Genomic DNA, 57,464 nt, shown 5'->3' on the forward strand with positions numbered 1-57,464 from the left:
CGAACCTCGCCGGCTATCGCGCCGCGTTCCTCGCCGGCGACGAGAAGCTCGTGCGGAGCATCCTGCAGGTGCGCAAGCATGCCGGCCTCATGCCGCCCGCGCCCGTGCAGGCGGCCATGATCGCCGCCCTCGGAGACGACGTCCACGTCGCCGAGCAGAAGGAGCTCTATCGCGCGCGACGGGATGCCCTCGCCGCAGCCGTGCGCACCGCGGGACTGCGCATCGACCACTCCGAAGCCGGGCTGTACCTGTGGTGCACGCGCGACGAGCCCGCCCTCGACACCGTCGCCTGGTTCGCCGAGCAGGGCATTCTCGTCGCCCCCGGCACCTTCTACGAGGGTGAGCAATCGCGCCACGTGCGCCTCGCCCTCACGGCGAGCGATGAGCGCATCACCGCGGCGGCCGCGCGCTTGGTCTCATCCTCCAACGCCTGAGCGTCTGCGTTGGCGGGTGGCGCACTGGCTCCCATTTGCGCCTAGGCTGTATGCGGACCACTCCCGCACGCCACCACACATCGGCGCGCAGCGGAGGGTCCTCTCCCCAGAACCGTCCAACGCGGACACACGACCGATGCGGACACGTCCAACCCGGACACGACCAACGCGAGGAGGCGCAGTGAGCGACGCCGATCAGAAGGCCACCCTGCAGTTCCCGGGAGGAACCGCGGAGTTCCCGATCCTGACGAGCGTCGACGGCGCTTCCAGCATCGACGTCTCGACGCTGACGATGCAGACCGGTCTCACCGCGCTCGACTACGGCTTCGTCAACACCGCCTCGACGCAGAGCGCCATCACCTACATCGACGGCGACAACGGCGTGCTGCGCTACCGCGGCTACGCCATCGAGGATGTCGCGGCCAACGCCTCCTTCCTCGAAGTGGCCTGGCTGCTCATCTACGGTGAGCTGCCCACGCCCTCCGAGCTCGACGCCTTCGACTCGCGCGTGCGCCGCCACACGCTCCTCCACGAAGACCTCAAGCGCTTCTTCGACTCCCTCCCGCACCAGGCGCACCCCATGTCGGTGCTCTCCTCCGCGGTCTCGGCGCTCTCGACCTACTACGGCGACTCCCTCAACCCGCACGACCCCGAGCAGGTGGAGATCTCGACGATCCGCCTCCTCGCGAAGCTGCCCGTCATCGCCGCCTACGCGCACAAGAAGTCGGTCGGGCAGGCCTTCCTGTACCCCGACAACTCGCTGAGCTTCGTCGACAACTTCCTGCGCCTCAACTTCGGCACGATGGCCGAGCCGTACGAGATCAACCCCGTGCTGTCGCAGGCGCTCGAGCGCCTGCTCATCCTGCACGAGGACCACGAGCAGAACGCCTCAACCTCGACGGTGCGGCTCGTCGGCTCGACGCAGGCCAACCTCTTCGCCTCCATCTCGGCGGGCATCAACGCGCTCTCGGGCCCGCTGCACGGCGGCGCGAACGAGTCGGTGCTGAGCATGCTCGGGCGCATCCGTGACAGCGGAGAGAGCGTCGAGCGGTTCGTGGAGCGCGTCAAGAACAAGGAGGACGGCGTCAAGCTCATGGGCTTCGGGCACCGCGTCTACAAGTCGTACGATCCGCGCGCGAAGCTCGTCAAGGAGAGCGCGGATGCCGTGCTCGCCGACCTCGGCATGAGCGACCCGCTGCTCGACATCGCTCGCGAGCTCGAGCAGATCGCGCTCGGCGACGACTACTTCATCGAGCGCAAGCTGTACCCCAACGTCGACTTCTACACAGGCGTCATCTACAAGGCGATGGGCTTCCCGACGCGCATGTTCACGGTGCTCTTCGCCATCGGGCGCCTGCCCGGCTGGATCGCCCACTGGCGCGAGATGAACGACGACCCGCGTACGAAGATCGGCCGCCCCCAGCAGCTGTACACGGGTTCGGCTGCGCGCGACTGGCCCCAGCGCTAGCAGCACCCGCACCGCGGGCTACGCGTGCAGGGCCTCGTTGAGCTGCGCGCCCGCGCCCGTGCGGGGCAGCACCTCGACGGCGCCCGTGAGCGAGTTGCGGCGGAACAGCAGCCCCGCTACCCCGCTCAGCTCGGCGGCCTTCACGGCGCGAGGCAGGCCATCCGGCCCGGTCGTTCCGTCGACCACGTAGACCTTCTGGCCGGCGGTCACGTAGAGCCCCGCCTCGACCACCGAGTCGTCGCCGAGCGAGATGCCGATGCCGCTGTTCGCACCGAGCAGCGCGCGCTCGCCGATCGCGACGCGGTGCGTGCCGCCGCCCGAGAGCGTGCCCATGATCGATGCGCCGCCCCCGATGTCGGTGCCGTCGCCGACGACGACGCCCTGGCTGATGCGGCCCTCGACCATGGAGGCACCGAGGGTTCCGGCGTTGAAGTTGATGAAGCCCTCGTGCATCACCGTCGTGCCGGGCGAGACGTAGGCGCCCAGGCGCACGCGGGAGGCGTCGGCGATGCGCACGCGCGGCGGCGTGACGTAGTCGAGCATGCGCGGGAACTTGTCGATGCCGAGCGGCGAGAGGCCCGCACGCTGCAGTCCGGGGCGCAGCGCGTCGAGGTCGTCGGGGTGCAGGGGGCCGCCCGTCGTCCACATCACGATCGGCAGGTGGCCGAAGACGCCGTCGAGGTTGATGCTGTTCGGCAGCACCAGCCGGTGGCTGAGCAGGTGCAGGCGCAGGTAGGCGTCGGGGGTGGAGGCGGGGGGCGCATCCAGCTCGATCTCGACCGTGCGGGCCTCGAGGCGCACGCCGCGCCGCTCGTCGTCACCCTGCAGGCGGGCGATCTCGGCGGGGACGATGTACGGGTCGCGGCCCTCCGGCAGCGAGCCGAGGTGCGGTTCGGGGTACCACGTGTCGAGCACCTCGCCGTCGCTCGCGCGCACCGTCGCGAGGCCGTAGCCCCAGGCGTGGGTCGGCGCGGTGCCGTCGGCGGGGGTGTCAGTCGCGGTGGGGGAGGTGCTCGAGGCCATGACCCCAGGCTACCGGGGCGCCGAACTAGGCTGGGCGACGTGACCGCCACCCTTCCCGTGCGCGCCGGCGTCGTCGGCCTCACCCGCGCCCTGTGCGACCTGCCCAGCGTCTCCAGCGATGAACGGATGCTCGCCGACGCCCTCGAGGCGACGCTGCGAGCCGAGGCGCCCCACCTCGAGGTCACGCGCGACGGCGACGCGGTCGTCGCCCGCACGCAGCTCGGGCGCGCGCAGCGGATCATCGTCGCCGGCCACATCGACACCGTGCCCATCAACGACAACCTGCCGACACGGCTCGAGGGCGACGAGCTCACCGGCACCCTGTGGGGGCGCGGCACGGTCGACATGAAGGGCGGCGTCGCGGTCGCCCTCGCCCTCGCGGTCGAGCTCACCGAGCCCGTGCACGACGTCACGTGGGTCTGGTACGACCACGAGGAGGTGGAGGCGACCCTCAACGGTCTCGGCCGTCTCGCGCGCACGCACCCCGACCTGCTCGCGGCGGATTTCGCGATCCTCGGGGAGCCCTCCAACGGCGTCGTCGAGGGCGGCTGCAACGGCACCGTGCGCGTCGAGCTGCGGGCGTCCGGCCGTCGGGCGCACTCGGCGCGGTCGTGGATGGGCGTCAACGCGATCCAGGCCCTCGCGCCCGCACTTGCCGCGCTCGCCGCCTACGAGCCCGCGACGGTGGAGGTCGACGGGCTCGCCTACCGCGAGGGCCTCAACGCCGTGGGCGTGAGCGGGGGAGTGGCCGGCAACGTCATCCCCGATGCGGCCGTGCTCACCGTCAACTACCGCTTCGCCCCCGACAAGACGGTCGCGCAGGCGCTCGAGCACGTGCGCTCGGTGCTGCTGCCCGGTGATGACGACGGGCAGGGCCTCGAGCTGGTGGTGACCGACGAGTCTTCCGCGGCCCGCCCGGGCCTGGATGCTCCGCTCGCGCAGCACTTCGTGGCAGCGGTCGGCGGCACTCCCGCACCCAAGTACGGCTGGACGGACGTCGCGCGCTTCGCCGAGCTCGGCATCCCCGCCGTCAACTACGGTCCCGGCGACGGCTCGCTCGCCCACGCCGACGACGAGCGCGTGCCGGTCGAGCAGATCCTCGCGTGTGAGCGGGGCCTTCGCGCGTGGCTGAGCGGGCAGTAGCGGCTCCCGCCGTCGAGCACGCAGCCGGGCGCCTCGCCACCGCCCTCGGCCGGGTGCCGTGGTGGGCGTGGGTGCTCGCGGTCTACAGCGCGTCTCGGGTCGTGACCACGAGCATCCTCCTGGCATTCGCGGCCCGCCAGGAGGACAACCCGTGGACGGAGGCGAACCCCGGCTACTTCGACTTCGCGCGCCTGTGGGACGGTCACTGGTACTGGATCATCGCCGCCGTCGGCTACCCCGAGGAGATCCCCCGCGACGAGGACGGCCTCGCGCAGGAGAACGCGTGGGCGTTCATGCCGGTCTACCCGATGCTCGTGCGGGCGGGGCTCGGTCTCACGGGCGGTGGCTCGGCCTCCGACTTCGCGGCCGTCGCGGTGACGATCTCGGTCGTCGCGGGCGGCGCTGCCGCGCTGCTCTTCCACGCCCTGCTGCGGCGCTGGATGAGCGCGGGGGCGGCGATGCTCGGCACGGCGCTGTTCTGCATCGCGCCGCTCTCGCCGATCTACCAGGTCGCGTACGCGGAGGCGCTGCACCTGGCGCTCCTCTTCCTCGCGCTGCTGCTCGTGCTCGAGCGGCGGTGGGTGCCCCTCGCCGTGGTCGTGACGGTCATGGCCCTCACGCGCCCGAGCGGGCTCGCCTTCGCGCTGCTGCTCGCGCTGGTCTGGCTGTGGCGGTGGCGCCGGGCGCGGCGCGGCATCGAACCGTTCGGGATGCGGGAGCGCCTCACTCTGCTGAGCGTCACCGCCGTCGCCGGTTTCGCCGGCCTCGCGTGGCCGGGCATCGTCGCGCTCGCCACCGGCGACTTTCTCGGGTACACCGACACCGAGCTCGCCTGGCGCCGACCGTACATCGGCGACGTGCACCTCGTGCCCTTCACGCCGTGGTGGCAGGGCGCGCAGTGGTGGCTCGGCGACGTGCTGGGCCCGGTCGCGCTCGTGACGGTGCTGCTCCTCGTGGCGTGCGCATTCGCGCTCCCGGCGATGCGGCGCATGCCCGTGGAGCTGCGCTGCTGGATCGTCGCCTACTCGCTCTACCTGCTCGCGGTGTTCTTCCCCCAGTCGAGCACGTTCCGTCTGCTCGTGCCGCTCGCGCCCGCCCTGGGAGCGATCGCGCTCGGCATCGTGAGCGTGGGGAACGGGCCGCTCGGGCGGCGGTTGCCGCGGGCCGCGGTGGGGCCGCTGCGCGGGGTGCTCGCGGTGCTCGCGATCGCGATCGGCATCGCCGGCCAGGTGTTCTGGGTGCACTTCGGCTGGTGGGTGGACGGCTACGACTGGACCCCGCCGTGACGCGCGCGACGCACGACTGCGGCCCCGAGCATCCCCTCGATTTAGGCAATGTCGGCGGATGCGGGATAATAGAGGGGAAGTCTCATTGAAAGGGGATACCACGATGGCAGCCATGAAGCCCAGGACCGGAGACGGACCGATGGAGGCTGTCAAGGAGGGTCGCCTCATCATTGTGCGCGTGCCCCTCGAAGGCGGCGGACGCCTCGTGGTGTCGGTCAACGACGCCGAGGCCCAGGAGCTGCACGACGCTCTCGCCGCGGCGATCTCCTAGCGCACCCGCCCGCCCGTTACTCGGGCACGGTGAGGATCTGCAGCAGCCCGTCTCCCACGGGAGACACCGCGATGCGCACGGCAGGCGAGTCGCGCAGCTCGCGCAGTAGCCCGCGCAGTTGCGCCGTCACGCCGTCGCGCTTCGCGGGCTCTGGCACGAAGTCGCGCCACAGCGCGTGCGGTACGAGCACGAGCCCGCCGACGCGGACGAGCCGGATCGCGTGAGCGATGTAGTCGAGAATGCTCGCGGCGTCGCCGTCGACGAGCACGATGTCGTAGCTGGCCTCGTTCATGCGCGGCAGCACCTCGAGTGCACGGCCCGTGATGAGGCGCACGCGCGCGGCCGGATGCCCGGCATCGGTGAACGCGGTGCGTGCGACCTCATGGTGGTCGGCCTCGAGGTCGATCGACGTGAGGTGGGCGTGCGGCGCACCGCTGAGCATCCAAAGCCCGCTGACGCCGAGACCGGTGCCGATCTCGATGATCGACTGGGCGTCGACAGCGCCGCAGAGAAGTGCGAGCTGGGCTCCCGTGGCGGGGCTCACCGCGTCGATGCCCTGCTCGACCGACTGCGCGCGGGCGCGCGCGATCACATCGGGTTCGACCGTGGTCTCCTCGACGTACTTCCAGGACAGTTCTTTGCTCGGCACACGCACTCCTCGTTGCGCCCAGCCTAGGGCGAAGACTCGGTCTCGCCGGGCTATTGTCGAGGGGTGTCCCTAGGCCTGACGTTCGAGAAGCTGCTGCTGATCGGTCTCATTGCTGTGCTCCTCATCGGCCCGGACCGTCTGCCGATGTACGCGGCGCAGTTCGGGCGACTCGTGCGTTCGCTGCGCGACATGGCGAGCGGGGCGAAGGACCGCATGCGCGAGGAGATGGGCCCCGACTACGACGACATCGACTGGAAGAAGCTCGACCCGCGCCAGTACGACCCGCGTCGCATCGTGCGGGAGGCGCTCCTGGAGGATGAGGAGAAGCCGGTCGCGCCGACGGTGTCGGCACCGAAGCGCGAGTCGGCCTACGCCCAGCGTCAGCGATTGATCCGCGAGGGCAAGCCGGCGCCTTTCGACCTCGAGGCCACGTAGAGGACGCCGAGAGCTGACGGCACGTGCTCGGCCTGACGCCCTATGGCTGACGCCCGGCGCGCTCGGGGCTCGGCGCTCAGCGAGTGCCGATGATGCGGTGGCTCGCGGCGACGCGCTCGCCCTCCGCACGCAGGAGCTCGAGCACCCGCCGCACGCTCGGCCGTTCGGCGCGATCGGCCCTCAGTAGCGCCGAGATCTGCCGTTCGGCGGGAATGCCGACGAGAGGCCGCGTGGCGATGTCGGTGCCGTGGCTGCGGGTCGTGAAGCGGGGCAGGATCGCTAGGCCGAGCCCGGCCGCGACGAGGCCCTCGACGACGAGGTTGTCCATGATGCGCTGCACGATGCGCGGCTCCCGCCCGACGGCGGCACCGAGCGCGTCGAGCCAGCGGTCGTACGGGTAGCCGATCGGTGCGCCGATCCACGGGTAGTCGGCGACGTCGGCGGGGCTCAGCACGCTCTTTTCCAGCAGCGGGTGGCCGGCCGGGAGGGCGACGTCGAAGGGCTCGGTCATGAGGTGCACGGTCGTGAGCCCTCGCTCGTTCCAGTGCGAGGGCACGCCCTGCGAGTCGGCGAGCACGATGTCGAAGTCGGGCGTGAGTTCGGCGAAGTCGGCGAGGGGGAGGTCCTGGTCGGTGACGAGCAGTCTCAGGGCGGGCTCGCGCTCGAGCGCACCCAGCACGCCGGGCAGCAGCATCTGCCCCGCGGTCGGGAAGGTGCTGAGCGTCACCGTGCCGGTCGGAGTCTGCTTGTACTCCGACCACAGCGCTTCGGCCGACTCGATCGCGACGGCGATTCTGCGCGCCGTCTCGGCGAGGGCGCGCCCCGCCCCCGTGAGCCGGATGCCCCGCCCCTCCTTCTCCGTGAGGGGCACACCCGCTTCGGCTTCGAGCAGCTTGAGCTGCTGCGAGACGGCGGATGCGGTGCGGTGGGTCGCGGCGGCCACGGCCGTGATGGTGCCCCGGTCGGCGAGTTCGCGGAGCAGTTCCAAACGGTGTACGTCCATGTAGAGAAACTACACGCTACGTGTAGAAACAATCGATTGTGCTAAAGATACCGATGCGATGGACTGGTCACTGTTCAGGACAGAACGGGTTCGCCGCTCCCGGAGTGCGCGAGCCACACGACAGAAGGAGTACGCGCCATGATCATCGGAATCGTCACCGCAGCCCTGGCCCTCGTCGCCGTGACTGCGACCGCCGTTGTGACGGTGCGCGACGGTTACCGACAGGTCCCGGCGCGCACCCTCTGACTCGGGTCGCTCCGCCAGCGAGGACGGCCCGCCCCTGACGGGTGCCTCGGCTAGCGCGGGGTGACGGTGAGCGGCCGCCCGGCGAGCCCGCGGCCCCGTTCGATCACACGATCGGCGAGGTCGAGGATCGCCTGGGCGGCCGCATCCGTCTCGCCGGGTGCGTCGTAGCGGCGCAGCACGATCGGCCGACCGGCATCGCCCCCTTCGCGAAGGGCCAGGCTCAGGGGCACGCGCGCGAGCACATCGACGTCGAGCCGCTGGGCCGTCTCGTCGCCGCCACCGGAGCCGAACAGCTCGAGCACGCTGCCGTCGGGCTGCACGTAGCCGGTCATGTTCTCGACGACGCCGATGACCGTCTGACCCGTCTGCCGGGCCACGAGCGCTGAGCGCTCGGCGACATCGGCTGCCGCCTTCTGCGGCGTCGTCACGACGAGCACTTCGGCGTGCGGCAGCAGCTGTCCGATCGAGATGGCGATGTCTCCCGTGCCGGGCGGCATGTCGATCACCAGAACGTCCAGATCGCCGAAGTAGACGTCGGTGAGGAACTGCTCGACCGTGCGGTGCAGCATCGGGCCGCGCCACGACACGGAGGTGTGCGGGTCGACGAACATGCCGATCGAGATGACGGCGAGGCCGTGCACCCGCGGGGGCATGATCATCTCGCCGACGCGGGTCGGCTTGGCGTTGGCGATGCCGAGGATGCCCGGAATCGAGAAGCCGAACACGTCGGCGTCCATGAGCCCGACGCGCAGCCCGCGCTGGGCGAGCGCGACCGCGAGGTTGGCGGTGACGGTCGACTTGCCGACGCCGCCCTTGCCGCTCGTCACGGCGATGACGCGAGTCAGGGCATCCGGAGTGAAGGGGTGGCCGCGCGGCCGGTCGCCGCGCAGACGCTCGATGAGAGCATCCCGCGTGGCGCGATCCATGACGCCCACGTCGACGGTCACGTCGTCGATGCCGTCGACCGAGGATGCCGCGGTGCGTACATCGCGCTCGATGCGGTCCGCGGCGGGGCAGCCCACGATCGTGAGTCGTAGCTGCACCTCGGCGCGCGTCGCACCGGCGTCGTCGGTGGCGACGTGCACGCCGTCGATCATGTCGAGCTCGGTCACCGGGCGACGGATCTCCGGATCGATGACGCGCGCGAGGGCTGCGAGGACGCGCTGCTCGAGGGCGCTCGCCGTGGATTCCGCCGTCACCGGGTCGTGCCCTCGCCGCGCTCGGAATCGGTTGTGTCGTGCGGCTCGCGATCGAGCTCGTCGAGCAGAGCGCGCAGCTCGGCGCGGATGAAGTCTTTCGTCGCGACGTCCTTCATCGCCAGCCGCAGGGAGACGACCTCGCGGGCCAGGTACTCGGTGTCGGCGAGGTTGCGCTCGGCCCGTTGACGGTCCTGCTCGATCTGCACGCGGTCGCGGTCGTCCTGCCGGTTCTGGGCGAGCAGGATGAGCGGGGCAGCGTAGGAGGCCTGGAGGGACAGGATGAGGGTCAGCGCGGTGAAGCCGAGCGCGAGCGAGTCGAAGCGCAACGACTCAGGGCCGACGGTGTTCCAGGTGATCCAGGCCGCGACGAAGACGGAGAGCGCGAACAGGAACCAGGGGGTTCCCATGCCGCGGGCGACGCCCTCGGTGAAGCGGCCGAACCGGTCGCGGCTGGAGAACCTCGGTAGGAGCCCCGCGCGGAGCCCCTTGGGAGCGGAGAGGCTGCCCGAGTCGCGCGTCGCGCGCCGACGTGCGGCGTCCTTGTCGCGCGCGGTCATCGGCGATCACCCGGAGGGGCGTCGTGGCGAGGCGGGTCGGTGCGCGGCGTCTCCGGGGCGACAACCGGAATCGCTGTCGTGCTGGGGTTCGCGGTGCTGAACCGGCCAGGAGCGGGATGCTCGCCCACGGTCGCACTGCGGTCGCGTGCGGGCGCCGTCGACCCGGGCACGCGGCCCCGAGCCTTGCCGCGTGCCGGTGGGCGAGGGGGTGCGGGGGAGTGCTCATCGGTGCTGCGCCAGTCGTCGGGCAGGAGGTAGTCGAGCACGTCGTCGATCGTCACGACGCCGACGAGTCGACGGGTCTCATCGACGACGGGCAGGGAGACGAGGTCGTAGCTCGCGAGGCGGCGGGAGACTTCGGCGGCCGAGGTCTCGGGCGTGACGGGTTCGATGCCCTGGTCGAGGAGGGTGCCGAGGCGTTCGTGCGGCGGGTAGCGGAGCATCCTCTGGAAGTGCACCATGCCCAGGTACCGGCCGGTCGGCGGCTCGTACGGGGGGAGCGTGACGCAGATGGCAGCGCCGATCGCGGGCGCGAGCTCGTGGCGGCGGATGAGCGCGAGGCCTTCGGCGACGGTCGCGTCGGCGGAGACGATGATCGGCTCGGTGGTCATGAGCCCGCCGGCGGTGTCGGCGTCGTAGGAGAGCAGGAAGCGCACGTCCTGCGCCTCTTCGGGTTCCATGAGGTCGAGCAGCGCCTCGCCGCGCAGGACCGGGAGCTGGGCGATGAGGTCGGCCGCGTCGTCTGGTTCCATGTGGTCGAGCACGTCGGCCGCGCGCTCGTCGTCGAGGCGTGTCAGGAGGGCGACCTGGTCGGCTTCCGGCATCTCCTCGAGGGCGTCGGCGAGGCGCTCGTCGGGAAGCTCTTCGGCGACTTCGAGTCGGCGGCCGTCCGGCAGTTCGAGGAGGGTGGCGGCGAGGTCGGCGGGCAGCAGGTCGTTGTACTCGGCGATGAGCTTCTCGGCGCTCTGCGGTTCGGTGCTGCCCGTCACCTCGGTGACGTCGCTCCACCGGGCGAAGACGCTCTGACCCTTCGTGAACGGCGCGGGGACGGCCCGGGGCTTGCGCAGGAAGAGCTGCTCGACGGCCCATTCGCCGGGGCCGGACTCCTCGATGGCGACGTCTTCGATGACGGCGGTGCCGCCGCCGTCGCGGAAGCGCATGGTGCGGCCGACGAGTTCGGCGAGCACCCGCACTTCGCCGCCGCGTTGCTCGAAGCGCCGCAGGTTGATGAGGCCGGTGGTGATGATCTGCCCGCTGCTGATGCTCGTGACGCGCCCGATGGAGAGGAACACGCGGCGGCGACCGGGCACTTCGACGATGAGGCCCACGACGCGGGGCGATTCGGTGGGTCGGTAGACGACTAGGACGTCGCGCACCTTGCCGACCCGGTCGCCTGCGGGGTCGAAAACGGAGCACCCGTTGAGCCGGGCGACGAAGACAGTCGAGGCGCTCACGGCTAAACCTTATCGTCGCCCTGTCACAATGGTCTGGTGAGCAACCAGAGTCCTTTCAGTCGTCGCAGTGCCGCGCCGTTGAGCGTGCCGCGAGGGGACGTGCTCGGCAGCTACGACACGTACCCGGAAGCGCAGAGCGTCGTGAACCGTCTCGCGAAGGCGGAGTTCCCCGTGAAGGGTCTCGCGATCGTCGGTCACGACCTGAAGACGGTGGAGCGGATCGGGGGGCGCCTGAGCTACGGCCGCGCGGCACTGTCGGGTGCGTTGAGCGGTATCTGGTTCGGCCTGTTCTTCGGTCTGCTGCTCTTCCTGTTCTCGCCGGAGCCGGAGTTCTCGTTCATTCTCGCGGCGGTGTTCATCGGTGCGGGTTTCGGAATGCTCCTGGGTCTCGTGTCGTACGCGTTCGCGCGTCGTCGGCGTGACTTCGCATCGCAGCAGCAGGTGCTGGCGTCGTCGTACCAGGTGATCATCGACCCGATGCAGACGGCACGGGCGCGCACGGTGCTCGCGGGCGGCAACCCGGATGCGCCGATCTCGCTCACGGAGTCCCCGCGCGGTCAGCACGCCTCGCCGCCTCCCTCTGTTTCGACTCCCTCGGCCTCGAGCCCGGCTGACGCTCCTTCTGACGCTCCTGCCGACGCCCCGCCCTCCGATTCGGGCCCGGTCGACGCGCCCGCCGAGAAGCGCGATTAGCACTCGCGCGCGCAGCTCAGCCTGCGAGGGCGCGCTGCCATTCTCGACCCCTACTGAGCATGGGGCGTGGTCTCTGCTGTGGGTCGACGGTCGCGGGCGGCACGAGTTCGTACTCCGGTGACGGCCCCACTCTGGTGATGCGCCACCCGTGGTCGTGCAGCAGCAGGTGGTGGTGTCGGCAGAGCAGGATTCCGACGTCGACGTCGGTGCGGCCGCGATCACGCTCCCACTCATTGATGTGGTGCGCTTCGCACCAGCTCGGCGGGCGTTCACACCCGGGCCAACGGCATCCGCCGTCGCGGGCCGCGAGGGCGACGCGCTGGCGGGCGGTGAAGAGGCGCTGAGACCGGCCGACATCGAGCGGCTGACCGGTCGAGCCGATGAGGATCGGGGTCTGCACGCCTCCGCACAGCAGCCGATGCACGGTTGGGAGCGCGACGACGGTGCCTTCGGGGCTGCCCGTCGCCGGTTCGATGGACCCTGATCCTTCTCCCCGCGCGAGGTCAGCGGCGGTGACGAGCACGCGTACCTGCGGTGCGCCGGTGCCGAGGATCATGCTCGAGTCGGCGTCGGCTCCTGCGGCGAGCAGGTGCACGAGGGCATCTGACGCGTACTGCTCGGGCGTGCGCTGATCCTCGGCGATGCGTGAGGCCTTCGCAGCGTCAGCATCGTCGCCCGCGCCGACCGTCTCGACGAAGTGCACGCCACGTCGCTTCGGGGAGGTCGCTCGTTCGACAAGCTCACGAACCTGTGCGGCGGATTCCGGGTCGAGCATCCACGTCGCACGCGTCATGCCGTCTGGCAGCGTCCACAGTCGGAATGACCGCGCATCTCTCTGTGCGCGCTCGCGATCGACGAGTGCCGCCGTATCGAGCTCCTCGCGCGCGTGGCGAGCAAGCCGCAGCAGTCTGTCGACGTCGAGGTGCGCAGCCGCCTCCACGACCCGGGCGACGGCCGACCGAAGTGCGTCCGGCGCCACCGACTCATCGATGCCGTCGAAGACGGCACGAATCACGTCGAGCGCGCCGATGCTGATGCTGCCCGTGCGCACCGCCTGCAGTGCCGCGGTCAAGTAGGGGGCAACCATCGGCAGGTCGTCAGAGCCGGCCTCGCGCCCCGCACTGGTGTCGGGCGCTACGAGCATCCGACCCGTGTTGACTGCGGCAACAGCGTCGCGCCAGGACTCCCCGGTCGTGACACGCACGAGCTCTTCGACCGTGCGGTGCCCCGACCTCTGGGCAAGACCGTCATGCGCGAGTTCTGGGCGCGAGCGCCGGGCCAGTTCCCCCGCGAAGAGTGCGGTTCGGGCATCCAGCAATCGGTGTGCCTGTGCGCCGAGCTGCGTGATTGCGAGCAGATCGTCGTCCCCGAGCGCGCGCAGTGCGGTCGCGTCGAGCGGCACGCGCTCGAGCGCCGCCACGAGGGCGGTCAGGTGCTCGAGGGGTGCGGGGTAGGTCATGCATCCATGCTCCCATCGAACATACGTTCGAACAAGAGGTATGAGGAAATCTTGGGATAACTCGCGTAGAGCGCGGCCTGTGGAGGAGAGGATGCACCCTCAGCGCGACCTACCTGCGCGCTGCAACCTCGCGCATCCACGCCTCGACCTCATCCGCCGTGCGCGGAATCCCCGCCGACAGACTCTCGACCCCATCAGCCGTCACAACCACGTCATCCTCGATGCGCACACCTATCCCGCGAAGCTCAGACGGCACCGTCAGATCGTCCGGCTGGAAGTACAGCCCCGGCTCGATCGTGAACACCATGCCCTCTTCGAGCACGCCGTCGAGGTACAGGTCGCGCCGCGCCTGCGCGCAGTCGTGCACGTCGATGCCGAGATGGTGGGAGGTTCCGTGCACCATGTACCGCCGGTGGTAGCCGCCCTCGGGCGAGAGCGACTCCTCCGCGCTCACGGGCAGCAGCCCCCATTCGGCGGTGACGCGCGCGATGACGCGCATGGCCTCGGCATGAACATCCTTGAACCGGATGCCCGGCCGCACGATCTCGAACGCCGCGTCGGCCGCCTCGCGCACCGCCTCGTACACCCGCCGCTGCACCTCGGTGAATTCACCCGAGACGGGCAGGGTGCGGGTTATGTCGGCCGTGTAGTAACTGTCGAGCTCGACGCCCGCGTCGATGAGGATGAGGTCGCCCGGCACGACGGGCCCGTCGTTGCGTGTCCAGTGCAGGATGCACGCGTGCGGCCCGCTCGCGGCGATCGTGTCGTAGCCGACCGTGTTGCCGTCGGCTCGCGCGCGTCGGTTGAAGGTGCCTTCGACGAGGCGCTCGCCGCGGGGGTGCGCCACGATCTGCGGCAGGTCGGCGATGATGTCGTCGAATCCGACCTGGGTCGCCTCGACGGCACGGCGCATCTCCGCGAGCTCGAACGAGTCTTTGACGAGGCGCAGCTCGCTGAGGTCGCGCGCGAGCTCGTCGTCGCGCGCCGTGTCGACCTCGGCCGTGCCGGGCTCGGCGCCGGCGTGCAGGATGCGCGCAGCATCCAGTCGGTCGGTCAGCGACGGCTCTGCCTCGCGCACGATGAGGGTCTCGGGGCCGTCAGCGTCGAGGGCGTCCCACACGGCGTCGAGCGCGCTCAGCGGCCGAGCGTCCAGCCCGAGGTCGGTCGCGACATCGTCGACCGACGGCCGTGGCCCCGTCCAGAACTCGCCGACGGCGGGGTTGGCGTAGAACTCGTCGGAGTCGCGCCCGGCCGCCTCGCGGAAGTACAGCACAGCCTCGTGCCCCTCGGCCCCGTCGGCATGGGGCTCGAGCACGAGGACGCTGCCCGGCACGGCGTCGCTGCCCCACCCGGTGAGGTGCGCGAAGGCGCTGTGCGCGCGGTACGGGTAGTCGGTGTCGTTGGAGCGCTGGCGGGCGTCGCCGGCCGGCACGAGCAGCCGCACGCCCGTGTACAGACCGCTGAGGCGAGCGCGTCGTGCCGCGGCAAAGGGCGCCTGCTTGCGCGGCCCGCCGATACCGGTCGCGCGCTCCGCCCACCCGGTCGAGATGTACTGCTGAAAGGCGTCGGAGCGCGGCGTCGTCGACCGGTTCTCGGTCGCGCGCGGCGGCGCTTCGGTGGTCTCGGTCTCGCTGGCAGCGCTGAGTTCGGTGTCGGCCATGCGCCCATTCTGGCACCGGATGCTCAGGGCCGGCCCGGAGCATCCACCCAGTTGTTCCGCCCTTCTGCGACGGTCGCCCGCCGCAGAGCCGCGCCTCAGAGAATGAGCCGCGCGACGATCGGACGGTGGTCGCTGCCCGTGCCGTCCTCGGTGGTGATGACGCGGAAGCCGGTGACGGTGATGTCGTCGGTGACCATGATGTGGTCGATGGGCGCGCCGAGGATCGCCGGGAGGCGGGTGGGCCACGTGCCGACGGCGCCGTTGCCGGTGAGGAGGCCCGCGTCGAGGCAGTCGCCGAGGCCGAGGCGCAGTGCCCCGCCGGAGTCGCCGCCGATGGTGCGGAAGTGGTCGGCGGTCGCGTTCAGGTCACCGGCCAGGATGGTCTGCTCGCCGCGGCAGATGCCGTTGATCCAGTCGAGGTCGGCGCGCCAGTTGGCGAGCTGGCTGGGCAGCGGAGCCACCGGGTGCACGCCGATGATGGTGGGGCCGTCGTGCCCGTCGGGGCGCAGCACCATGCTCGGCAGCACGGTCGTGTTGCCGACGCTGTCGTCGACCACGTACTCGCCGATCGCGGCGGAGACGAGGACGGTCGTCGAGCGCGCTTTGGCGATGTAGTCGAAGGCGAACGAGTACACCCACATGGGTCGGCCGGCAGCACGCAGGCCTTCGGCGACCTCGACCCCCGTCTCCTGACTGGTTTCGGGCAGCACGATGATGTCGGCCTGCTCGTCGAGGGCGAGCTGCGTGATGCGGTCGGTGCCGGGGGCGTCGCCGAGGGTGTTCCAGCTGAGCACGGAGAGTTCTGCGGGTGCCCGGGTCGGGAACGACTCGTTTCCGAACCCGCGCGTCGACAGCACGGCGACGTTTACTCCCGCAAAGACGATCGCGATCAGGGCGAGGGAGGCGAGGAAGCGCCGCGCCGCGGGCCACAGCATCGCCACGAGGGCGAGCGTGAGGGCTCCGAGAATCGCGAGCGCGGCGCTGAGCGCCCGAATCGATACGAGTTGAGCGACGACGGGCGCCTCCGACAACCCGAACAGGGCGGGCCACGCGATGACGAGCAGCGCGGCACCCACACCGAGCAGCACGGCGGCGGAAACAACTCGGCGGATCATTGTTCCGCGAGCCTATCCCGGCGATCTGGCTAAGGTCCTGTCAACCGGCGGGTTTGCGCAGACGTCACGCGAACTGGGATCCAGCTGCTGTAATTGGCGGCGAATGTCGTGGGCGCCGCTCGGGGCAATTGGGTTGACCCGGTCGGGGCGGAGGCGCGTTTTCGTCTCCGCCCCAACCAGATTCCTCACACTCGGGGCTTGAGGATTAGTGCGCCGACCGCGAGCAATAAGGAAGCAGCAACTAAGAGTTGCCAACTGCTGGTGAGTATCACACCGACTATCGCGGCTATCACCACGATGAGAGCCGCCGCGAGCACCAGGGTGGCCCGCAGTCCCGGCCGAGTGTTTCCTGAGCCGGACAGGTTTCGGTGCGACCAGAAGAATCCTGCGTAGGCGATCGCAGAAACCGCTGCAAACGACCCATTCGCGAGTGACGGGTCGATGGTGCGGTACTCCAACAGCGCAACCATCAGTGCGCCGATCGCGCACAAAGCCGCTGTCAGGCTGAGGAGCCGTGCTGAGTAGCTTGACCGTCGCCTAGGGTTCACAGTGGGGTCCACCTCTTGATCACCCCTCTCGCTAGTAGCAGTTGCCGCCCGGGCCATAAATGACCGGGTGCATTGTCGCTGTGGGACTGTAGATCATGGCCCTAATGCCCAAGCACTTTCCCTGGTCATAGGCGTCTGCAGCCGTGCCTTGAATCCACAGTGCCATCCCGGCGATTGCTGCGGCGCAGATCGCGGCCGGCCAACCTGCAGCAGGCAACAGGGGGGCGCATATTCCCGCCGTGAGGGTGCCGAGCCCACCGTAGAAGCCGATCTGGCGAGTCTCCCATCGGTTCATTTCTACCGTGCAGAACAGCCAGTCGCAGGCGAGCGCGGGATCGGCGACAACGGGGTAAGACTCCTTGCCTGTGAGCGCAACTTCTTGCACAAGAGTTGATCCATCGATCTCGTAGTGTGTCTGGACGGGCTTTCCTTGTGCATCGAGCGCCCATGCAGGCGAAATTATGTTCTCGAGGTTCCCGGCCTCGTCGGAGATTGTCACCCAACCGCCATCAAGAGACTTCAAGGTCGCGGGCTGTCCGTCAATGGTGATCGTGAATCGGTGAATGGCATCGCTCGTTGGTTCTTCGAGAACCACGTATGCCGATCCGGGTGTGCCCTTTCCACGCGTCAATACGTACGAGTGTGACTTGTTGGTGGCGACTACGGTGGTGTCGCGCTCGACACTCGTTCGAATTGTGCCGCGGTCTACTGCGGGTTCGATCCCAACTAGGCGGCCTGACGGAGAGCGAACCTCAAGAACGCTGCTGCGTCCGGGCTTCAAGGCGGAATTTGCGAGGTTAGCGCCCACGATCTCATCTACCGCTTCGATTGCTCGAAGAGCGGCCGCATCGTCGGCCATCGCGGGTGTGGCTCCGACTCCGGAAAGCATTGCCGCCAAGGCCAGTGCGGCCAATGTCTTGATCTTTTTCAGATTAGCTCCGTTCACTCGAAGGTATTGACCATTGATCAGGTCACCTACACCCAGGCAAACAGATATAGAACGATATGTCTACCCTCGGCCGCTGCGCCTTCGTCGGTCGACGGTCTCTAGCTCGCATCGGGATGGTCCTACTGTCCAAAAGTCCTCGTGAGGTCCGCGGCGGCCTGATGATCGACGAAGCGACAAGAAGTGGAATGGCATGAGGCATAGTCTGATCGAGGCGAAACCGTGGACAGGAGATGATGGAGAATTTCTGTTCATCGCACCGTCCGTGAGCCTCTCTGCCGCATGAAGCTTTCCGGCGTGGGTGATTCTGACTATGTGCATGGGGACGCCAGGGCGCCGACAGCCGCTCGTGACTTCGGCGTCGTTGCCGTTGGGGCTTTCCCCAGGTCGTTTCCGTCACAGCGTCGTTTCAGCCTGAATGGACGAGCGAAGGCGCCAACACGATTGCCCTGACGTACGGCTGTTTGCCTTAGTTCTCGTCGCCGAAACTCGGTCAAGTCCCTGGAAGTGGTGTAACGGCTGATCCTTCGCTTTATGCGCTGAGCGCGATGAAGGTGTCGGCGACCACCTCGTCTCCGTTGTTGGGCAGCACCCGCATGCGGGAGCGTGCCAGGACCTCCAGGCCCAAGTAGCGGCGCCCCTCTGCCCACTCGTCGGTCTGCTCGGCCAGAACGCCGCCGACCAGGCGGATGACGCTGTCGCGGTTGGGGAAGATGCCCACGGAGTCGGTGCGGCGGCGGATCTCGCGGTTGAGGCGCTCGTTGGGATTGTTCGACCAGATCTGCGACCAGACATCTTTGGGGAACTCGGTGAAGGCGAGAATGTCGGCCCGAGCGGTATCGAGGTGCTCGGCGACCGCGGGGAGCTTCTCGGCGACGTAATCCAGGGTCCGATCGAACTGGGCGTGGACGTCGGAGGCGGTGGGCTGGTCATAGACGGAGTGCAGCATCGCCTTCACCGCCGGCCACATGCTCTTCGGGGTCACGCTCATCAGGTTCGCCGCGTAGTGGGTGCGGCAGCGTTGCCAGGTGGCGCCGGGCAGGTTCGCTGCGATCGCGTCTTTCAGGCCGGCGTGCGCGTCACTGGTGACGAGCTGCACGCCGGTGAGCCCGCGGGCGACGAGGTCGGCGAAGAACGCATTCCACGCCGACCCGGTCTCGCTCGTGGCCGTCTGCAGGCCGAGGACTTCCCGGCGGCCGTCGCCGTTGACCCCGGTGGCGATCAGCACGACCGTGTTCACCACCCGGCCGCCCTCGCGAACCTTCATCGTGAGAGCGTCGGCAGCCACGAACGTGAACGGGCCCGCCTCGACCAAAGACCGGTGCCGGAAGTCGGCAACCTGCTCGTCGAGCTCGGCAGCCATCCGCGAGACCTGCGACTTCGATAGAGCGTTGATGCCGAGAGTCTTCACCAGCTTGTCCATCCGCCGGGTGCTCACCCCGGCGAGGTAGCAGTCGGCAATCACGGTGATCAGAGCCGCCTCGGAGCGTTTCCTGCGCTCCAGCAGCCACTCCGGAAAGTAGGTGCCCGATCGTAGTTTCGGGATCGCGACATCGATCGTGCCGATGCGAGTGTCCAGGTCACGGTGCCGGTAGCCGTTGCGGTGCGTCACCCGATCAGGGCTGGGCTTGCCCCACTCGGCGCCGACCACAGCGTCGGCATCAGCGGACAGCAGGGCGTTGATCATGGTCTGCAGCAAATGCCTCATCAAATCCGGCGACGCCTCCGAGAGGGCTTCACCCAGAACGGTCGCAGGGTCGACAATGTGTGGAGCGGTCATCGTGTTGATGCCTTTCGAGTGGAGGTAAGAGACTTCTCGAAGGATCACACGGTGACCGCGTCCACGTCAGCAACGACGTGCGCGACCACCGTGCGTTACACCACTATGTGGGACTCCACTCGAAACTCCCGGATTGATTGCTGAGACACCATGTGCGACAGCAGTTGTAGTCAAGGATTGGTACACCCGCGCCACCTACGATTAACCCCATGCCCCGCGGCCCCATCGACCTGCACACGCACAGCAGCGTCAGTGACGGCACCGAGACCCCCACGCAGCTCATCCGCGCCGCGCTCGAGGCGGGCCTCGACACAGTCGCGATCACCGACCACGACTCGACGGCCGGGTGGGATGAGGCGCTCACGGCGGCGAGCGGCACGGGCATCCAGATCATTCGGGGCATGGAGCTCAGCACGCGGTACGAGTGGCGCAGCGTGCACGTGCTCGGCTACCTCTTCGACCCCAACGACGGCGAGCTCGTCGCCGAGACGGCGCACATTCGCGCCGACCGCCTCGGCCGGGCCGAGCGCATGGTCACCAACATCGCGCGCGACTACGACGTCAGCTGGGATGACGTGCTCGCGCAGAGCGGAGGCGACAGCATCGGCCGCCCCCACATCGCCGACGCGCTCGTGGCCCGCGGCATCGTGCGCACGCGCAGCGAGGCCTTCGCGTCGATCCTGCACTTCACGGGCGGCTACTACCTGCCGCACGAGGCGCCGACCGTGCTCGACGGGGTGCGCATGATCACCGAGGCCGGGGGAGCCGCGGTGCTCGCCCACCCGGCGACGCGCGGACGTGAGGCGGTCGTCGACGACCGCGGCATGGCGGCGCTCGTCGAGGCGGGGCTCGTGGGGCTCGAGGTCGGTCACCGTGAGAACACGCCCGACGGCCGCGCCCGCCTGCTCGAGCTCGCCGCCCAGTTCGACCTCGTCGTCACCGGGTCGAGCGACTACCACGGCGAGGGCAAGCCCAACCGCCTCGCCGAGAACACGACCGAGCCCGAGGCACTCGAGCGCCTCATCGCGCGCACGAGCGGCGTGCGGCCCGTGCGCGCCTAGGGCGGGCGCGAGGCGAGTCACGCCGATTGTGACAAGACACGCGAAACGTTCGGCGTGGTGTGTCACGAACGGCGTGACGGGGTGCGCTCGAGCGGCAACGCGCACAAGTGGTGTCGCGCGCCACCGAGCCAGAGCCCCTAGCTCGTCGGCTCGGCCTCCGTGTGCAGCGGCGTCTGCGCTGCGATCTGACCGGTGGCCGTCGGCGGCTCGGCAGGGATGACCCGGCGCACGAGCAGGACGACCGGCAGCACGAGCGTCGCGATGATCGCGCCGACCATGAAGGCGAGCTGGATGCCCGGCACCGAGACCTCGCTCGCCACGCTGCCCGGCCCGCCGGCGGCGGCCGCGACCGAGATGAAGAGCGCGATGCCCGCGGCCCCGGAGACCTGCTGAATGGTGCCGACAATGGCCGAGCCGTAGGAGTTGAGCTCGGGGCGAATAGCGGAGAGCCCGTTCGTGAGAAGCGGCGTGAACAGCAGCGCGAGGCCCATGCTGAGCCCGATGTGCGCGGCGGTGATGAGCCACAGCGGCGTCGTGGCCGAGAGGAACGTCATGCCCCACATGGCGACGGCGAGCAGGATCGCTCCGCTCAGGGCGAGGCCGCGCGGCCCGACCGCGTCGTAGCGGCGCCCGATGAGCGGCGCGATGAGCCCCTGCAGCAGCGCTCCCGGCAGGATGAGCAGTCCTGAGACGAGCGGGCTCAGGCCGAGCACCTGCTGCACGTAGAGCGGGATGAGGATGATCGCCCCGAACAGCGCCATCGACGCGACCGACACGGTGATGATGGAGAGGGTGAACTGCCGCGCCTGGAAGGTGCGCAGGTCGAGCAGCGCGCGCTCTCCGCGGCGCTGCAGGACGAGCTGGCGCCAGACGAACAGCGCGAGACCGAGCATCCCGATGGCAATCGCGATGATCGCGGTCGTCGTCGCTTCGCTGATCGCGGATGCTCCCGCCTCGCCGCCCGCGCCCCCACTCTGCCCGGCCTCGCCGAGCAGGCTCAGCCCGTAGACGAAGCCGCCGAACCCGATCGCCGAGAGCGGCACCGAGAGCAGGTCGAGGCGGCCCGGCTGCGGCTCGCCCACGTTGACGACGCGCAGCGCGCCGAGGGTCAAGGCCGCGAGCGCGATCGGCAGCATGACGATGAACAGCCAGCGCCAGCCGAGCGAGTCGAGGATGAGGCCCGAAACGCTCGGCCCGAGCGCGGGCGCGACGGCGATGACGATCGAGATGCGCCCCACGATGCGGCCGCGAATCTGCGGCGGCACGAGCCCGAACACGGTCGTGAACAGCAGCGGCATCATGATGGCCGTGCCGCTCGCCTGCACGATGCGCGCCACGAGCAGCATCTCGAAGCCGGGGGAGAGCGCGCCGAGGAGCGTGCCGAGGCCGAACAGGCTCATCGCGACGATGAACATGGGCCGCGTCTGGAAGCGCTGCAGCAGGAAGCCCGTGATGGGGATGATGACGGCGAGGGTCAGCATGAACGCGGTCGTCAGCCACTGCGCCATCGCCGCCGTGACGCCGAGGTCGTCGATGAGCTCCGGGATCGCGACCCCGAACAGCGTCTCGTTGAGGATCACCACGAAGGCGGAGACGAGCAGGAGCGAGATGACGAGGCTGTGCCGAGCGTCCATGGTGGGCGCGGGCGCCGAGGAGACGCGCGCGGAAGGGGAGGTGGTCACCGCGAGGTCAACCTAGGAGTTCGCGGCGGTATTCCCGCCCGAATTCTGACCGCCGCCTCCGCCGCTGCGACGACGACGGCGCCGACGCGGGGCACCACCCTCGCCCGACGAGGATGCTGCGCTCGAGCCCTCGGACGCACCAGCATTGCGGCCGCCGCCGGAGCGCTCGCCGCCACGCTGCTCCCCGCCACCCTGGCCGCCGCGACCCTCGCCGCCACCGCCACCACCGCTGCGCCGGCTGCGCTCGCGCGGAGGCCGCGAGGCCTCGCGCTCGACGCGGGGGATGGGGGTCGCCTTGAGGCGGCCCTTCGAGCCCTCGGGAATGTTGAGGTCGGCGTAGAGGTGGGGCGACGAGGAGTACGTCTCGACCGGGTCGGGCTGGCCCATGTCGAGGGCGCGGTTGATGAGCGCCCACTTGTGCATGTCGGCCCAGTCGACGAAGGTCACGGCGATGCCGGTCTTGCCCGCGCGGCCGGTGCGGCCCACGCGGTGCAGGTAGGCGTCGTGGTCGTCGGGCACGGTGTGGTTGATGACGTGCGTGACGTCGTTGACGTCGATGCCGCGCGCGGCGACATCCGTCGCGATGAGGATGTCCTTCTTGCCGGCCTTGAACGCGGCCATGGAGCGCTCGCGCGCCTCCTGCGTCATGTCGCCGTGCACGGCGCCCGCGCTGAAGCCGCGGTCGTTGAGCTCTTCGACGATCTTCGCCGCGGCGCGCTTGGTGCGCGTGAAGACGACGGTCTTGCCGCGCCCCTCGGACTGCAGGATGCGGCCGATGACCTCATCCTTGTCGAGCGCGTGCGCCCGGTAGACGATGTGCTTGATGTTCGACTGCCACAGGCCCTCGTCGGGGTCGGTCGCGCGAATATGAATCGGCCGCGTCATGAACCGGCGCGCCAAGGCGACGATGGGGCCCGGCATGGTGGCCGAGAACAGCATGGTGTGACGCGTGGGCTTGGTCTGCGCGAAGAGCTTCTCGATGTCGCCGAGGAAGCCCAGGTCGAGCATCTTGTCGGCCTCGTCGAGCACCATGACCTGCACGTCGGCGAGCGACAGCAGCCGCTGGCTCGCGAGGTCGAGCAGGCGGCCTGGAGTGCCGACGACGATCTGCGCGCCCGCCTTGATCTGCTCGATCTGGCCCTCGTAGGCCTTGCCGCCGTAGATGGAGACGATCTTGACGTCGCGGTTGGCGGAGGCGAGCTCGAGGTCTTGCGTCACCTGCACGCAGAGCTCGCGCGTGGGCACGACGACGAGCGCCTTGACGCCCGGCTCGGGGTGCAGGCCGAGGTGCTGGATGAGCGGAAGCCCGAAACCGAAGGTCTTGCCTGTACCGGTCTTGGCCTGGCCGATGATGTCCTGCCCGCTGAGCGCGAGGGGGATCGTCTGGGTCTGGATGGGGAAGGGCTCGATGATGCCCTTGCTTGCGAGGGCTTCGACCATGTCGGTCTCGATGCCCAGGTCGGAGAAAGTCACGTGGGTGTATCGCCTGTCTATATAGATGAGTGGCACCAGTTTAGCCGCCACGAGGCCGGGCGGTCGTGGGCATCGCTTAGGCTGAGCGGGTGGCACCGTGGTTTAGACGTTCCCGCCCGCGCGCTGAGGCTCCTTCCCTCACCCCGCGGGACGCCGCTGTCGCCGCCCTGCGCGTCGATCTGGCCGAGCTCACCCCGCCCGTCGAGCACTTCCTCGGTCAATGCGCCGCACTGCATATGACGTTCTTCGAGGCGCTCAGCCACGCGACCGCGAACGCGCCGCGCATCGCCGACAAGGACGCGCTGGCGCGCGTGTGCGACATCTCGCTGCGCCGCTACCTGGCTCTCGTCGCCGAGTTCGAGCGGCACAAGCTCGACCGCACCGACGTCATGGAGCCGCACCTGCTGGGCGTGGAGGAGTTCGAGCGGCGTACGCAGGGCGCCGACTGGCATGAGCAGGTCGCGAGCGCGCACGTCACGATCGGCTTCCTCACCGACTTCTGGATGCGCCTCGCCGGCGGTCTGCCGAGCCCCACGCGGGAGGCGGTGCAGGCGGCCTTGAGCGAGGGAGACCTGCAGTCGCCGATGCACCGCATCATCGAGGGTCAGATCGCCGCGAACCCGCGGTTGTCGTCGCGGCTCGCGCTGTGGTGCCGCCGCCTCGTCGGCGACACGATGCTGCAGGCCCGCTCGGCTCTCGTCTTCCACGGCGACCACGCCCGCGAGGAGGCGCAGATCGAGCCGGTCTTCACCGAGCTCATCGCCGCGCACACGCGCCGCATGGACCGCTTGGGGCTCACGGCCTAATGGCGTACAACGACGGACCTCGGCCGCAGATGCCGGAGACGGAGCTCGGGCGCCGCTCGGGCATCCTCGCGATCGTCGCGATCGCGGCGGGCGCGATCATCCCGTTCCTCGCTCCCGTCCTCGTGAACCCGCTCGGCACGGTCGGCGCGATTATCTACGTGACGCTCAACGCCGCCGCGACGATCGCGCTCGTGATCGCCGCCATCATGGGCTGGATCGCGATCGCGCGACGCAAGGACCGCTCGATCGTGCTGCTCGTCGTGACGATCATCGCCACAGTGCTCGGCGTGCTGTCGCTGCCCGCCCTCTTCTAGCTTTCGCGCGATCGCGAGCGGGAGCCGGGGCGCCGCAGCGCCCCGGCGATCACGCTCAGACTGCGCGTCGACGCAGAGCGATGACGCCGGCTCCGGCGAGGAGCAGCAGGCCCGCGAGGGCGGCGAGAGGCAGCGTGTCGCCCGCTCCCGTGTCGGCAAGTTCAGGCTCGGCGGCGGGGTTCCAGTTCAGCACGGCACTCGGGTCGGTGATTCCGGCCGCATCGCGGGCGCTGAGCGTGTCGAAGCGGTCGCGCGCATCCCACGACTCTTCGACCGCGGCGAGAGCGGAGGGCACGAAGAGGGCGGCGGGCTCGAGGAAGGCGGTCTTGCTGAAGCCCTCGTCAGTCACAACATCCTCGGTCGCCCGCAGGCTCTCGTCCGTGCTGGCGGGGGCGTCGACGGGCACTTGCTCGGGGTCGAAGGCGAAGAAGTTCCAGACGTAGAACTGCACGACCTCGACGGTGTCGCCCGGCGCAATGTCGGGCAAGGGGTACAGGGTCGCCTGCGTGTCGTTTTCGTCTCCCGCCGCATCAGCGATCCTGGGCGCGACTGCAGCGTCGGTGGTGCCGGCTGCGGTCAGGATGACCGGAACCTCGTAGCTGTCCTCGTCGATGATGTCGTAGATGACCCAGAGCAGGTCGCCGTCCACGACGGTGTCGGTGGCGTCAGCAGGGTGGCCGGCGGTGGTCGACGCGCCGAGGCGGGTGTCATCGTCCTGGTAGTAGTTGTCGCGGAAGCCCACTTCGGCGCCGCTGATGGTGTCGCCGGTTGTGTTCGTGACGGTGATGCGCGCCCGCACGGTCGCGCCGTCGCTGAAGAAGCGGAGCTCGTAGGTCGCGTCGAGTGTGCCGTCGCCGGTCAGGAGGGGCTCGAGGGCGCACGTCGCGATCTCGTCGCCCGTGCTGTCTGTCGCCGTGGAGAGGTCGCCGTCCGCGGCGCACTCCGCGAAGTCGAAGTCGCTCGGCCCCGTGGCGTCGTTGGCCAGGTAGATCGGCTGGAGGCCCGCGTCGAACGAGTAGTCGCCGCCGTCCCAGTCGTCGCGCGTCGCTTCGTCGAGTTCCGGCGGCTCACCCGCTTCGAAGTACTCGACGTTCCAAAGGGTGTCGCCCACCGTGATGTCGCCGCCTGAGAACGGCGCGGCCGTGGCGGGCGTGGCGACGACGAGCGTCGCCACCAGGGCGAGGCCGAGGGCAGAGAGGGGGAGTCGAGCGCGCATGATGGCTCCGATGAGGAGAAGGGGTGGGGGAAGCAGTTCGCGTAGCTGATTCGACTCTAGTGGTTCAGGGTGCGCACAACGAGCACGTCATCGCAGAGATTCTCGAGACGGCAGGCCGGCTCGCAGCATCCGTCAGACGGCGGTGGGCTTCATGAGCCGCTCGAGCAGCTCGGCGTCGGCGTTCTCGCGGCGCTTCGGCAGTGCGAGCGCGACGGCGAGCGAGGCGAGCGGGCCGAGCACGAGCGCGATGACCCAGATCCAGCCGCCGTCGAAGGTCAGCCCGAGCCACACGCAGATCGCCCACACGGCGGCCGTCGCGGCGGCGCCGACGGCGGGCACGAGGAGGGCGCCGTGCGTCTGCCGTCCGGGGACGAGGTAGCGCACGCCGAGCGAGATCGACGCGCCGATGACGGTGACGAAGAGCAGCTCCACGGTGCGCTCCTAGCCGACGAAGCCGACGCGGCGGGCGGAGTCTGAGCCGATCTCGACGTAGCCGATCGCGCTCGTCGGCACGAGGTAGTGCTTGCCCTTGTCGTCGGTCAACTCGAGGAGGGGCGCGCCCTTCTCGATCGCCGCGGTCACGGCCTTCTGGATGTCGGCGGCGGGCTGCGACGACTCGAACGAGAGCTCGCGGGGGCTGTTGAGAATTCCGATGCGAATGTCCACGTCCGTCAGCGTACCTTTTCGCTCTGCCGGCGGCGGCCGCGTTCACTGTGGGCGCAGTGCAGACCGCGCCCGACGGTGTCCGACCCCGCCAGTAGCGTGGAGCCATGACCGCCCTCGATGCCGCGCCTCCCGCGCAGCTCGCGCATCCGGTCTCGCTGGACGCCTCGCAGGAGGCGGTACTGGATGCCCGGCGCGGGCCCGGCGCTGTCGTGCTCGGGGCGCCCGGCACGGGCAAGACGGCGACCGTCGTGGAGCTCGTCTCCCGCGCGATCGAGGTCGACGGCCTCGACCCGCAGCGCGTGCTCGTGCTGACGCCGTCACGGCGCAGCGCGACGGCGCTGCGCGACCGCCTCGCCCTGCGCCTCGCGGGCCCCGCCTCGGTGCTGCCCGGCCCGCTCGCGCGCTCGATCGCCTCGTACGCGTTCGGCGTCGTGCAGGCGGATGCTCGACTCACGGGCACAGCAGAGCCGCGGCTGCTCAGCGGTGCCGATCAAGACTCCGACATCGCCGAGCTGCTCGACCGCAGCGCGCTCGAGGCCGTGCTGGGCGAGGTCGCGTCGCCCGGGCCCGCGTGGCCCGAGCACCTGGGGCCGGAGGTGCGGCAGCTCACGGCCTTCCGCACCGAGCTGCGCGACGTGCTCGCCCGGCTGTCGGAGCACGGCTGGAGCACCGACGACCTGCGGGCGGCGGCGGCACGGCTCGATCGGCCGGAGTGGGCCGCGGTCGCCGACTTCGCCGATGAGTACCGCGACAGCCTCGGCGGGGCGCGACTCGGGCAGCAGGACCCGGCGGAGCTCGTGCGGGCCGCGGTCGGTCTGCTCGCCGACCCGCACCCGGCGGCGCCCGAAACGCCGTCGCTCGTCATCCTCGACGACGCCCACGACGCGACCCCGAGCGGCTTCGACCTGCTCGCGGCGCTCGCCGCTCGCGGTGCGACCGTCATCGCGCTCGGCGATCCGGACGTCGCGACCAACACCTTCCGCGGGGCCGAGCCGGAATCCCTCACGCGACTCGCGGGCCTTCCCACCCTCGTGCTGGAGACGGCGCACCGGCAGAGCCCCACGCTGCGCGCCCTCACGTCGCAGCTCACGAGCCGTATCGGTGCGGCGGCGGCCGGTGCGCAGCGTCGCGCACGGCCGGGGCACAGCGTCGGGCCCAGCGGTGACGAGCACAGCGGTGACGAGCACAGCGGCGCGGAGGCCGAGGCGCCCGAGCTCGGCGGCCCCCTGCTCGCACTCATGGCCTCGAGCCCCGCGCGCGAGCGCACCCTCATCGCCGATGTGCTGCGCGAGCGCCACCTCATCGACGGGGTGCCGTGGTCGCGCATGGCCGTCATCGTGCGCAGCGGGGCTCTCGTGCCACCGCTCGTGCGCGCGCTCGCCCTGGCCGAGGTGCCCGTGCGCAGCATCGCTCCCGGGCGACCGCTGCGCGAGCATCCCGCCGCCCGCGCCCTCATCCGCCACGTCGACCTCGGCGTGGGGCGTGCGCCGCTCACGGCGGAGGCCGCGACCGAGCTGCTGCTCGGGCCGCTCGGCGGCCTCGACCGCGTCGACCTGCGCCGACTGCGGCGTGCGTTGCGCGCCGAGGAGCTCGCCGGTGACGGCGCGCGCACGGCCGACGAGCTGCTCGTCGACGCGCTCTCGGCGCCCGATCGGCTCGCGACCATCGATCACCGGGTCGCACGCCGCGCCGCCAGACTCGCTCGTACGCTCGCCCGCATCGCCGAGCGGCATGCGGAGGGCGCGACCGTCGACGAGCTGCTGTGGATCGCGTGGGACGACGCACGCGTCGTCGAGCGCTGGCAGCGTGACGCCGTCGCGGGCGGCACGACCGGGGGCGAGGCCGATCGTGCGCTCGACGCCGTCGTCGCCGTCTTCACGACGGCGACCGTCATCGTCGACACGGTGCCAGAGGCGACCGTCGAGACGTTCCTCACCGGCGTGCTCGACAGCGACGTCGCCGACGACATCCTCGCACCCGCCCGCACGACCGAGGCGGTACTCGTCACGTCCCCCTCCGCGGCGGCCGGCCTCGAGGTCGACGTCGTCGTCGTCGCGAACGTGCTCGACGGGGTATGGCCCGATCTGCGCCTGCGCGGCAGCCTCCTGCACGCGCCCCTGCTCAGCCGCGTCGCGCGCGGCCTGCCCACGGGCGACCTCGACGAGCGGCGTCTCGTGCTCGAGGACGAGCTGCGCATGTTCTCCCTCGCGATCTCCCGCGCTCGCCGCCAGGTGGTCGTCACCGCGAGCGCGGGAGAGGACGAGCAGCCGAGCGCCCTGCACGAGATCGTGGCCGAACGCGAGCGTGCACTGAGGGAGGGCGACACCGGCAGGTCCGGCACGGCCGGTGCGGCGCCCTCGCGCCGCGAGGGGGCACAGTACGCGGCGCCGCCGCGCCGCGTCATCCGCGCCCGCTCGTTGCGCCGCACCGTCGGCCAGTTGCGCCGTGTGCTCACCGACCCCCGCGAGAGCCACGACCGGCGGGCGGAGGCCGCGACGGCGCTCGCGCGCCTCGCCGCCGAGCGCGTGCCCGGCGCCGACCCGGACGAGTGGTGGGGCCTGCTCGATGTCTCCACCGAGGCGCCGCTGTTCGTCGAGGAGGAGACCGTCGGGCTGTCGCCGAGCAAGATCGAGAGCATCGAGCGCTCGCCCCTCGACTGGTTCCTCGACACGATCGCGCCGGGCGAGAGCACCCCCGCGATGGGCATCGGCACGATCGTGCACTGGGCTCTCGAATCACTCAGCGCCGACGTTCTCGACCCCGCTGCCCCGCCCGCAGTGGGCGTCGAGGAGGTGTGGGCGGCGATCGAGGCGCGGTGGAGCGAGCTGAGCTTCGAATCGCCGTGGCTCGCCGAGCAGCAGCGCCGCCTCGCGCGCCGCTACGCCGTCGGTCTCGCCGATTACCTGCGGGATGCCGCTGGCGACGGCCGCGCGGCCGTCGCCGCCGAGCAGCGCTTCACCGTGCAGGTCGACCGCGTGCAGGTGCGCGGCATCGTCGACCGCATGGAGGTCGGCGCCGACGGCGCGCTGCGCATCATCGACCTCAAGACGGGCCGGCCCGAGACGAACGCCGCCAAGGTCGCCGCGAACGCTCAGCTGGGTGCGTACCAGCTCGCCTTCGCGGACGGCGCCTTCGACGACGCGCTCGAGGAGGCGCTACGGCCCCTGCGCGACCGCGGGGCGCTCGACCCCGCGGCACCCGTGACCGCGGGCGGAGCCGTGCTGCTCTACGTGCGCGAGGGCAAGGGCGACCAGTCCTACCGCGAAGCCGTGCAGGCCGTGCTCGACGACGAGGCGCTCGAGGCGTTCCGCGAGCGGTTGCGCCTCGCCCTTGCGGCCATCACCGTCGATCAGCTCGCGGGGCCCCGCACGGTCGGGCGCTACGACTACGGGTCTCTCGCGCACCGCGTGCACCGCGTGCCGCCCGTCACGGGGGACGACTCGTGAGCGGCGCGCGCGCCACGATCAGCGGTGGTTCCCTCAGTGCAGATGCGATCGCCGATGCGCTCGGCATCTACCGGCCCACCGACGAGCAGCGCGCCGTCATCGAGGCACCGCTCGGCCCGGCTCTCGTCGTCGCGGGGGCCGGCTCGGGCAAGACCGAGACGATGGCCGCGCGGGTGCTGTGGCTCGTCGCCAATGGGCACGTCGCACCCGAGGGCGTACTGGGGCTCACCTTCACCCGCAAGGCGGCGGGGGAGCTCGCCGCGCGCATCCGCTCCCGCCTCATCGCCCTCGGCGCGAGCGGTCTGCTGCCGCCCGGCCCCGACGGCGGCCCCCTCGTGGATGCCTTCACGCAGCCGACCGTGTCGACCTACAACTCCTTCGCCTCGAGCCTGTACCGCGACCACGCGGTGCTCATCGGCCGCGACCCCGACGGCGTCGTGCTCGGCGAGGCGGGCGCGTGGCAGCTCGCACGCGACATCGTCGCCTCCGCGACGGATGCCCGGCTCGCCGACCTCGACCTCTCCGTCGACTCCGCGACCGAGGCCGTGCTGCGCCTCGCCCACGGCCTCGCTGAGCACCACGCGACCGTCGACGACCTGCGGGCCCTCATCGTCGAGCTCGTGCGCATGCGCGACCTGCCGAGCCCCGACCGGCACGCGCGCGCCGACGTCGACCGACTCGCGACGACCCTCGAGGCGACCCTGCCGCTCAGCGACCTCGTCGAGCGTTTCGAGCTGGCCAAGCAGCGCGAGGGATACGTGGCGTTCTCCGACCAGGTGACGCTCGCCCTGCAGATCGTGCGCGCTCACACCGAGGTCGCGGCGGGCATCCGCGCGCGGTACCGCGTCGTCCTGCTCGACGAGTACCAGGACACCAACGTCGCGCAGACCTGGCTGCTCGCCGAGCTGTTCGGGGGCACCCCGGTCATGGCCGTGGGCGACCCTCACCAGTCGATCTACGGCTGGCGCGGCGCGAGCGCGGCGGGGCTCGACGACTTCGCGACGCGGTTCCGCGGTGCTGCCGCTGAAAGTGGTGCGGGGGAGCCGGTCGCTCGCTACTCATTGAGCGTGAGCTGGCGCAACGGCGAGCGCATCCTCGACGTCGCCAACGCGCTCGTGGAGCCCCTCACGACGTCGGGCAGCGTCGCCGTCGCGCGACTCGAGAGCGGTCCGAGCGCGAGCGCGCACGCCGTCGAGACAGTCTTCGAGGAGCAGCTGCACGAGGAGGCCGCCGCCGTCGCGGCATGGCTCGCCCAGCGTCTGGGAGAGCCCGTCGCGGGAGCCGCGTCTGGCGCGACCGACGATCACGGCCGGCCGCTGCGACCCAGTGCCGCGCTCGTCATGCGCAACCGCACGACCCAGCCCGTCTTTCTCGCCGCCCTGCGGGAGGCGGGGGTGCCGTTCCACGTACTCGGCATCGGCGGTCTGCTCGAGGAGCCCGAGATCAGCGACCTCGTGTGCGCCCTCGCCGTGCTGCACGACCCGAGCGCGGGCACCGAGCTCGTGCGCCTGCTCGCGGGCCCGCGCTGGCGCATCGGCGTCGCCGACCTGCACGCGCTCTCCCGTGTCGCGAGCTGGCTGCGCGACCGCGACCTCGCCCAGCGCCCCCTCGCCCCCGAGGTCATCGAGGCGCTGCGGGCCTCCGTCGCCGCGGGCGACGGCGTCTCGCTCGTCGACGCACTCGACTTCGTCGCCACCGCGCGCGAGGACCACGGGCAGCTGCGCCGCTTCAGCGCAGCCGGCCTCGCCCGGCTGCGCGAGGCCGGCCGGGTGCTCGCCACCCTGCGCGGGCGCAGCTCGCTCGCGCTGCCGGACCTCGTCGTCGCGGTCGAGCACGAGCTGCAGCTCGACATCGAGGTCGCCGCGAACCCGTACCGCGTGCTCGGGGACGCTCCCCGCACTGCCTTCCTCGACGCCCTCGACAGCTACCTCAGCCTTGCCGACCACGCGACGCTCGGGGGCTTCCTCTCCTGGCTGCGGGAGGCCGAGTGGCGTGACAACCTCTCGCCGCGCTCCGAAGACCCCGAGCCCGGCACCGTGCAGGTACTCACCATCCACGGCGCGAAAGGGCTCGAGTGGGATCACGTCGCCGTGCCGCGCTGCGTCGACGGCGAGCTTCCCGCGCGCCCGCGCGACGGCACAAAGGGCTGGCTGAGCCTCGGCGTGCTTCCCTACGAGCTGCGGGGCGACGCCGCCGAGCTGCCGCAGCTCGCTTGGCGCGGCGCCGCCGACCGCAAAGAGCTGCTCGACGCGGTGAAGGACTTCCAGTCGGAGGTCGCCGCCCACCACGAGCGGGAGGAGCGACGGCTCGCCTACGTCGCCGTCACGCGCGCGCGGCACCGCCTGCTGCTGAGCGGATCGTGGTGGGCGAGCCAAACCCAGCCGCGCGGGCCGAGCAGCTTCTTCCGTCCCCTCGCCGAGCGGAGCATCCTGCCCCCGTGGCCCGAGCAGAGCGAGCATGAGGAGAACCCCCGCCCGCCGGACGACGACACCGCCGCGTGGTGGCCAGGCGACCCGCTCGGTCGGCGACGCGGCGAGCTCGAGGCGGCCGCGCAGCGCGTGCGCGCCGTCGACGCGAGCCGGTACGAGGATGCCCGCGCTCGACCCGGCACCGACCCCTACGGCTGGCACGCCGACGTCGACCTGCTGCTCGCCGAGCGCGACGAGCGCCGCCGCCGCGCCGACCTCGTGCCCGTGCCCCTGCGCGTGCCCGCCTCGGCGTTCAAGGACTTCGTCGGCGACCCCGCCGGCTCGGCCGAGCGGCTGCGCCGCCCCGTACCGCAACGCCCCTACCGTCAGACGCGGCTCGGCACGGTCTTCCACCGCTGGGTCGAGCAGCGCTACGGCCTCGCCGCGCTGCCCGACACCGTCGACGGCCTGGCCCTGCCCTTCGGGGGAGAGAGCGACGACGGGCCGGGGGAGGACGTCGACGAGGCCGCGCTCGCCGCACTGCAGCGCACCTTCGAGAGCTCGCCGTGGGCCACCCGCCAACCGCTCGACGTGGAGCGCGAGCTGCACGTGCCCTTCGCGGGGCGCATCCTCGTCTGCAAGATCGACGCCGTCTACGCGACGACGCTGCCCGACGGGCGCGAGGGCGTCGAGATCGTCGACTGGAAGACCGGGCGCGCTCCCCGCGACGACGACGACCGCCGCGCGAAGGAGCTGCAGCTGGCCCTCTACCGGCTCGCCTACGCCCGCTGGAGCGGGCGACCTCTCGACGACGTCAGTGCCGCGTTCTACTTCGTCGCCGACGACGCCGTGCTGCGGCCGGAGACACTGCCAGACGAGGTCGAGCTCGCCGCTCTGTGGGCCGCCGCGCTCACCCCGCCGTGAGGCGAATGGCTGAGTCTGCCGCTGCTCGGTTTACGGCGAGCTCGGGTGCCGCGGGCCCGACCAGCCCGGTTCGGCGTGCGAGTCCCCCAACGGCGGGCCGGGCGGCGTCGACTCGCTGAGCTCGATCGCGTCGATGAGCGTCGCGCTGCGCGACGGCTCGGGGGTCAGCGGGTTCATGACGTCGCCCTGCACGCGGTCGAGCAGAGCGCCGAGCATCTCGACGGCGTCGTCGACGATCTCTGTCGAGCGCTGCTCGGTGCCGTGAAGAAGCCAGCGCGCCACCTCGAGCTCGGCGGCGAACACGGCACGGCGGCCGACCTGGCGGTCGTGCATCCCGCGCGCCTGGTGGTAGGCGTCGAGGCCGCTCTCGGCGACGACCGGGTCGCTCGCCCCGAGCAGCCAGAACAGGTCGCGTGCCGGGTCGCCGACCTGCAGGTGCGACCAGCCGAGCACGCCCGTGACGGTCTCGCCGACGGTGAGGAACGAGGATGCCCCCAGCGAGCCGTTGATGACGGCCGGGGTGAACTGCCACAGCGTGGAGTCCTCCGCCGCGGCCTCCCAGCGGGCGAGCAACGCCGCCGGCACGAGCCCGGTCGCCGCGGCGCGATCCATCGTGACGACGGCGTCGCGCACGACGTCGGTCGGGCGGCGCTGCGGAAGTCCCACGTCGGCGACGACGCTCGTCGGCAGGCCGTGGATCGCCGCGATCGCGTGACCGATCGACGCGGCGATGCCGGGGGTGATGCCCTCGAGGGCGAGCGGCGTGCCGGCCACGAACTCGGAGACGAGGGCGCGGGTTCCGTCGACGGGGGCCTGGCCGAGCATCCGGGGCACCGCGAAGGGCAGCCGCGACCGTACGCCGTCGCTCAGTGCGCGCAGCGCGACGAGGTCGGCGGACTGCTCGTTCTCGGCGGCCGGTGTGCGCGGAACGCGAATCACGAGCGAGCGCCCGTCTCGTGTCGACAGCAGTGCGGAGTCGACGTCGCCCCGCCCCTGCGAACCGAGCGCCGCGGCTCCCGCGACCTCGAGCCCGGGCACGGCGGCCGTCGCGAGCGCGGCTAGAGTGAGGGGCGAACGGGCCATACCGACAGAGTAGGTCGAGGCGCGTGCTCGACGGCCCGCGCCACGCAGTGCGCCCGGTCAAGAAGAGGGCTCACCATGCATCGATCACTCACCGCTCAGTTGCCGCTGTCGCGCTACCGCATCGACCGCGACCACCTGACGCGGGAGCGGCCTCGCCTGTTCGAGGAGCTCGCGGAGGACCCTCGCACGCGCGTCATCGCCCTGTGGCGGGGCGAAGTGCTCATCGCCGACGACGATGAGGCCCCCGCGCTCGAGTACCTCACGACCGATGCCGTGCCCGCGGGACTGCTGCGCATCTACCTGGGTCGCGCACTCGACGTCGACCCGGCGCTGCCCGCCGGCTCGCCCATCGTCGCCGCGGTGTTCGACGACGAGTCCGCGAAGGCGCTCGACGTCGACATCGCCCGCTGGCGCAGCCCGCGCACGCTCGGCCACCGTCTCGGCGATCGTGACGCCGGCCTCGCGATCGAGGCGCTCGGTATCGCCAACTGGCATGAGACTCACCGGTTCTCGCCGCGCACCGGGCACTCGACCACTCCGGCGAAGGGCGGCTGGGTGCGCATCGATGATGAGGACGGCATGGAGATGTTCCCCCGCACCGACGCCGCGATCATCGTCGGCATCACCGACGCGCAGGATCGCCTCGTGCTCGGCAGCAATGCGCTGTGGGAGTCGAACCGTTTCTCGCTCCTGGCAGGGTTCGTCGAGCCGGGGGAGTCGCTCGAGGCCGCCGTCGTGCGCGAGGTGTTCGAGGAGACGGGCCTGCGCATCGTCGACCCGCAGTACGTCGGCTCGCAGCCGTGGCCGTTCCCCGCCTCGCTCATGCTCGGATTCCGCGCGACGCTCGACGCGGACGCCGAGAACCTCCTGCGCCCCGACGGAACCGAGATTCTCGACCTGCGCTGGTTCAGCCGCGACGACCTCGCCGCGGGCCTCGACTCGATCCTGCTGCCGGGCCGCACCTCGATCGCGCGCGCGATCATCGAGGACTGGTTCGGCGGCCCGCTCGAGGATTCGTGAGCGATCCCGACCGGCTGCTCGCGGGTCTCGACGAGCGGCAGAAGGAGGTCGCCGAGACGCTGCGCGGACCGCTGTGCGTGCTCGCCGGTGCGGGCACGGGCAAGACGCGCGCGATCACGCACCGCATCGCATACGGCGTCGCGACGGGCACCTACGACCCGCAGCGCGTCATGGCGCTCACCTTCACCACGCGCGCGGCGGGTGAGCTGCTGGGCCGCCTGCGCGCCCTGGGGGCGGATGGCGTGCAAGCACGCACCTTCCACTCCGCGGCCCTGCGTCAGCTGCACTACTTCTGGCCCGTCGTGGCGGGCGGCAGCCCGCCGCGCATCCTCGACGGCAAGGGGGCCCTCATCGGCCATGCCGCGAGTGCGCTCAAGCTGCGCCTGGATACGGCGGCGCTGCGGGACACCGCCGCCGAGATCGAGTGGCGCAAGGTCTCGCGCCTGCGGCTCGAGGAGTACGCGCGCGTCGCCCACTCGCGCGCGCTCCCCGCGCAGCTGAGCGTCGACGCGATGGTCGCCCTGCACCAGCGCTATGAGGACCTCAAGGACGAGCGCAAGCAGATCGACTTCGAGGATGTGCTGCTCGCGACGGCGGGCATGATCGAGAACGAGCCGCGCGTCGCCGAGCAGGTGCGCGAGCAGTACCGCTTCTTCGTCGTCGACGAGTACCAGGATGTCTCGCCGCTGCAGCACGACCTGCTCGCCCTGTGGCTCGGCGGACGGCGCGAGCTGTGCGTCGTCGGCGATGCCTCCCAGACGATCTACTCCTTCGCGGGTGCGACGAGCGACTACCTCGTGCGCTTCGGCAGCGAGTACCCGGAGGCGCGCGTCGTGCGGCTCGAAGACAACTACCGGTCGAGCGCGCCCATCGTCACGCTCGCCAACCGGCTCATGCGCGGCCGCCCTGGAGCCCTCACGCTGCACGCCGCCACGGAGGGCGGGCAGTCGGGCCCGACGCCGCGCGTGAGCGCCCACGTCGACGACGCAGCGGAGGCGGCGAGCATCGCGCAGTCGATCGCGCAGCGCATCGCCGACGGCACTCCGCCGGAGTCGATCGCCGTGCTGTACCGCATCAACACGCAGTCGATCGCGCTCGAGGCGGCCCTGCGGCGCTTCGAGGTGCCCGTGCAGTCGCGCGCCAACAGCCGATTCTTCGACCAGCAGGAGGTCAAGCAGGCGATTCTGCTGCTGCGCGGCGCGTCGATCTCGATCGTCGACGAGCCCCTGTTCAAGAGCGTGAGCGACGTGCTGCGCGGTCTCGGCTGGCGGCAGGACCCGCCGGAGGGCGGCGGTGCCGAGCGGGTCGCGTGGGAGAGCCTCAACGCCCTTCTCGGTCTCGCGGAGGAGGCGCCGCCGGGCACGACCCTCGCCGACTTCGCGCGCGAGCTGCAGCGTCGCCAGCAGCAGCAGCACGAGCCGACGCGCCAGGCGGTGACCCTGTCCACCCTGCACGCGGCGAAGGGACTCGAGTGGGACGCCGTGTACATCGCCGGGCTCAGCGAGGGGCTCGTGCCGATCACGTTCGCGCAGGGGCTCGAGGCGGTCGACGAGGAGCGTCGACTGCTGTACGTGGGCATCACGCGCGCCCGGCGGGCCCTCGAGCTCTCGTGGAGCAAGCGAGCCTCGAGCGCCCGAGCAGAGCGTGCCCCGAGCCGCTTCCTCGACGAGGTGCGGGCTCCCGCGGCGCCGAGCGGCGCCGGCGTCAGCGCGTCCCGCTCGCGGGCGCGCTGAGCTCGAGCCCGCGGCATCCGCATCGCGCTGAGGCGGCCCACTGCGTGACGGTGCGCGAGTCGTCGGCGACATCGAGGCGGATGCTCGTGCCGCTCGTTCCCCGCCCGGCCGCGAGCTCGCGCAGCATCGTGAGCGCCTCGAGCGCCGCGAGCGTCGCGGTGAGGCCCGACTCCGCGGCCGCCCGTCGACCCCACAGCTGACTGCCGATGGCGAGCCACGCGGGGTCGGCGTCCGCGCGCTGCTGCTCGAGGCACGCGAGGCACGGGCTCACGCCGGGCACGACGAGCGGGCCGATCGTGACGGCGCGCTCGCCGAACACGATCGGAAGATGCGGAATGTCGCGCCGCAGCCACGTCAGGTGCTCGAGCGGGTCGGCGACGTGATGGCTCACGAGCACGGCGGCCTGCGCCGCGGGCGCGCGCGCGGTACCGCTCGCGGGGCCGTCGACGATCGTGCACCCGGCCTCGGCGAGCACACGGCCGATGCTTGCTCGACCGTCGACCGCGCCGCGCACGGCGACGCGCTCCGGGGGCTCGGTGATCGCGCGCGAGCCGCGCAGGAGTGCAGGCTCGAGGCGCTGCAGGAGCTCGTCGACCCGCGCGGGCCGTACCCCCGCGGCGGTGGCAGAGCGGTCGAGAGCGGTGCGCGTGGCTCCCGTCGCGAGCGTCGCGATGATGCGCGCATCCCCGTCGTCGACCTCGTCGAGCACGACGGCGACGGGGTCGACGCCGATCTGCAGACTGAAGGGCGAGCGCCACACGAGGGGACGGGAGGGGTCGAGTCGCAGGATCATGCCGCACATGATGCGCGCGCGGCTGATCGCGCTGCGGCAACTCTGCACAGCCCGCACTCGCCGAGGAGCTAGGCCCGGGGAGAGTCCTCGTCATCGTCGGGGCCGCTCGGCTCCTCGCCGGAGGCGCCCTCGCCTGGACTGCCCTCGACCGGACGATCGCTGCTGTCGTCGGCGAGCAGGTCGCTCAGCGCGCGGTCGACGTCGTCGGGCTCGGCGCTCTCGCCCGTGAGGCTCGCGATGACGCGCTGCGGGTCGTCGATGTCGTCGCTCGAGGGCAGCAGGTCGGGGTGCGCCCACAGCTCATCGCGGCGCGTCGCGCCCACGGCGTCGGTGATCGCCTGCCAGAAGGCCGCGGCCTCCCGCAGTCGGCGCGGGCGCAGCTCGAGGCCCACCAGGGTCGCGAAGGCGCGCTCGGCCGGTCCGCCGGAAGCGCGGCGGCGTCGCACGGTCTCGGCGACCGCATCGGCGCGGGGGATGCGGGTCGTCGCGTGCGCGGTGACGACATCGACCCAGCCTTCGATGAGGGCGAGGGTGGACTCGAGGCGGGCGAGGGCGGCGAGCTGAGCATCCGACTTCGGCGGGATGAGCGCGCCGCTCGTGAGCGCCTCCCGCAGGCTCTCCGGGTTCGCGGGGTCGAATTCGGCCGCAAGCGACTCGATGCGCTCGGTGTCGATGCGGATGCCCCGGGCATACTCGGTGATGGCGCTGATGAGGTGCTGCCGCAGCCATCGGGCGTGGCGGAAGAGGCGGGCGTGCGCGAGTTCGCGCACCGCGAGGTAGAGCTGCACCTGGTCGTGGGGAATGTCGAGGTCGGCGCCGAACGCGGCGACGTTCTGCGGCAGGAGGGAGGCTTGCACGTCGTGCTCCTCGCGCCCCGGGAGGAGGGGGATGCCGATGTCGCCGCCCGAGACGACCTCGGCCGATAGCTGGCCGACCACGTGCCCGAGCTGGAGGGCGAAGAGCGTGCCGCCGAGCGAGCGCATCATCTGGCCCGCGTTCTCGACCATGCTCTTGAGCTCCTCCGGCACCTGATCATCGAGCACCTCGGTGAGCGAGTCGGCGATCGAGAGCGCGACGGGCTCGGCGAGCTGCGTCCACACCGGCAGGGTCAGCCGAGCCCAGTCGGCGCGCGTCGTGAGGCTCGGCTCGCTCGTGAGCTGCGTGATGCTCGTGGCCTCGTCGAGCCACAGCGCGGCGAGGTGCAGCGCCTGGCGCAGCTCGTCGAGCTGGGTCTGGTTGGGCCGCAGCGAGCCCTCGGCGGCGATGCGGCCGGCCTCGTCGCGCGCGAGCTGCCAGTTGATGCCCTCGCCGGTCGAGTTCATGGCCTGCTGCAGCTGGCCCATGAGGCGCGCGACCATGAGCGGGTCGGTCGGCAGCCCTGCGGCACCCGCGAGCTTCGAAGGGTCGATATCGCCCTCGCCCGCGAGGAATTTGCGCATCATCTCGCGGAACTCGTCCTCCGCACCGCCTAGGGGATCCTCAGCCATGGCCCCTACGCTAGTGCGAGTGTCTGGCGCCGACCGATCAGGTTCGCGCCGGGCGGAATGACCCGGCAGTCTGCCGTGGATCGGCACGGTGAGAAGAGGGTGCGGGTGAGTCTGTTCAGTGAGGAAGCGGCAACCGCCGAGTTCGAGGCGCGGTCGCGGGGCCGCCGGGTCGGTTGGACTCTCCTGGCTCTCACGCTGTTCGGCGTCGTCGCCCTCGCGATCCTGCCCTCGCCGTACGTGATCGAACGGCCGGGGCCGGTGTTCGACACGCTCGATGCCGTCTCGGTCGATGGCGAGGACGTACCGCTCATCGACATTCCCACCGAGCCCACCTACGACACTCCCGGCTCGCTCGCCCTCCTTACGGTCAACGTCGTCGGCAATCGTGACAGCCGCCCCTCCTGGTTCGACGTGCTGCAGGCGTGGATCGACCCGACGCAGGCCGTCGTGCCGGTCGACTCGGTCTTTCCGGAGGGCGTGTCGACGGAGGATCGCCGTGAGCAGTCCCGGGTCGACATGCAGAACTCTCAGCGCGAGGCCGTGGCCGCCGCATTGCGTGCCCTCGGCGAGCCGTACGAGAGCTCCCTCGTCGTCGTCGAGTCGATGCAGGCCGGGCCGGCGGAGGGCGTGCTCGAGCCCGACGACGTGATCGTGTCGGTCAACGGCACGGCTGTGCGCGATGTCACGGCTCTGCGCGAGCTCATCAGCGTGAACGGCACGGGCGGCCCCGCGGAATTCCTCATCGTGCGCGGAGGAGCCGAGCAGACGGCGCTCATCACACCCGTCCTCAGCGACGGTCAGGATCGCGTGCCGATCATCGGCGTGCTCGTCGCGGGCGAGTACGAGTTCCCCTTCGAGGTGGAGATCGAGCTCAGCAACGTGGGCGGCCCGAGCGCGGGCATGATGTTCGCCCTCGGCATCGTCGACAAGCTCACGCCGGGTTCGCTCGCGGGCGGCGCCGAGGTCGCCGGCACGGGCACGATCGCGGCGGATGGCGCGGTCGGCCCGATCGGGGGCATCCAGCAGAAGATGCACGGCGCGGTCGACTTCGGGGCCGACTGGTTCCTCGCCCCCTCGGCGAACTGCGACGAGGTTGTGGGCGCGGTGCCCGACGGGCTCGAGGTGTTCTCGGTCGCGAGCCTGGACGAGGCGATCGTCGTGCTGCAGACGATCGCCGACGAGGGCGACCTCGACGCTCTGCCGCGCTGCGGCGCGTGAGCCCGCCCTACTTGTAGACGGTCGGCAGCGCCGGGTCGCCGTCGCCCAGGCGCATCGCCTCGGCGGGCAGCTCGGCCACGGCGGCCGCGCAGTAGGCGCGCGCGAGCCGCACCCCCTCCTGGCCCATCCAGCGGGCATCCGCCTCGCCGTCGGTCACGAGAGGCACGGTGAGCGAGCGGATGCTCGCCCCGCCCTCGCCGTCGACCCCGCTGTTCGTGGCTCCGCCGTCGGGCAGGCCGTCCCTCGTGTCGTCGATGATGACGTGCTCGGCGACCGCGCGACCGCGGCCGTCGATCAGGCGCTCACCGCGCTTCGTGCCCCCGCGCGAGACCTTGCCGGGGGAGGCCTTCGCGACGGGCTGCCAGTCCCCACCCTCCTGCGACTGATGGGCTACCAGCTTGTAGACGAGGCCGGCGGCGGGCGCGCCCGAGCCGGTCACGACGGACGTGCCGACGCCGAAGCTGTCGACGGGAGCGCCGCGCAGGCCCGCGATCGTGTGCTCGGTGAGGTCGCTCGTGACGGTGATGCGCGTGCCCGTCGCCCCGAGGGAGTCGAGCTGGGCCCGCACCTCCCGCACGAGAGAGGGCAGGTCGCCCGAGTCGAGGCGCACGGCGCCGAGCTCGGTGCCGGCGACGCGCACGGCGGTCTCGACGCCGCGCTCGACGTCGAAGGTGTCGACGAGGAGCGTCGTGCCCGTGCCGAGGGTCTCCACCTGGGCGCGGAACGCGTCTTCCTCGCTGTCGTGCAGGAGCGTGAACGAGTGCGCGGCCGTGCCCATCGTCGGCACACCCCAGCGACGCCCGGCCTCGAGGTTCGAGCTCGCGTCGAACCCCGCGATATGGGCGGCCCGCGCCGCGGCGACCGCGGAGGCCTCGCTCGTGCGGCGCGACCCCATCTCGGCGAGCGGCCGGCCGTCGGAGGCCGCGACCATGCGAGCGGCCGCGCTCGCCACCGCGCTGTCGTAGTTGAGCGTGCTGAGCACGAGCGTCTCGAGCACGACCGCTTCGGCGAAGGTGCCGGTGACGGTCAGCAGCGGCGAGCCGGGCACGTACACCTCGCCCTCGCGGTAGCCCGTGATCGATCCGGCGAAGCGGTAGTCGGCGAGCCACTCGAGCGTCGTCTCGCTCACGACCCGCTCACGGGCCAGCCAGGCGAGATCGTCGGCATCGAAGCGGAAGTCGGCGAGAGCATCCAGCAGTCGCCCCTGCCCGGCGACGACGCCGAATCGGCGCCCGACGGGCAGTCGGCGCGCGAACACCTCGAACACGCACGGGCGCAGGCCGCGGCCCGAGTGCAGGGCCGCATCGATCATGGTGAGTTCGTAGCGGTCGGTCAGCAGCGAGGTCGTCACGCGCCCAGACTACGTCCGTAGCCTGTCGGCATGACGACTGCGCCGACCCGGTGGCTCACGGCCGAGCAGCTGGGGCCGCACTTCGACGACGGCGGCCCCGTGATCCTCGTCGAGAATCACGCGGTGTTCCGGCGCCGCCCGACGCACCGTCAGAAGGCGCACCTCTACCTCTCGGCGCTGCGGCATCGGTCGCGGTCGGGCGGTGACCGTGTCGCGCTCGTCACCGCCGACTCCTATGAGGATGCCCTGCGCGAGCGCGGCCTCACGGGCGAGTCGCTCGAGGTCGTCGGCGCGACCTCGTGGGCGGTGCGCGCGCTCGCCGAGCGGCTGGGTGCGACGGTGCTGCCCGACCGCGGATTCGTGACCTCGCGCGCGAGCTTCGCGGCGTGGGCGGAGGGTCGGAAACCCTCCCAGTTGGTCATGGACCGCTTCTACCGTTCCGTGCGGGAGGAGACGGGCATCCTCATGGAGGGGTCGCAGCCGGCGGGCGGCCAGTTCAGCTTCGACCATGACAATCGCGAGCGCCCGCCGAAGGGCGCCGCGACGCTCGGCCTGCCGGCCCCGTGGACGCCGGTCGAGGACGACATCGACACCGAGGTGCGGGAGACGCTCGATGCGCTCGAGGCCGACGGCGTGCACTTTCTCGGGTCAGACGGCCCGCGACGCGTCGCGGCGACGCGAGAGGAGGCGCTCGCCGCCCTCGACGACTTCCTCGACGTGCCGCTGGGCGACTTCGGGCCGTTCGAGGACGCGATGCTCGCGGGCGACGGCGTCATGGCGCACTCGCGCCTGAGCGTGCCGCTCAATCTGGGGCTGCTGCATCCGCTCGAGGTCGTCGAGCGCGTCGTCGCCGAGTACGAGGCGGGGCGCGCGCCGCTGGGCAGTGTCGAAGGCATCGTGCGGCAGCTCATCGGCTGGCGCGACTGGGTGTGGCACCTGTACTGGCATCTCGGCCCCGACTACACGACGAGCAGCAACGCGCTGGATGCTCGCACCCCGCTGCCCGCATCGTGGTGGTCGCTCGACAGCACCGAGTTGGCTGCCGAGCTCGACGCCGCGTGCCTCAGCAGCGTGCTCACGCAGGTCGGGCGCGAGGGCTGGGCTCACCACATTCCGCGCCTCATGGTGCTCGGCAACCACGCGCTGCAGCGCGGCTACGACCCCGCCGAGCTCACCCGCTGGTTCCAGGGCGCCTTCGTCGACGGCACCCCGTGGGTCATGCCGGCGAACGTCGTCGGCATGAGCCAGTGGGCAGACGGGGGAGTCGTGGCGACCAAGCCCTACGCGAGCGGCGGCGCCTATATCGACCGCATGAGCGACTACTGCGGGTCGTGCCGCTACAACCCGAAGAAGCGTGTGGGCGAGGATGCCTGCCCCTTCACCGCGGGGTACTGGGCGTTTCTCGATCTGGTCGAGCCGAGCATCCGGGGCAATCACCGCATGGCGCAGCCGCTCGCGGGCCTGCGCCGCCTCGCCGACCGCGACCAGCTCGTCGCCCACGAGCGCGCCCGCACCCACTACTGACCGGGGGCGCACGCCCCCTTTGGGCCAGATCTGGCACGAATGGGCGCTCACCCTCGCCGCAAGCGCCCCTTTGCACCAGATCTGGCGCGTGCGGGTAGGGGAGGGCGCGCGCCTAGACTGAGGGGCGTGAGCAACGCGCCGATTGGGGTCTTCGACTCGGGGGTTGGCGGGCTCACTGTGGCCCGCGCGATCATCGACCAGCTGCCGCGCGAGCAGCTGCTCTACCTCGGCGACACCGCTAACGGTCCCTACGGCCCGCGCCCGATCGCTCAGGTGCGCGAGCACTCGCTCGCCGTGCTCGACGAGCTCGTCGCGCAGGGTGTGAAGCTCTTGGTGATCGCCTGCAATACCGCGAGTGCGGCGATGTTCCGGGATGCTCGCGAGCGGTTCGAGCAAGGCCACGGCATCCCCGTGGTCGAGGTCATCCAACCGGCCGTGCGCCAGGCCGTGCGCCGCACGCGCTCGAAGCGCATCGGCGTCATCGGTACGGAGGGCACGATCCGCTCGGGCGCCTACTCCGAGGCGTTCGTCGCCGATCCGCAGATCGAGCTGACCCTCGCGGCGGCACCGCGCTTCGTCGAGTTCGTCGAGGCCGGCGTCACGACAGGCCCCGAGCTGCTGGCGCTCGCCGAGGAGTACCTGGCCCCGATGAAGGCCGCCGACATCGACACGCTCGTGCTCGGCTGCACGCACTACCCGCTCCTGGCCGGTGCGATCCAGTTCGTGCTCGGCCCCGACGTCTCCCTCGTCTCGAGCGCGGAGGAGACCGCATACGACGTCTACCGCCGGCTCGTCGACCACGGCCTCGAGACGACGCGACGGGATGCTCCCGGTCACGTCTTCGAGGCCACGGGTTCTGACACCGCGCGCTTCCGCGCGCTGGCCGCACGGTTTCTCGGGCCCGAGATCGGCCACGTCGAGGCCTTCCCGACCGGCACCATCCCCCTTCCGAAAGGCACACCATGAACGCCACCATCGCTGAGACGAGCGGCCTGCGCGCCGACGGACGCACCGAGTCGCAGCTGCGCCCCGTCACGATCGAACGCAACTGGAGCGCCCAGGCGGAGGGCAGCGCGCTCATCAGCTTCGGCAGCACCAAGGTGCTGTGCACCGCGAGCTTCACGAACGGCGTGCCGCGGTGGCTCGTCGGCAAAGGCTCCGGCTGGGTGACCGCCGAGTACGGCATGCTGCCGCGCTCGACGAACGAGCGCATGGACCGCGAGAGCGTCAAGGGCAAGATCGGTGGGCGCACGCACGAGATCTCGCGGCTCATCGGCCGCAGCCTGCGCGCCGTCATCGACACCCGGTCGCTCGGTGAGAACACGATCAAGATCGACTGCGACGTGCTGCAGGCCGACGGTGGCACGCGCACCGCGGCGATCACGGGCGCGTACGTCGCGCTCGCCGACGCCGTCGAGTGGGGTCGCGAGAAGGGCTTCATCGGCAAGAAGGCCGTCGCGCTGACCGACTCGGTCGCCGCCGTGAGCGTCGGCATCATCGACGGCACCCCCATGCTCGACCTCGCCTACGTGGAGGACGTGCGGGCGGAGACCGACATGAACATCGTCGTCACCGGCTCGGGCAGCTTCGTCGAGCTGCAGGGCACGGCCGAGGGCGCTCCCTTCGATCGCGACGAGCTCAACGCCCTGCTCGACCTGGGTCTCGCCGGCGGCGTCGACCTCACGCGCCTGCAGCGCGAGGCGCTCGCCTCATGAGGGTCGTCGTCGCGACGCACAACGCCCACAAGGTGGCCGAGCTGCAGCGGATTCTCGAGCAGCAGCTGCCGGGCATCCAGTTGGAGGCGTACGACGGCCCCGCCCCCGTCGAGGATGGCGGCACCTTTGCCGCCAACGCGCTCATCAAGGCGCGCGCCGCGGCCGCCCACACGGGTCTGCCCGCGATCGCCGACGACTCCGGCGTGAGCGTCGAGGCACTCGGCGGCGAACCGGGCGTCGATTCGGCCCACTACTCGGGGCGCCGCGACGATCGCGCCAACCTGCGGCTCGTGCTCAAGAATCTGGCCGACGAGAAGCACCGCGTCGCCGCGTTCACGTGCGCCGCCGCGCTCGTCGACCCGGGAGAGGACCCGGCATTCGAGCACGTCGAGCTCGGCGTGTGGCCGGGCACCATCGCACGCGAGGAGGCGGGGGGCGGCGGCTTCGGCTACGACCCGATCTTCGTTCCCGAGGGTCACGAGGTGACGAGCGCCGAGCTCACCGCGGACGAGAAGAACGCCATCAGTCACCGTGCGCGTGCCTTCACGGCGCTCGCCGCGGTGCTGCGCAACCGCTACCGCTGAGCGCACGGCGGGCGGTCGCCGCCTACGCTGGATCGTGATGGCCGAGCACCCCGCGTCCTCCACCCCGCCGCCGCGCCGACGGGGCCACGACCATGCCCACGCGGCGTCGCGCTCACGCCTGCTTGCCGCGATGGCGATCGTCGCCGTCGTGCTCGTCGTGCAGCTGGTCGGCGCCGTGCTCACCGGCTCCCTCGCACTCGCCGCCGACTCGGGGCACGTCGCGAGCGACCTCGTCGGGCTCATCGTCGCGCTCATCGCGCTGACCGTCGCCCGTCGCCCCGCAACTGAGCGCCAGACCTACGGCTTTCGCCGTGCGGAGGTCTTCGGCGCCGCCCTCAACGCAGGAATCCTCCTCGCGGTCGCCGTCGTCGTAGCCGTCGAGGCGACCTCGCGCTTGCTGGAGCCCGAGGCCGGCGAGGTGCAGAGCCTGCCCATGCTGCTCGTCGCCGTCGCGGGCCTGCTCGGCAACATCGCCGGGGCCCTCCTGCTGCGCCGTGAGGCTCAGCACTCGCTCAACATGCGCGGTGCCTACCTCGAAGTGCTCGGCGACCTCCTCGGCTCACTCGCGGTCATCGTCGCCGCCGGCGTCATCCTCCTCACGGGATGGGCGCCCGCGGACGCGGTCGCCTCCCTCGTCATCGTCGCGATGATCGTGCCGCGTGCGCTCGTGCTGCTGCGCGACGTGCTGCGCGTGCTCAGCCAGGCCGCGCCGCCGGAGACGAGCATCGCCGAGATACGCGAGCACGTGCTCGCCGCCCCCGGCGTCGTCGGCGTGCACGACGTGCACGTGTGGTCGATCACGAGCGGAGCATCCGTGTTCAGCGCCCACGTCGTCGTGCGCGACGACGTCTTCGACGGCGACCGGGCGAGCGCGCTCCTCGCCCACCTCGACGAGTGCCTCGACGAGCACTTCGATGTGGCGCACTCGACCTTCCAGCTCGAGCCGCAGGGGCACGAGCGCCGCGAGAGCGTGCACCCGTGAACGGCACCTCGACCTCCATCGCGATCGACGACTACCTCAAGGTCATCTACTCGCACACCGAGTGGCAGGCCGAGCCCATCACGCCCAGCCAGCTCGCCGTGCGGCTCGGGCTCGCGCCGTCGAGCGTCACCGAGATGGTCAAGAAGCTCGCGGCCGCCGGGCTCGTCGACCACCGGCCCTACAGCGCCATCCGGCTCACCGAGCAGGGGGAGGAGCGGGCGGTCGCGATGGTGCGGCGGCATCGGCTCATCGAGACCTGGCTCGTGCGCGTGTTCGACTACGGCTGGGACGAAGTGCACGACGAGGCCGAGGTGCTCGAGCACGCCCTGAGCGACCGCCTGCTCGACGCGATCGACGCCCAGCTCGGGTACCCCGGGCGCGACCCGCACGGCGACGTCATCCCCGCCGCGGACGGCACGCTGCGTCGGCCCGCCGCCGTGCGCCTCGACGAGGCGCCTCCCGGTTTCGAGGGAGTCATCGTGCGCATCAGCGACCGCGACCCCGACGTGCTGCGTGTCGTCGACCGCCTGGGGCTCGCGCTCGACGATGCCGTGACGGTGGAGCCGGCCGACGGCGTCGGGGCCGGTGTCGGCGTGCGCCGTCGGGGAGGCTCGGTCGTGGTGCTCGCGCCTGCCGTGGCGGGCGCGCTGTGGATCGCGGCGGAGAACCGGGCAGCGGTGCCCTAGCTCTCGCGCTCTCCGGCGTCCCGGTCCTCGGCAGCGACGGCATCCTGCGCCTGCGCCTGCGTCTCGTCGAGCGCGCGGGACTCGTCGACGACGCTCAGCGCCGGGTCTGCGGCGACGTCGGCCGACAGGAGGCGGCGGCGCAGCAGGAACGCTTCGAGGGCGATGAGGCCGAGCACGAAAGCGGCGCCCGCGATCGCGAGCACGACCGCGAGCGGAAGGTCGTCGCCGGGCGCGAGCACGCCGCCCGTGTCGTCCTGCCACGGCCACAGGGCACGCAGGGAGCCGACCATGAGGCCGGTCATGATGACGAGCGTCACCCTGCGCCGGTGGGCGAGCAGCCACTGCAGGCCCGAGACGAAGACGCCGAGCCCGAGGATCGCGCCGAGCACGAAGACTCCGAGGTAGGCGATGTTGCGGTCGTTGACGGCGGCGAGCGTCGGCGCGTACATGCCGACCGTGAGGAGCAGATAGGAGCCGGAGACGCCCGGCAGCACGAGCGCGCACACGGCGATCGCGGCGGCGATCGCGACGACCCACAGCGCCGGGTCCTGGTCCGGCGCCTGCGGCAGCCCTGTGAGCAGGAAGGTGGCGACCGCGGCGAGCAGCCCGAGCGCGTACTCGCGAGCGCTCCAGCGAACGCCGACCATGCGCGCGGGAACGATGAGGGATGCCGCGATGAGGCCCGCGAAGACTGCGCGGGTCGCCGTCGGGTAGCCCTCGACGAGGGGGGCGAGAACGGCGGCGCCGGCGACGATGGCGGCGAGCATCCCGATGCCGATCGGCAGGACGACCGCCCAGCGAACCGAACGGAAGTGGCCGACCGCGGGGGCGATGCTGCGACCGCGCAGTCCGTCCGTGACGAAGCGCGCGACACCGCGCGCGAGGTGGCCGGCCCCGTCGATGAGCGCGTCGTACACGCCGACGATGAGGGCGATCGTGCCGCCACTGACCCCTGGCACGATCTCGGCGAGGCCGATGAGAGCGCCGCGGACGGCGTCGAGCACCGTGCGCGTCAGGCGGCGCGTGCGGGACGCGGTCACGGCAGCTCGTCGTTCTTCTCGTGCTTGCCATCGTGCGGGCCGATGCCGTACGTGCGGCGGCTCGACGCGGGCTCCTTCGCCTCGTGCTTGCCGTCGTGCTCGGGCTCGTCCTGCCAGATCTCCACGGGAGGCAGCTCGACGCCCTGCCTCTCGAGCTCGTCCTCCTTGCGCTGCTGGTGGCGCTCGTGGAACCAGTGGTACGCGATGCCGATGAGCACGAGGCCGATGAGGATGATCAGCACGAGGTCGATGTACTCCACGACCCACGCGGCCACACCCGGAATCTGCGCGATGCCGTAGCCGAGTGCGGGCAGGCCCACGCCCCACAGCGCGGCACCGAGGGTGTCGAAGAGGAAGAACTTGCGGTACTGCATCTTGCCGACGCCCGCGGCGACGGGCGAGATGGTGCGCACGACGGCGATGAAGCGCGCGATCGTGACCGCCCAGCCGCCGTACTTCGCGAAGAACGCCTCAGTGCGGGCGACGCTGCGGCGGCTGAAGAAGCCGGCCGACTTGCGCTCGAAGATGGGCGGCCCGACCTTGCGGCCGATCAGGTACCCGAGGTTGTCGCCCGCCATCGTCGCGAGCATGATGCACAGGGCCACGAGCCAGATCGGCTGCGGGATGACCCCGGTGAAGGTGAGCACGCCCGTGAGGATGAGGAGCGTGTCGCCCGGCAGGAGGAAGCCGACGAGGAGGCCGGTCTCGACGAAGACGATGAGGCACACGACCGCGAGAGCCCAGGGCCCCGCTCCCGTGATGATGCCTTCCACGTCGAAGAGACCGATATCCATCGGCAGCATGGCGACTCCGGTCGTGACGTGGGCGGACAACCGCGTGGTGCGGTCACGACAGAGTATCGTGCCGATGCCCCCGTACGCTGGGTCGCGTGCTGACCATAGTCGCGCTCGCCCCCGTCCTGCTCGTGCTTGTCCTCATGACGGTGCTCGGCTGGTCGGCCGCGCGCGCAGGCCTCGTCACGGCCGCCGTGACGCTCGTGCTCGCGCTCACCGTGTTCGGCTTCGGTGGCGAGGACGCCCAGGTCGGTGTCGCCGCGAGTCTCGCCGGGGTGCTCGCGGAAGCCGGCTTCATCGCGCTCACCGTGATCGGCATCATCGGGCCGGCCCTGGGCATCCACTATCTGCAGCGCAGCACGGGCGCCGCCGCCCGCCTGCGCCAGGCGCTCGCGATGCTGCACCCCGACCCGCGATTGGGCGCGATCCTCGTCGCGTGGTTCTTCGCGCTCTTCCTCGAGGGCGCGGCAGGCTTCGGCACGCCCGTCGCTCTCGCGGCGCCCTTCCTCGTCGCTGCGGGCATGCCCGCCCTGCCGGCCGTCGCCGCGGCGCTCGTCGGTCACGCGGCGGGCGTCTCGTTCGGGGCGATCGGCACGCCCGTGCTCGCCCAGAGCGCCCTCGTCGACGCGACCAGCGCCGAGCTCGCGCAGTCGACGGTCGTGTACCACCTCGCCCTCGGGGTCGTGCTCGTTGCCGTCATGGTGGTCATCATCGGGCGCGCCTACGGGCACTTCCGCGGCCTGTGGTGGTGGGGGGCGCTCGCCGCCGTGTGCTTCTTCGTGCCGTACGGGCTCATCGCGTGGTTCCTCGGGCCTGAGCTGCCCACCCTCGGCGGGGCTCTCGTGGGCGTGCTGGTGTTCTCGTTCGTGCTCGTGCGGCATCGGCGGCGCGTCCACGCGCGCGGCGAGACGGGAGTGCCCGATGAGGTGGTCACCACCCATCCGCATCCGGATGCTCGCGACGTCGTCACCGCGGAGATCACGGTTCTGCGCGCCGCCGCCCCGTACCTCGTGCTGGTCGGCGTCGTCCTGCTGACGCGGCTCATCGGCCCTCTGCGGGAGACTCTGCAGTCAGTCACTCTGGCGTGGGAGCTGCCCGGAGGCTTCGCCGGCAGCGTGCAGCCGCTCTACCACCCCACGATGCTGCTCACGATCGCGTTCCTCGCGGGGGCGCTGCTGCAGCGGGCCTCCTGGCGGCGCATCCGCGTGGCCTTCGTCACGGCGACGCTGCAGCTCGGCCCCGTGCTCGTCGCGCTCGTGGCGATGATCACGATCGCGCGCACCATGACCGCCTCGGGCATGACCGAGCAGCTCGCGCTCGCCGCCGCCGGGCTGGGGCTCGCGTGGCCCGTCTTTGCGCCCCTGGTCGGCGCGTTCGGCACGTTCATCACCGGCTCGGCGACCGCCTCGAACCTGCTGTTCACCGACCTGCAGAGCTCGACCGCACGGGCGCTCGCGCTGCCCGAGCTGCCGCTGCTCGGCGCGCAGGGCTTCGGCGCCGCGGTCGGCAACATTATCGCGCCGCACAACATCGTGGCCGCGGTCGCGACCGTGGGCCTCACGGGCCAGGAGGGGAAGGTGCTGCGCACGACCGTGCCGACCGCGCTCGCCTACCTCGTGCTCGGCGGGCTGCTCGCGCTGCTGTTCGTGTTGTAGCCGCGCGTCGCGTCGCGCCGCGCCGCGTCGCGTCGCGGTGTCGTGGGCGCCCCTACGCGAGCGCCCCCACGCGAGCCCGCGCGCTTAGATTCGCCCCAAACTGGGCCTTGGCCGCTCGTCAAGCGCCCTTTCGCGCCAGATCTGGCACGACGTGCGGTGCGCGGCGCGCGGCGCACCGTGCGGAAGGAGGGACTTGAACCCTCACGCCCGAAGGCACAGGAACCTAAATCCTGCGTGTCTGCCGATTCCACCACTCCCGCTGGTGGGGCCAGTGTATCGGCGGCGAAACCCTCAGAGGCGGGCCTCGGCGTGCAGCGCGGCCCACAGCTCTGCGCGCGCCGCGAGCGACGACAGGTCGCGATCGAGCACGTCGCCGGCGCGGCGTACGCGGGCGCGCACCGTATGACGGTGGATGCCCAGCCGCAGCGCCGCCGCCTCCGCCACGGCGTCCTCCTGCAGCCAGGCGGTGAGGGTCGCCTCGAGCTGCTCGCCTGTCGAGGAGTCGTGCGCGCGCAGTGTCGCGAGCAGGTCGGCGGCTGTCTCGTCGCCGAGCTCAAGGAGGAGCGGGGGAGCCGGGTCGCTCTCGGCGAGCAGTCGCGCCAGGTGCGTGCGCAGGTGCTCCAGCCGCTCGCCAGCATCACCGCTCTCGGACGAGTGCAGGGCGCGCGGTGCGAGCCCGGCCATGGCGACGACGCTCGTGACGACGGCGCGCACGGCGTCGTCGTCGGGCGTCGTCGGGCCGACGGCGAGCACGCCCGCAAGCGACCCGGGTGCGCCGACGGTCTGCAGGCTCCAGCCGTCGACCGTGCGGGCGGCGCGGCGACCCGCGGCGAGCATCCGGTGCGCTGCGTCGGCCACAGTCTCAGGAGCCTCGCCGTGCGCGCCGGCGGCCTCCACGAGCGCGACCGGTGCCTCGATACGGCGGGCGAGCTCCGCGAGCACGGCCGCGACCCCCTCGCGTCGCAGCGCGGCGAGGGCGAGGGCGCGCTGGGTCTCGAGCGTCCACCGCACGCGGGCGTACCTCTCGCGTGCGTCCGCGTCGGCGACGGCGCGCGTGACGGCGATGAAGGGGGTGCGGTACGGCACCTCGAGCAGGGCGATGCCGTGCCGCTCGCACGCCTCCACGAGCGCCTCCGGCGTGCCGTCGCGGATCACCTCCGTGCCGAAGCCGACGCCGGGCACGCCGGCGGCCGCGAGGCGTGCGACCCACGGCTCGATGTCGTCGTCGTTGCTCCACTGCGTGCCGGTGGTCAGCAGGGCGTCGCCCTCGCCGAGAAAGGGGGTGGGGTCGGCGAGGTCGCTCGAGTGCACCCAGCTCCAGGGGCGCGCGGCGGCCCGCTCGTCTGCCCACACGATGCGCAGCCCGAGCTGCGCGTGCGAGGTGAGGTCGGCGACGGTGATGGGCATGGGGCTCCCTGCTCGAGAGGCGTGTACGCGACGTACACACGTGTGGTCGAGAGTGTACGCCGTGGACACTGACGAAGCGCACTCCCGCACCTACGCTGGCCGCATGAGCATGATGATGGATGCCCCCGCAGCCGACCGCCCACCCGTCACCGGGGGCCCGAGCCTGCCCCAGAAGCGCGAGCTCGTGACGAGCATCCCGGGCCCGAAGAGCGAAGCCTGGATCGCCCGCAAGCAGGCCGCCGTCTCGAGCGGCGTCGGCACCATGATGCCCGTCTACGCGGTCGCCGCGGGCGGCGGCGTCATCGTCGACGTCGACGGCAACAGCCTCATCGACCTGGGGTCGGGCATCGCCGTGACGAACGTCGGCAACGCCGACCCGCACGTGACCGCGGCTGTCATCGAGCAGGTGCAGCGCTTCACCCACACGTGCTTCACGGTCACGCCGTACGACGGCTACGTCGAGGTCGCCGAGGCGCTCAACCGCCTGACTCCCGGCGACCACGCCAAGCGCACCGCCCTCTTCAACTCGGGCGCCGAGGCCGTCGAGAACGCCATCAAGATCGCGCGCTACTACACGGGCAAGTCGGCCGTCGTCGCCTTCGACCACGGCTACCACGGCCGCACCAACCTCACCATGGCGCTCACCGCGAAGGCGATGCCCTACAAGGCCGGCTTCGGCCCCTTCGCGCCCGACGTGTACCGCGCGCCCATGTCGTACCCCTACCGCGATGGGCTGAGCGGAGCGGAGGCCGCGGCCCGCGCCATCCACACGATGGAGAAGCAGATCGGCGCCGACCGCCTCGCCGCGATCATCATCGAGCCGATCCAGGGCGAGGGCGGCTTCGTCGTGCCCGCCGAGGGCTTCCTGCCCGCGCTGCAGGCCTGGGCCAACGAGAACGACGTCGTCTTCATCGTCGATGAGATCCAGACCGGCTTCGCCCGCACGGGTGCGATGTTCGCGAGCGAGCACGAGGGAATCGTGCCCGACATGATCACCCTCGCGAAGGGCATCGCGGGCGGGCTGCCGCTCGCGGCCGTCACCGGCAGGGCCGAGATCATGGATGCTCCCCACGCGGGCGGCCTCGGCGGCACGTACGGCGGCAACCCGATCGCGACCGCTGCGGCTCTCGGTGCGCTGCGTGCCTACGACGAGCACGATCTGCTCGGGCGTGCGCGCGAGCTCGAGGCGATCATCCTTGATTCGTTGACGACCATGCAGGCGCGCGACGGACGCATCGGCGACATCCGCGGGCGCGGCGCCATGATGGCGATCGAGCTCGTCGACGAGGACGGGGCTCCGGATGCTGCGCTCACGTCTGCCGTCGCGAAGCACTGCCACGTGAACGGCGTCGTGGTGCTCACCTGCGGCACCGACGGCAACGTCATCCGCCTGCTGCCCCCGCTCTCGATCAGCGACGACCTGCTGCGCGAGGGTCTCGGCGTCATCGCCGAGGCGCTCGAGGCGAACTGAATCGGAGGAACGACATGATCACGGAAGCCGACCTGCTCGCGAAGGTTCCGCGCGGCCTCTACATCGACGGCGCGTGGGTGGATGCCGAGGGCGGCCGGACGCTCGCGGTGACCGACCCATCGACGGGGCAGACCCTCGTCGAGATCGCCGACGCCTCCGTCGCCGACGGCCAGCGTGCGATGGACGCCGCGGCGAACGCCCAGGCCGACTGGGCGGCGACGGCGCCGCGCGCCCGCGGGGAGATCCTCCGCCGCGCTTTCGACCTCCTGCAGGAGCGCGCCGACGAGTTCGCCCTGCTCATGACGCTCGAGATGGGCAAGCCGCTCGCCGAGGCACGTGGCGAGGTCACCTACGGCGGCGAGTTCCTGCGCTGGTTCAGCGAGGAGGCCGTGCGCATCACGGGCCGCTTCGGGCAGAACCCCGAGGGTACGGGGCAGATCGTCGTCTCGCACGCCCCCGTCGGGCCCTCGTTCCTCATCACGCCCTGGAACTTCCCCCTCGCGATGGCGACGCGCAAGATCGCGCCCGCGATCGCCGCGGGCTGCACCTCGATCATCAAGCCGGCCGCGCTCACGCCGCTCACGACGCTCCTATTCGTCGCGCTGCTGGAGGAGGCGGGCCTGCCGAAGGGTGTCGTCAACGTCGTCACGACCTCGCAGTCGAGCGCGGTCTCGGGCGAGATCATCGCCGACCCGCGCTTGCGCAAGCTGAGCTTCACGGGCTCCACGGGGGTCGGTCGCGCGCTCATGAAGCAGGCGGCCGACGGCATTCTGCGCACGTCGATGGAGCTCGGCGGCAACGCTCCCTTCGTCGTGTTCGGCGACGCCGACCTGGACAAGGCGGTCGACGGCGTCATGCTCGCCAAGTTCCGCAACATCGGGCAGGCGTGCACGGCGGCGAACCGCATCCTCGTGCAGAGCGACGTGGTCGAGGAGTTCAGCCGTCGCGTGACGGAGCGGGTCGCGGCCATGCGCATGGGTCGCGGCACCGAGGAGGGCGTGCAGATCGGTCCGCTCGTCGACGACAAGGCCGTTGCGGGCTCGCACGAGCTCGTCGAGGATGCGGTCGCGCGCGGCGCGACCGTCACCACGGGCGGGCAGATTCCGGACGGCGCGGGTTCCTTCTACCCCGCGACGGTGCTCACGGGCGTGGCAGCGGGCACGCGCCTGCTGTCGGAGGAGATCTTCGGCCCCGTGCTCGCGATCGTGCCGTTCGACACTGAGGACGAGGCGGTCGAGCTCGCCAACGCGACCGAGTACGGCCTCATCTCCTACGTCTACACGCAGGATCTGAACCGCGGCATGCGCATGATCGACCGTCTCGAGACAGGGATGATGGGCCTCAACGCGGGCGTCATCTCCAACGCCGCGGCGCCGTTCGGCGGCGTCAAGCAGTCCGGCATCGGCCGTGAGGGCTCGCTGGAGGGCATCCACGAGTACCTCACCACGAAGTACACCTTCATCCCGAAGAACTGAGTGCGCGATGCTCGTCGGGCCTGAAGGCCCGACGGCATCCCGCACCCCACACTTCCGTGGCCGGGCGCTATGGTGGCCGCCCGGCCACGGATCCCCTGGCGCCCCAGCGCCCTTTCGTGCCAGATCTGGCGCAAAAGGGCGCTCGGCGTGCGGCAACGGCCCCGTTTGCGTCCAATCTGGCGCGCGCCATCGCCCTCGCGGCACACGGCTGTGGAGAACGGGCGGGATGCTCGGGGCCGCCTTTGCAGAATGGCGGCCATGCCCTCCGCCGCCTCGCTCATCACCGCCCGGGTGCGCGACCGGGTGCGCGCCGAGCGGCTCGACCTGCACCGTGATCCGGCTGCGGCCGACCGGCTGGCCCGCGAGGAGCTGCGGCGCTACGCGGAGCGCTCGCTCGGCGGCGGCACGCTGCCCGTCATCGACGACGAGGCGCAGACGCTCGGCGAGGTGCTCGCTGGCCTGATCGGCTACGGCCCACTGCAGCCCTACTTCGACGCCCCCGAGGTGGAGGAGATCTGGATCAACGCCCCCGACGCGGTCTTCATCGCGCGCGACGGGGTGAGTGAGCGCACGACGCTCGAGCTGACCGACGAGGAGGTGCGCACGCTCGTCGAGCGCATGCTGCAGTCAACCGGGCGCCGCGTTGACCTCAGCAGTCCGTTCGTCGATGCGAGCCTGCCCGACGGCTCGCGCCTGCACGTGGTGATCCCCGACGTCACGCGCCGCCACTGGTCGGTCAACGTGCGCAAGTTCTCGCAGCGCATCGGTGATCTGTCCCGCCTCGTCGAGCTCGGGTCGCTACCCCCGCCGGCCGCCGAGTTCCTGCGCATGAGCGTCCTCGCGGGGGCGAACATCCTCGTGAGCGGCGCCACGCACTCCGGCAAGACGACCCTCATGGGCGCGATGCTCGCGGGCGCACGACCGAGCGAGCGCATCGTCACGGTCGAGGAGACCTTCGAACTCGACCTCAGCGCCCCCGACGTCGTCGCGATGCAGTGCCGCAGCGCCAACCTGGAGGGCTCGGGCGAGATCAGTCTGCGCCGCCTCATCAAGGAGGCCCTGCGCATGCGCCCCGACCGGCTCGTCGTCGGCGAGGTGCGCGAGGCAGAATCCCTCGACCTCCTCATCGCCCTCAACAGCGGGCTGCCGGGCATGTGCTCGATTCACGCGAACAGCGCTCGGGATGCTCTCGTCAAGCTCGCCACCCTGCCACTCCTCGCCGGGCGCAACATCGACTCGTCGTTCGTGGTGCCGACGGTCGCGAGCGCGATCGACCTCGTCGTGCACTGCGAGCTTGTGCGCGGCGGGCGCCGCCGGGTGGCCGAGATCGTCGCGCCGACGGGCGACGTCGTCGAGGGCACGATCGAGGCGGAGTCGATCTTCAGCCTGCGCGGGGAGGAGCTCGCGGCGACGGGCACGCTGCCCCCGCGGGAGCAGGTGTTCGCACGCGCGGGGCTCGACCCGCGCCCGCTGCTGCGCTCGGCCGTCGCCCCAGCACTCGACCCAGCACTCGACCGAAACGTCACCTCGGCCGCTGGCCCGCGAGCGGTGCCCGCGTGAGCGTCGCGCTCGGTCTCGTTCTCGCGGCGGGCGTGCTGCTCGTCGTCTCCCCGTGGCTGTGGCCGCGCGACCACGATCGCCGGCCCGCCGAGCGCAGTCGGACGCTCGGCGCCGTCGCCGACCTGCTCGCGCGCGCGGGCGTGACGGGGGTCGCGCCGGCGACGTTCGTGGCCCTGGACATCCTCGTCGGTCTGATCGGTGCCGCCCTCACGCTCATCCTCGTACCGGTCGTCGCGCTCGCCCCCGTGGCGGGAGTGGTCGCCGCGGCGCTGCCCGTCGTCGCGCTACGGGCGAGGGCGGCGGCGCGGCGGCGCGCACTGCGGTCGGTGTGGCCCGACGTGGTCGATCACCTGCTGTCGGGCATCCGGTCGGGGCTCGGCCTGCCGCAGGCGATCGTGACTCTCGCCGAGTCGGCGCCGGGCAGCGTGCAGGAGCCTTTCCGCCAGTTCCGCCGCGACTACGTGCGCACGGCGCGCTTCGAGGAGTCGCTCGACACCCTCAAGGCGAACCTCGCCGACCCG

The 57,464-nt window shown here is 71.3% G+C and carries 49 protein-coding genes and 1 tRNA gene (2 of these 50 cut by a window edge); 26 read left to right on the forward strand and 24 right to left on the reverse strand.

What is annotated here, in order from left to right:
• On the forward strand, positions 1–434 hold the final stretch of the coding sequence (gene dapC / locus HUJ41_RS03615) for a succinyldiaminopimelate transaminase (protein WP_179873381.1). It extends 682 nt beyond the left edge of the window; 434 of the gene's 1,116 nt are visible here — the last part of the coding sequence; its start codon lies beyond the left edge, outside the window; the stop codon is at positions 432–434.
• A gap of 181 nt (positions 435–615) precedes the next feature.
• Positions 616–1,902 (forward strand): citrate synthase, encoded by a 1,287-nt coding sequence (locus tag HUJ41_RS03620; protein ID WP_246299300.1) that lies wholly within the window; start codon positions 616–618, stop codon positions 1,900–1,902.
• An 18-nt stretch (positions 1,903–1,920) separates the two neighbouring features.
• Here HUJ41_RS03620 and dapD read toward each other — a convergent pair whose 3' ends face one another.
• Positions 1,921–2,925, reverse strand: coding sequence for a 2,3,4,5-tetrahydropyridine-2,6-dicarboxylate N-succinyltransferase (dapD, locus tag HUJ41_RS03625; RefSeq protein WP_179873383.1), 1,005 nt, complete (start codon positions 2,923–2,925; stop codon positions 1,921–1,923).
• 39 nt (positions 2,926–2,964) lie between these two features.
• On the opposite strand from dapD, the gene dapE reads away from it, so the two are divergent.
• From dapE to HUJ41_RS03640, 3 genes are all read left to right on the forward strand, one after another.
• Complete coding sequence (gene dapE / locus HUJ41_RS03630) at positions 2,965–4,068, forward strand: succinyl-diaminopimelate desuccinylase (protein ID WP_246299302.1); 1,104 nt, start codon at positions 2,965–2,967, stop codon at positions 4,066–4,068.
• Complete coding sequence (locus HUJ41_RS03635; RefSeq protein WP_179873384.1) at positions 4,050–5,354, forward strand: hypothetical protein; 1,305 nt, start codon at positions 4,050–4,052, stop codon at positions 5,352–5,354. Before dapE ends, HUJ41_RS03635 begins: the two co-directional genes overlap by 19 nt.
• Before the next feature lie 103 nt (positions 5,355–5,457).
• Entirely contained in the window at positions 5,458–5,625 is a 168-nt protein-coding gene (locus HUJ41_RS03640) for a DUF3117 domain-containing protein (protein WP_152581927.1), read from the forward strand.
• 16 nt (positions 5,626–5,641) lie between these two features.
• Here HUJ41_RS03640 and HUJ41_RS03645 read toward each other — a convergent pair whose 3' ends face one another.
• Positions 5,642–6,274: an O-methyltransferase gene (locus HUJ41_RS03645; protein WP_179873385.1), complete on the reverse strand. Its 633-nt coding sequence runs from the start codon at positions 6,272–6,274 to the stop codon at positions 5,642–5,644.
• A 63-nt stretch (positions 6,275–6,337) separates the two neighbouring features.
• Between HUJ41_RS03645 and HUJ41_RS03650 the strand changes: the two genes are divergently transcribed.
• Positions 6,338–6,709, forward strand: a complete 372-nt coding sequence (locus tag HUJ41_RS03650) for a sec-independent translocase (protein ID WP_179873386.1) — start codon at positions 6,338–6,340, stop codon at positions 6,707–6,709.
• Between the two features lie 76 nt (positions 6,710–6,785).
• Here HUJ41_RS03650 and HUJ41_RS03655 read toward each other — a convergent pair whose 3' ends face one another.
• The 4 genes from HUJ41_RS03655 to HUJ41_RS03670 all read right to left on the reverse strand — a co-directional run bounded on the left by HUJ41_RS03655 (position 6,786) and on the right by HUJ41_RS03670 (position 11,168).
• Positions 6,786–7,712, reverse strand: coding sequence for a LysR family transcriptional regulator (locus HUJ41_RS03655; RefSeq protein WP_179873387.1), 927 nt, complete (start codon positions 7,710–7,712; stop codon positions 6,786–6,788).
• A gap of 296 nt (positions 7,713–8,008) precedes the next feature.
• On the reverse strand, positions 8,009–9,157 hold the full coding sequence (locus tag HUJ41_RS03660; RefSeq protein ID WP_179873388.1) for an Mrp/NBP35 family ATP-binding protein: 1,149 nt from the start codon (positions 9,155–9,157) through the stop codon (positions 8,009–8,011).
• A complete protein-coding gene (locus HUJ41_RS03665) occupies positions 9,154–9,714 on the reverse strand; it encodes a DUF1003 domain-containing protein (protein ID WP_179873389.1) in 561 nt (186 codons plus the stop codon). The genes HUJ41_RS03660 and HUJ41_RS03665 overlap by 4 nt, the downstream gene beginning before the upstream one ends.
• On the reverse strand, positions 9,711–11,168 hold the full coding sequence (locus HUJ41_RS03670; protein ID WP_179873390.1) for a magnesium transporter MgtE N-terminal domain-containing protein: 1,458 nt from the start codon (positions 11,166–11,168) through the stop codon (positions 9,711–9,713). Before HUJ41_RS03670 ends, HUJ41_RS03665 begins: the two co-directional genes overlap by 4 nt.
• A gap of 36 nt (positions 11,169–11,204) precedes the next feature.
• Here HUJ41_RS03670 and HUJ41_RS03675 point away from each other — a divergent pair, with 36 nt between their 5' ends.
• The gene (locus HUJ41_RS03675; protein WP_179873391.1) at positions 11,205–11,861 is read left to right on the forward strand and encodes a YflT domain-containing protein; all 657 of its coding nucleotides are present in this window, start codon (positions 11,205–11,207) and stop codon (positions 11,859–11,861) included.
• A gap of 16 nt (positions 11,862–11,877) precedes the next feature.
• On the opposite strand, the gene HUJ41_RS03680 is transcribed toward HUJ41_RS03675, so the two are convergent.
• The 5 genes from HUJ41_RS03680 to HUJ41_RS03700 form a co-directional block, all read right to left on the reverse strand.
• Positions 11,878–13,320, reverse strand: coding sequence for an HNH endonuclease signature motif containing protein (locus tag HUJ41_RS03680; RefSeq protein ID WP_179873392.1), 1,443 nt, complete (start codon positions 13,318–13,320; stop codon positions 11,878–11,880).
• A gap of 109 nt (positions 13,321–13,429) precedes the next feature.
• Positions 13,430–14,980 carry an aminopeptidase P family protein gene (locus tag HUJ41_RS03685; protein WP_179873393.1) on the reverse strand — a complete coding sequence of 517 codons (1,551 nt, stop codon included), beginning with the start codon at positions 14,978–14,980 and terminating at the stop codon, positions 13,430–13,432.
• A gap of 95 nt (positions 14,981–15,075) precedes the next feature.
• Positions 15,076–16,095, reverse strand: a complete 1,020-nt coding sequence (locus HUJ41_RS03690; RefSeq protein WP_179873394.1) for an endonuclease/exonuclease/phosphatase family protein — start codon at positions 16,093–16,095, stop codon at positions 15,076–15,078.
• A 579-nt stretch (positions 16,096–16,674) separates the two neighbouring features.
• Positions 16,675–17,589, reverse strand: coding sequence for a hypothetical protein (locus tag HUJ41_RS03695; RefSeq protein WP_179873395.1), 915 nt, complete (start codon positions 17,587–17,589; stop codon positions 16,675–16,677).
• Positions 17,590–18,121: 532 nt separating this feature from the next.
• On the reverse strand, positions 18,122–19,369 hold the full coding sequence (locus HUJ41_RS03700; protein WP_179872331.1) for an IS256 family transposase: 1,248 nt from the start codon (positions 19,367–19,369) through the stop codon (positions 18,122–18,124).
• A gap of 209 nt (positions 19,370–19,578) precedes the next feature.
• Between HUJ41_RS03700 and HUJ41_RS03705 the strand changes: the two genes are divergently transcribed.
• Positions 19,579–20,430: a PHP domain-containing protein gene (locus tag HUJ41_RS03705; protein ID WP_179873396.1), complete on the forward strand. Its 852-nt coding sequence runs from the start codon at positions 19,579–19,581 to the stop codon at positions 20,428–20,430.
• Positions 20,431–20,567: 137 nt separating this feature from the next.
• On the opposite strand, the gene HUJ41_RS03710 is transcribed toward HUJ41_RS03705, so the two are convergent.
• Both HUJ41_RS03710 and HUJ41_RS03715 read right to left on the reverse strand, forming a co-directional pair.
• Positions 20,568–22,112, reverse strand: a complete 1,545-nt coding sequence (locus tag HUJ41_RS03710) for a DHA2 family efflux MFS transporter permease subunit (RefSeq protein ID WP_246299305.1) — start codon at positions 22,110–22,112, stop codon at positions 20,568–20,570.
• A 12-nt stretch (positions 22,113–22,124) separates the two neighbouring features.
• On the reverse strand, positions 22,125–23,585 hold the full coding sequence (locus HUJ41_RS03715) for a DEAD/DEAH box helicase (protein WP_179873397.1): 1,461 nt from the start codon (positions 23,583–23,585) through the stop codon (positions 22,125–22,127).
• Positions 23,586–23,674: 89 nt separating this feature from the next.
• On the opposite strand from HUJ41_RS03715, the gene HUJ41_RS03720 reads away from it, so the two are divergent.
• Together HUJ41_RS03720 and HUJ41_RS03725 are read left to right on the forward strand one after the other, a co-directional pair.
• The gene (locus HUJ41_RS03720; protein WP_179873398.1) at positions 23,675–24,391 is read left to right on the forward strand and encodes a ferritin-like fold-containing protein; all 717 of its coding nucleotides are present in this window, start codon (positions 23,675–23,677) and stop codon (positions 24,389–24,391) included.
• Positions 24,391–24,705, forward strand: coding sequence for a hypothetical protein (locus tag HUJ41_RS03725; RefSeq protein WP_179873399.1), 315 nt, complete (start codon positions 24,391–24,393; stop codon positions 24,703–24,705). The genes HUJ41_RS03720 and HUJ41_RS03725 overlap by 1 nt, the downstream gene beginning before the upstream one ends.
• A 55-nt stretch (positions 24,706–24,760) precedes the next feature.
• On the opposite strand, the gene HUJ41_RS03730 is transcribed toward HUJ41_RS03725, so the two are convergent.
• The 3 genes from HUJ41_RS03730 to HUJ41_RS03740 form a co-directional block, all read right to left on the reverse strand.
• Positions 24,761–25,921 (reverse strand): LPXTG cell wall anchor domain-containing protein, encoded by a 1,161-nt coding sequence (locus HUJ41_RS03730; protein WP_179873400.1) that lies wholly within the window; start codon positions 25,919–25,921, stop codon positions 24,761–24,763.
• Between the two features lie 132 nt (positions 25,922–26,053).
• Entirely contained in the window at positions 26,054–26,353 is a 300-nt protein-coding gene (locus HUJ41_RS03735) for a hypothetical protein (RefSeq protein ID WP_179873401.1), read from the reverse strand.
• A 9-nt stretch (positions 26,354–26,362) separates the two neighbouring features.
• The gene (locus HUJ41_RS03740; protein WP_179873402.1) at positions 26,363–26,587 is read right to left on the reverse strand and encodes a DUF3107 domain-containing protein; all 225 of its coding nucleotides are present in this window, start codon (positions 26,585–26,587) and stop codon (positions 26,363–26,365) included.
• Between the two features lie 104 nt (positions 26,588–26,691).
• Between HUJ41_RS03740 and HUJ41_RS03745 the strand changes: the two genes are divergently transcribed.
• Both HUJ41_RS03745 and HUJ41_RS03750 read left to right on the forward strand, forming a co-directional pair.
• The gene (locus HUJ41_RS03745) at positions 26,692–30,033 is read left to right on the forward strand and encodes a UrvD/REP family ATP-dependent DNA helicase (RefSeq protein ID WP_179873403.1); all 3,342 of its coding nucleotides are present in this window, start codon (positions 26,692–26,694) and stop codon (positions 30,031–30,033) included.
• Complete coding sequence (locus HUJ41_RS03750; RefSeq protein WP_179873404.1) at positions 30,030–33,365, forward strand: ATP-dependent DNA helicase; 3,336 nt, start codon at positions 30,030–30,032, stop codon at positions 33,363–33,365. Before HUJ41_RS03745 ends, HUJ41_RS03750 begins: the two co-directional genes overlap by 4 nt.
• Before the next feature lie 30 nt (positions 33,366–33,395).
• Here the strand turns inward: HUJ41_RS03750 and HUJ41_RS03755 are convergent, their stop codons facing one another.
• Positions 33,396–34,448: a phosphotransferase gene (locus HUJ41_RS03755; RefSeq protein WP_179873405.1), complete on the reverse strand. Its 1,053-nt coding sequence runs from the start codon at positions 34,446–34,448 to the stop codon at positions 33,396–33,398.
• A 75-nt stretch (positions 34,449–34,523) separates the two neighbouring features.
• Between HUJ41_RS03755 and nudC the strand changes: the two genes are divergently transcribed.
• Positions 34,524–35,468 (forward strand): NAD(+) diphosphatase, encoded by a 945-nt coding sequence (gene nudC / locus HUJ41_RS03760; protein WP_179873406.1) that lies wholly within the window; start codon positions 34,524–34,526, stop codon positions 35,466–35,468.
• Positions 35,465–37,201 (forward strand): ATP-dependent helicase, encoded by a 1,737-nt coding sequence (locus HUJ41_RS03765; protein WP_179873407.1) that lies wholly within the window; start codon positions 35,465–35,467, stop codon positions 37,199–37,201. Before nudC ends, HUJ41_RS03765 begins: the two co-directional genes overlap by 4 nt.
• Here the strand turns inward: HUJ41_RS03765 and HUJ41_RS03770 are convergent.
• The gene (locus HUJ41_RS03770; protein WP_179873408.1) at positions 37,173–37,994 is read right to left on the reverse strand and encodes a hypothetical protein; all 822 of its coding nucleotides are present in this window, start codon (positions 37,992–37,994) and stop codon (positions 37,173–37,175) included. The genes HUJ41_RS03765 and HUJ41_RS03770 overlap by 29 nt on opposite strands.
• Positions 37,995–38,062: 68 nt before the next feature.
• On the reverse strand, positions 38,063–39,481 hold the full coding sequence (locus HUJ41_RS03775) for a zinc-dependent metalloprotease (protein WP_179873409.1): 1,419 nt from the start codon (positions 39,479–39,481) through the stop codon (positions 38,063–38,065).
• Between the two features lie 105 nt (positions 39,482–39,586).
• Between HUJ41_RS03775 and HUJ41_RS03780 the strand changes: the two genes are divergently transcribed.
• Entirely contained in the window at positions 39,587–40,699 is a 1,113-nt protein-coding gene (locus HUJ41_RS03780) for a YlbL family protein (protein WP_246299307.1), read from the forward strand.
• 7 nt (positions 40,700–40,706) lie between these two features.
• Here HUJ41_RS03780 and HUJ41_RS03785 read toward each other — a convergent pair whose 3' ends face one another.
• Positions 40,707–42,050 (reverse strand): nicotinate phosphoribosyltransferase, encoded by a 1,344-nt coding sequence (locus HUJ41_RS03785; protein WP_281363112.1) that lies wholly within the window; start codon positions 42,048–42,050, stop codon positions 40,707–40,709.
• Positions 42,051–42,080: 30 nt separating this feature from the next.
• Here HUJ41_RS03785 and HUJ41_RS03790 point away from each other — a divergent pair, with 30 nt between their 5' ends.
• From HUJ41_RS03790 to HUJ41_RS03815, 6 genes are all read left to right on the forward strand, one after another.
• A complete protein-coding gene (locus HUJ41_RS03790; protein ID WP_179873411.1) occupies positions 42,081–43,574 on the forward strand; it encodes a cryptochrome/photolyase family protein in 1,494 nt (497 codons plus the stop codon).
• Positions 43,575–43,700: 126 nt separating this feature from the next.
• Positions 43,701–44,540, forward strand: a complete 840-nt coding sequence (murI, locus tag HUJ41_RS03795; RefSeq protein ID WP_246299309.1) for a glutamate racemase — start codon at positions 43,701–43,703, stop codon at positions 44,538–44,540.
• Positions 44,537–45,289: a ribonuclease PH gene (rph, locus tag HUJ41_RS03800; protein WP_179873413.1), complete on the forward strand. Its 753-nt coding sequence runs from the start codon at positions 44,537–44,539 to the stop codon at positions 45,287–45,289. The genes murI and rph overlap by 4 nt, the downstream gene beginning before the upstream one ends.
• The gene (gene rdgB / locus HUJ41_RS03805) at positions 45,286–45,873 is read left to right on the forward strand and encodes an RdgB/HAM1 family non-canonical purine NTP pyrophosphatase (protein WP_179873414.1); all 588 of its coding nucleotides are present in this window, start codon (positions 45,286–45,288) and stop codon (positions 45,871–45,873) included. Before rph ends, rdgB begins: the two co-directional genes overlap by 4 nt.
• Positions 45,874–45,910: 37 nt before the next feature.
• Positions 45,911–46,855 carry a cation diffusion facilitator family transporter gene (locus HUJ41_RS03810; protein WP_179873415.1) on the forward strand — a complete coding sequence of 315 codons (945 nt, stop codon included), beginning with the start codon at positions 45,911–45,913 and terminating at the stop codon, positions 46,853–46,855.
• Positions 46,852–47,541 (forward strand): metal-dependent transcriptional regulator, encoded by a 690-nt coding sequence (locus HUJ41_RS03815; RefSeq protein ID WP_179873416.1) that lies wholly within the window; start codon positions 46,852–46,854, stop codon positions 47,539–47,541. The genes HUJ41_RS03810 and HUJ41_RS03815 overlap by 4 nt, the downstream gene beginning before the upstream one ends.
• On the opposite strand, the gene HUJ41_RS03820 is transcribed toward HUJ41_RS03815, so the two are convergent.
• Both HUJ41_RS03820 and HUJ41_RS03825 read right to left on the reverse strand, forming a co-directional pair.
• Positions 47,538–48,581: a DUF368 domain-containing protein gene (locus HUJ41_RS03820; protein ID WP_179873417.1), complete on the reverse strand. Its 1,044-nt coding sequence runs from the start codon at positions 48,579–48,581 to the stop codon at positions 47,538–47,540. The two genes, HUJ41_RS03815 and HUJ41_RS03820, sit on opposite strands and share 4 nt — an antisense overlap.
• A complete protein-coding gene (locus HUJ41_RS03825) occupies positions 48,578–49,375 on the reverse strand; it encodes a DedA family protein (protein WP_179873850.1) in 798 nt (265 codons plus the stop codon). Before HUJ41_RS03825 ends, HUJ41_RS03820 begins: the two co-directional genes overlap by 4 nt.
• Positions 49,376–49,470: 95 nt before the next feature.
• Here HUJ41_RS03825 and HUJ41_RS03830 point away from each other — a divergent pair, with 95 nt between their 5' ends.
• The gene (locus tag HUJ41_RS03830; protein WP_218925636.1) at positions 49,471–51,030 is read left to right on the forward strand and encodes an L-lactate permease; all 1,560 of its coding nucleotides are present in this window, start codon (positions 49,471–49,473) and stop codon (positions 51,028–51,030) included.
• A 178-nt stretch (positions 51,031–51,208) separates the two neighbouring features.
• Here HUJ41_RS03830 and HUJ41_RS03835 read toward each other — a convergent pair.
• A tRNA-Leu gene (locus HUJ41_RS03835) sits at positions 51,209–51,290 on the reverse strand.
• Positions 51,291–51,321: 31 nt separating this feature from the next.
• Positions 51,322–52,437 carry a PucR family transcriptional regulator gene (locus tag HUJ41_RS03840; RefSeq protein WP_179873418.1) on the reverse strand — a complete coding sequence of 372 codons (1,116 nt, stop codon included), beginning with the start codon at positions 52,435–52,437 and terminating at the stop codon, positions 51,322–51,324.
• A 115-nt stretch (positions 52,438–52,552) separates the two neighbouring features.
• Here HUJ41_RS03840 and gabT point away from each other — a divergent pair, with 115 nt between their 5' ends.
• The 4 genes from gabT to HUJ41_RS03860 form a co-directional block, all read left to right on the forward strand.
• Positions 52,553–53,908 (forward strand): 4-aminobutyrate--2-oxoglutarate transaminase, encoded by a 1,356-nt coding sequence (gabT, locus tag HUJ41_RS03845; RefSeq protein WP_218925661.1) that lies wholly within the window; start codon positions 52,553–52,555, stop codon positions 53,906–53,908.
• Between the two features lie 14 nt (positions 53,909–53,922).
• Complete coding sequence (locus HUJ41_RS03850; protein WP_179873419.1) at positions 53,923–55,383, forward strand: NAD-dependent succinate-semialdehyde dehydrogenase; 1,461 nt, start codon at positions 53,923–53,925, stop codon at positions 55,381–55,383.
• Between the two features lie 258 nt (positions 55,384–55,641).
• On the forward strand, positions 55,642–56,943 hold the full coding sequence (locus HUJ41_RS03855; RefSeq protein ID WP_179873420.1) for a TadA family conjugal transfer-associated ATPase: 1,302 nt from the start codon (positions 55,642–55,644) through the stop codon (positions 56,941–56,943).
• Positions 56,940–57,464 carry the 5' portion of a type II secretion system F family protein gene (locus tag HUJ41_RS03860; RefSeq protein WP_179873421.1) on the forward strand. Its footprint extends 342 nt past the window's final position, so the window shows 525 of its 867 coding nt (coding positions 1–525); its start codon is at positions 56,940–56,942; its stop codon lies beyond the right edge, outside the window. The genes HUJ41_RS03855 and HUJ41_RS03860 overlap by 4 nt, the downstream gene beginning before the upstream one ends.

This window comes from Microcella indica, assembly GCF_013414345.1.
GTDB lineage: Bacteria > Actinomycetota > Actinomycetes > Actinomycetales > Microbacteriaceae > Microcella > Microcella indica.

Coding starts and splice junctions, on each gene's coding strand:
- dapD (WP_179873383.1), bottom strand. CDS start 2,925: ATGGCCTCGAGCACCTCCCCCACCGCGACTGACACCCCCGCCGACGGC.
- HUJ41_RS03640 (WP_152581927.1), top strand. CDS start 5,458: ATGGCAGCCATGAAGCCCAGGACCGGAGACGGACCGATGGAGGCTGTC.
- HUJ41_RS03655 (WP_179873387.1), bottom strand. CDS start 7,712: ATGGACGTACACCGTTTGGAACTGCTCCGCGAACTCGCCGACCGGGGC.
- HUJ41_RS03665 (WP_179873389.1), bottom strand. CDS start 9,714: ATGACCGCGCGCGACAAGGACGCCGCACGTCGGCGCGCGACGCGCGAC.
- HUJ41_RS03680 (WP_179873392.1), bottom strand. CDS start 13,320: ATGACCTACCCCGCACCCCTCGAGCACCTGACCGCCCTCGTGGCGGCG.
- HUJ41_RS03685 (WP_179873393.1), bottom strand. CDS start 14,980: ATGGCCGACACCGAACTCAGCGCTGCCAGCGAGACCGAGACCACCGAA.
- HUJ41_RS03690 (WP_179873394.1), bottom strand. CDS start 16,095: ATGATCCGCCGAGTTGTTTCCGCCGCCGTGCTGCTCGGTGTGGGTGCC.
- HUJ41_RS03700 (WP_179872331.1), bottom strand. CDS start 19,369: ATGACCGCTCCACACATTGTCGACCCTGCGACCGTTCTGGGTGAAGCC.
- HUJ41_RS03705 (WP_179873396.1), top strand. CDS start 19,579: ATGCCCCGCGGCCCCATCGACCTGCACACGCACAGCAGCGTCAGTGAC.
- HUJ41_RS03725 (WP_179873399.1), top strand. CDS start 24,391: ATGGCGTACAACGACGGACCTCGGCCGCAGATGCCGGAGACGGAGCTC.
- HUJ41_RS03730 (WP_179873400.1), bottom strand. CDS start 25,921: ATGCGCGCTCGACTCCCCCTCTCTGCCCTCGGCCTCGCCCTGGTGGCG.
- HUJ41_RS03745 (WP_179873403.1), top strand. CDS start 26,692: ATGACCGCCCTCGATGCCGCGCCTCCCGCGCAGCTCGCGCATCCGGTC.
- HUJ41_RS03755 (WP_179873405.1), bottom strand. CDS start 34,448: ATGGCCCGTTCGCCCCTCACTCTAGCCGCGCTCGCGACGGCCGCCGTG.
- nudC (WP_179873406.1), top strand. CDS start 34,524: ATGCATCGATCACTCACCGCTCAGTTGCCGCTGTCGCGCTACCGCATC.
- HUJ41_RS03770 (WP_179873408.1), bottom strand. CDS start 37,994: ATGATCCTGCGACTCGACCCCTCCCGTCCCCTCGTGTGGCGCTCGCCC.
- HUJ41_RS03775 (WP_179873409.1), bottom strand. CDS start 39,481: ATGGCTGAGGATCCCCTAGGCGGTGCGGAGGACGAGTTCCGCGAGATG.
- HUJ41_RS03790 (WP_179873411.1), top strand. CDS start 42,081: ATGACGACTGCGCCGACCCGGTGGCTCACGGCCGAGCAGCTGGGGCCG.
- rph (WP_179873413.1), top strand. CDS start 44,537: ATGAACGCCACCATCGCTGAGACGAGCGGCCTGCGCGCCGACGGACGC.
- rdgB (WP_179873414.1), top strand. CDS start 45,286: ATGAGGGTCGTCGTCGCGACGCACAACGCCCACAAGGTGGCCGAGCTG.
- HUJ41_RS03810 (WP_179873415.1), top strand. CDS start 45,911: ATGGCCGAGCACCCCGCGTCCTCCACCCCGCCGCCGCGCCGACGGGGC.
- HUJ41_RS03825 (WP_179873850.1), bottom strand. CDS start 49,375: ATGGATATCGGTCTCTTCGACGTGGAAGGCATCATCACGGGAGCGGGG.
- HUJ41_RS03840 (WP_179873418.1), bottom strand. CDS start 52,437: ATGCCCATCACCGTCGCCGACCTCACCTCGCACGCGCAGCTCGGGCTG.
- gabT (WP_218925661.1), top strand. CDS start 52,553: ATGGATGCCCCCGCAGCCGACCGCCCACCCGTCACCGGGGGCCCGAGC.
- HUJ41_RS03850 (WP_179873419.1), top strand. CDS start 53,923: ATGATCACGGAAGCCGACCTGCTCGCGAAGGTTCCGCGCGGCCTCTAC.
- HUJ41_RS03855 (WP_179873420.1), top strand. CDS start 55,642: ATGCCCTCCGCCGCCTCGCTCATCACCGCCCGGGTGCGCGACCGGGTG.